This window comes from Arcicella sp. GW821-FHT09D11, from assembly GCF_059416265.1.
In genome coordinates this window covers 57,672-115,342 of sequence record NZ_JBWKOV010000005.1, presented here as the reverse complement: position 1 = coordinate 115,342, position 57,671 = coordinate 57,672, and the positions used below count along the sequence as shown (strand labels likewise).

The following is a 57,671-nucleotide window of genomic DNA, read 5'->3' as shown; positions in this document are numbered from 1 at the left end:
CCAAAAGTAGAGAATCAATTCGAGAAGGGATTCTTTACTGGCAAAAAACAGGCAGGCTTCCTGAGATAACAGAAGGAGCTCAAGAAATTTTTGCTAAGATTCAATACATTTTTGACAAAAACCAAATTTATAGAAACCATCGAGTTTCTGTGATGGATAAGGTTGAAAAAAGGCGAAAAGGAAAAAATAAGTTAGTAGACGAAGAATCAGTTGAAATGTTTATTGAAATCTCGGTTCGCAGACAAGTGATTGATGATTTAGTCAACGACTTCTCGCCTATTACTTATATGATGGCATGTAGAGATTACCAATTCGCTTGTGAGATTTTCAACATGGATATCGTTTCTTCTGCTGCACTACACCTAAATGTTGCTGAAGAAGAAGCATTTGACGCATATCAGCAATGTATGAATAGTGGTGATCATCAAACAGCAGCTAAGTTCTTAGATATGTATATCAAAATACAGTCAACTAAGCCTAAAACACCACCAAAGCTTGAGAAGAGACCAAATAGAATTGTTGCTGAGTTCAATCCAGGATTAATTAAAGGTTGTGAGGTAATAGAATCAATGGAAGAGCTTGATATGTTAGACCAAGAGCTAATAACAATCTACAGTTCAGACAAAAAAACTGCCAGTGGATTATTACAAAAATATGCAACAGATATAGTACCTATTGAAACAATTCAGGATGATGGAGGAAGAGATTAAGGAATACGTTTTAAGGTATCATGCCAATAAGCTACAACTTTTACCACTAATTTATAGGCCTAGAAAATTAGTGGCTCTTTTGGGACGTGGTACTGGAAAAACTGAAGAGATTGTTACTAGCAGGATTTATGAATTTATACACCTGATGCCCGGAGGGATTACGCTAATTGGTTGTGATTCATTTAAACATCTAAATCAAACGATTATTCCTGCCATTCTGACGAGCTTAAAGAAAAAAGGGCTTATTGAGGGACAAAACTTTTGGTCTAACGTGTTTCCACCTCCTGGCGTAGCGAGACCCATACAGGTGATTACTGAGCCTGACGGATTTGTGTTTTTTGATACCGGCCATGCTCTTTGCTTTGTATCTACTAATTTTCAATCTCACGCCAATGGGAAATCAGTAGATGCTGCTGTTTGGGAAGAGGCAAAACTCTTAAGATGGGATAGAGTAAAAGAAGCCAACCTGATGATTAGAGGTAACCAAAGTTATTTTGGCCACCTTTGGTGTCATCATTCAATCACAATTGTAAGTGACATGAGCGATGATCCTGAGCACTGGACATTTGCGTATGAGTCGCAAATGGATAAGCGAGTATTACAACTTATTGCCTCTTATGAATTTCATCAACAAAAATTACAAAAGGAATTAGATGAAACCAACAACCGTAAAAAGGTTGATATCTTACAAAATAAGATTGATAATCTTGAAAATAAACTGAACTTTTGGAGAAGAAAAGCTACCTTATTTTTAGTTGGAACATCCGTTCAAAACCTTCATGTACTCGGCTATGATGTATTGGGAGATTATCTTTCCAATCCAGCCAAGGACGTAATGCTAAATGTACTCTCGATTCGACCAGTTACTTCTAACAAGTATTATTACCAATTTCTAAAAAAGGAAATACACGGAGTAGTTTTCAAAGATTGGGATTATATAAGAACGCTGAAGGATAAATCAATTCTTGACTGCAGGATTGACACTGGGGCTGACGAAAGAAGAGCTTTAGACGTCTGCATGGATTATAACAATAACTTGATTTCATTAGCATACGGCCAAATGTTTAATAAGAAATTCAGGTTATTAGGTGAAATATTTTCGGAAGCAGATAAAACTAAAATTGCTGATTGTGTAAGAAAGTTTTGTTATTATCATCGGTTCCGTAATCTAAAAGAAGTGAATTACTTCTATGATAATAATGCCGATTGGCGTGATGCTGGCCGAGACCAAACATTCAGAGAAATCGTCATGGAAACATTTGAAGAAGAAGGATGGGAAGTATATGATGAAAAGTTTCAGCAAACTACACATGATGAACGATTCTATATCTGGCAAAAAATAACTACTGAAGACCCATCAAGTCCTTTTCAATTTGAGTTCGAGGAAGAGAGCTGTACTTCATTCTTTAAAGCTGCTAAAAATGTGATGAAAGTGACTAGAAAGAAAGAAGCAAAAGACCGAAAAACCCAGAAAAGATATTACAAAGAAGTTATTGAGAAAGTGAAAATCACTGAGCTTGACAAGCTAGGGAAAAAACTACCACTTCAAGAGCAACCCCATATTACTGAAGCAGTGGATGGGCTTGTGGTTGCACATTGGTATAAACGCAAAAAAATTCACTCGTTCAAAATGCCTATTAAACAAATCACAACGTAATGGTTAATCCAACAATATCTCTCCAGCAAGCATGGGAGATGATGAATATGCTGGATGAAAATTATAACCCTATTTCGTTCTCCATAAGATATTGCTATGCTACTACTGATAAAAACAACGAAGACTTTGGACGTGTAGGCGTATTCGATAAGGCAATTTTATTGAGGAATTTAAAATTTTTAGATGCTGAGGTTCCACCAACTTATAAGCCTTCAGAAAGTGAAATCATTTATGCTAGAGACTGGAAATTTTATCTTGTTGAAAGCAAACAAATCAAATCGCTTTCACATTGGCACATTACTCACCTAAATGATATGGAAGTCAATTTCCCTAAAATGTTTTAAAAATGAGTTCATCACCATCACACCTCAGGGTCATCAATAATAATATCATTGTAATGACTCAGTCTGATTTTAAAAATCAGATGCAATCGGTTAAAGCTAGTACAAAATTCAAAGTTAGCTTACCATTTGCTATGTCTGAGCAAAATGGGACTTTGCTGGCCGATTCAGCACTTTTCTTACAGGGTAAGGACAATAAATTCCCTCAAAACTTACGAAAGATTCTCTCAAAAAGCCCCATTTATAAAGTTGGGTTAGGGTACTCCTCTCAACAGCTCGCAGGCTTAGGTCTTCAGACAGGTGAAATTATTATCGAGAATAGAGAAGAAGTATTTGAATTAAAACAATACCCACAATGGGACGATTTTGCCAAACGATCAAACTTTACGCAGAATTTTTATACGAAAGCATGTAGGGCAATCAAAACCTATAATATGTGCTATGTCCATCTTTCATTGAGTCAGAACAATACTATTGCGGCCGCAACAGTGTTACCTAATACCAGGTGCAGACTATGGGGAAACACAAATACTGGAGAGGTATCTCATGTAATTGTTGCGGATTGGGATCGAGTAGGATCAATCATTAACAAGGATAATTCACAGAGCTATCCAGTGATTCAAAATTGGTTTGATACTGCTAATACTTTTAAGGACCAAATCATAAAAGATAGTGCCATCAAAGAATATGTATTTGTATTACGTGTACCGAGTGATGATATTATCTACAATATGCCAGATCACTTTTCATTAGTCGAGTCTGGATTAATTGATTACGCCAATAATATTATCAATTTTAAAAAATGGGTAATGGAAAATATCACAACATTAAATCAAATAATGTTTGTGACCCAGGAGTATATGCAATCGAGATTTCCAGAGTGGGAATCTTGGAATGCTCAAGCAAGAAAAGGCGGTGATAAAGGCAAAGAGGCTTCTGACAAGATTGATGCAGCCTATGATGAATTGGCAAAAATATTTAGCGATACGGCCAGCGGTGTAGAAAAGTCAGGCAAAATGATTCAAGCTCCGATGTTTGATGATGGCAAGGAATCCTTGAAATTCGTAAAAGTTGATCAAAATACGTTTGATTCACAGTACAACGCCGATGCAGGGTGGGTGGAAACCCAAATTCACTGGGCATTACAGATAGATGCAGGATTGTATTCAGCTGTTGATGGTAAAAATAACAATGGTGGTTCTGCAAAGACTCAAACCTTTAACATTGCTCAGTTAAACGAATGGATTTTTGAGCAAGTGTTACTTGAGCTACCTCAATTTATTTCAGATTTTAATGGATTTGGTGTGAGTTCCTTCAGGGTTCGACGTGCGACGATGTATAGTAGTGATGCCATATCGGCCGATAAAAGACAAGTACAAAATCCAACAAAATAACATGGCGTCAATCATCCCCAATAATGCCACAAGAGAGGAAATTCTTGAGCTAGTACAATCCGTAGTACCTGTTACGGCTTCATTTCAAGCCACTGAATTTAGTTCATTTGCAAAATCTGCAGAGGAGAATTTTATATTTCCTTCAATCAATGAACCGATGTATTCATCTATTATCGGTAATCCAAGCCAATACCCTCGAGTGTATGATAACCTAAAGACTGCAGTAATCAACTCCGGAATGGATCTGTTTTCTCCAGTCCTTGAACTTACCATCGGAGCTAATGGATATACGGATGAATCTAGCACAAAATCAAAAACTGTAAGCCTTGAAAAAGCTCGAAATATCAGGAGGCATTTTAAAACCATGGCCAATAATGGCCTTGAAAATGCTTTAAAATTGATGGAGTTGGACAGCACAAATTTGTATCAATCATGGAAAGCATCGCCACAATACACTGTATTTAATTCAAATACCATCAAAACTTCAGATGAGTTTTCGACTTACTCAGGCATTAAGATGAATCGAAGGGTATTTGTATTACTTAAGAAGCAAATGACCTTGCAAGAATACAGCATGCAACAAATAGTAGGTAAACTCTTGTACCAGGCATTACTAACAAAAAGCGATGATAATAATTACCTATTTCTCTATGAGAACTTCATAAAACCTATTATCGCCAAAAACACATTCGTTAAATCATTGCCTAATCTGATCATTGCTTTTGGCGAAGATGATGTCCTTGCTGTCTTGGATAATACGTCCAGCGATATGATTGTAAAATCAAAAACAATAACACCTGATCTGATAACTTTTTTCAAGAAAAGCATAGAGGAAGATGTAAAAGAATTGACATCTGATATGAATGCATTCTTAGGAGACAATGTAGACCTGTTTGAGGAATATGCAAAGCCAAGTACCTATAATCAGCTTCCAAAGCAAATTGGAAAAATCACTAGAATGTAATACTAATTCCTCATGAAAAATATTTATATCTCTCAATTTGTCCTTGCTGTCCCAGAAAGGAAAAATGAACTTTGTGCAAGGCAATTGAGGAAGCTAAAAGAAGCTTTTTTAAAGCCAAGAGTCGATTACATTGAAGTATTGATGATACTAGTCAATAAAAACATCAAATTCAAGGTATGGTACTACTGGAATAATTTCGTTTATGCTAGCTTTTTATCAAGCATCCCTGGGGCAATATATGTTTGGACACTTCATCATTTTTTCAATAAGGATGTATTTGAAAACAGGCTTTTTTCAGCAATGATTGCTGACCAAATGAATGAATTGCTCGGCTTTATGAATGATGAGAAAGAGTTAAATAGAGTCAAGCCAATTAATAAAATCGGCTTATTCCAACATTTAACCAATGAAGCTTTTGATCAGTTAAGCGTACATCAATTTATTGAAGCTTACAGGTGCTTAATAAGTTTTGAGGCTACTCAAAGTGACAAACAAAAAGAGCAATATCTGAATGAATTATTAGCGTACTTATTTGCTCCAAGGATCATTTGGAAAATTGGGCTTGGGTTCAGAAGGTATTTGTTGAGTGAGCCTTTTCTTAATCAACGTAAGAAGAAAGTTGAGAAACTGCCATCTCACATCAAAATTTTGCTTTACCAGTATTATCTAGACAATCTAGGTTTATTGAAGATTCTGTATAAGAATTTTTACGAAAACCCAAAAGGACAAAAAGAAAGCCGAGATGTTTATACTCAATATTTCTCAATGAAAAGTTTAATACAACTAAGAAGTGAGAACGGGACACTTTCTGATAAAATTAAATTTATGTCTGCCAGGGATTTAATAGAGAGTTTTGAAGTTGAAATTATTCAGGCAAAAATCAAAATGGAAAAATGACTATTCAAGAGTACAAAACCCTGTTTAGTAAGATTGCTGAAAAAGTTGTCGGCCATAATCCCACTTTACCCAAGGGACAATTTTACATGGTTGATGATGAAGATTTTAACAAAGCAGCGAAGAATTTTCTGAACCTAAACAGAATGTGTATTGATGTGTCATATCCAGTAGATACATTATCTGAGCAAAATAGCACTCACATGATGCTAACTACATTTGTAATGAATATTAGTAAGTCAGTTCCACTTGAAAATTTTGAGTTACAAGCTGCTGCACTTGAAGAAGCAAAAGGGATAGCTGAAAAAATTGTAAAGTACTTATTTTGGATTCAGAGAAAGAATAACGGATTTGGTCTAAAATCAGGGTCTTTAACTAAGTTTTTACACTCGAAACTTGAACTAAAGCCATTAATCGCCAATGAAATCGATAATACTTGTGGCCGACAAATGACTTTATTATTTGAAACACCTTTCGATTTTTGCGATGCAACAATCGAAGCTGATGTAAAAAGCACCCAATGGAATTAAAACCAGATATTTTACGCAAGATATACCCTCAAGCTAAACAATCAAACTTGATTGCATTCTGCACCACATTTAACAGTTTATCCTGGCTACACAAGATGACTGATATTTTAGAGGTTGCGGCTTATCTTGCTCAGGTAGGAAAAGAGACTTTGGAACTAACCTATAGAGAGGAAATTGCGAGTGGAAAGGACTATGAGGGAAGAAAAGATTTAGGCAATACCACAAAGGGAGATGGCATAAAATTCAAAGGCAGAGCCTATTTACAACTAACTGGACGATTTAATTATACACAGTTTACCAAATGGTATAATGCCATGTTCAAAGAATCGCAGGATTTTGTAAACTATCCAGAAAGGATATCGCAAGATGTTGCACTTTGCCAAATTGCTTCCCTTTGGTTTTGGATAACGAAAGGATTAAAAAAGATTTCACTGTCTGGAGATATCGTGGCCGTCTCAAAAAAAGTGAATGGTGGTAAAAACGGTTTAGCAGAAAGAATCGCCTATTATAATTTAGCCGTTAAAGTACTAAAATCAATACAACAAGTACCCTCTGAAATTATTACACCTGAATCCGATAAAGTAAAAAACATGACACCTAAAACCATTAAACTCCCTAAATACTTATTCGCTTTATTGATTGCATTTCTTTTAAGTTCATGCGTCACTTACAAAAAATGTAAAGACAAGTATTTTGAAAAAGTTACTGTACATGATACCGTTACATTTTCAAAAAAGGTAACTCTTTTGATACCTAAAGATTCTGTATTTTATAGGATAGTTAATGATACCGCTAGATACGAAAAAACGGTAAACAGTGGAAGAGCCAAGTTAATTATAAAGCGTACTGCAGACACAACTTATTTGCAAGCTGAGTGTGATAGCGTAAGCAAAAGTGAGAACGTCGTTTTTAAGTATTTACCATTAACTAATATTGGAGTTTCACCGAATTGGAGAATAGGCGTTTATATCTTAGCTGGGGCATTATTCATTGCCATCTTGCTAATTATCCTACTTTACAAGTCAAACAAATGAACCACGACACTACACCTACTTCTGATAAAGGCAATTTTGTTTATGCATTGATTGGCTTTATGGTTTCAATCATCAAAGCTTTCTTTGAGCACATTGATGGCTGGGCAATACTCCAATCGATTATTTGTGCATTGGCTGCTTATTTATCGGTAAGATTATTTAAAAAATTATTTCCAGAAAAACCTATCAAACAATGAAAAACTTCCTATTTACTGCTCCCCCATGGTTGAGCAATTTACTATCTGTAGTATTAGCGGTACTTGTTGCAGTTAGTACCATCGGCAATGATGTCGTTGCCTTATTTACAGATTTGAACTGCGATCAATGTGTACAAATCGTTCAAAAGGTTTTATCCATTGTTGTGGTAGTATTGGCTTTTATTAAAGCATTCTCCAAATATGCTGTGAAGCCTGAAGAAGAGTAAAAACTCATTATAATACCAAAAGCCTGCTTAATTAAGCAGGCTTTTTTTGTTTATTCTTAACCTTAAATAAGTTATTAATCAAAGAGGTCTCTATCCAATTTAAGGCTCTAATATTCTGAATTTGAAAATAAAGCTGAATAGTAATTCCCAAGAGAAATATTTTTCCAAATCCCCTAAAAAATGGGTTGATAGATGTGTTTGTTAGTATTGATGTTATAAACAGGAGTTTTACTATAAATTTCCCTAATATTTATCTCTTTTTTTCTTTGATTTATTGTAGTAATTCTTTTATTTTAGGTAACATATACCTTTAAATAAACTTTAACTATGGAACCAATTACTACTACTGCTATTATCTCTTCTATTGTAGGCTATCTAGCCAAAAATCTTAAGGACAATAAAACTTTTCAAGACTTTACGAAAGACTTTACCAGTGCTACCATTCACTGGCTACGCTCACTTCTCTTAAAAGATGATGATACCCCTAAAGAAGCTTTAGCAAAATTAGCGACTAACCCAGAAAGTGATAGTAAGCGAAAAACAATTGAAGGTATCTTAGGAAGTGAATTAGAAGATCATCCCGAAGTAAAAGCACACTTAGAGGAAATGTATCAGAAATTGACAGGGCAAAACATACAAAATAGTGGAACTATGAATCAAAATTATTCAGGTTCTAATACTGGTACAGTGATACAGGTTTCAGGTAATAATAATCATTTCAATCAAAAATAATGGATAGTTCTAATTCAAGTCTGAATAATAGTGAGCCGATTATTCAAGTAACCGGAGAAAATAATGTCATTACATTAAATCTGTTAAACATCAAAGATTTCAGAGATAAGATTGAGCAGCGAGAGAGATTTGAAAACATGCTTAAAAAAGTTGACGGTGAAGCTAAACTGGATTTATTTGAAGCAATCAATAAACTAACAGACGAAATCGATTTATTCAAGCAAAATGTGCTTGAAACAGCCAATATTTTATCTAATATTAAGATAGATACTCAAAGACTGAAAAAAGCAAAAGCCGCTTTTGATGAAGGATTTATTGCGAAAGCTAATGAATTATTGAATGAAAAAGTCCTTTTCAATGAACAAACGCAATTGATACAATCAGCAAAAGAAAAAGAAAAAGAACTGTCTGATATAAAAGAAAAATTGATTCATAACTCCAATGAATATCTATTTAAGGCACAATTGACAATGTTGGATTTTTCCATTGAAAATCGTATCGAAAAGGCTAAGGATTTTTTTCTATTATCTATTCAATCCAATAAAAACGCTGAAAACCTGTTTGCTTATGCACATTTTTTACAACAGCATAATTTCTTTGATGATGCTATCAATGCTTACCAAGATGTGCTTAGTATTTATAGAAGTTTAGCCAAAAATAATCCACAAGTATGTTTACCTTCTGTGGCGACTACCCTGAATAATCTGGCACTCTTACATAGTGCTAAAAATGAATTCAGATTGGCAGAAGAAGAGTTTCAAGAAGCCTTGGAGATAAGAAGGACTTTAGTTAAAACCAATCCACTAGTATATTTATCTGATGTGGCGCTGACGCTGAATAATCTGGCTAACTTACATAGGGCTAAAAATGAATTTGGGGTTGCAGAAAATGAATACCAAGAAGCATTAGAGATAAGAAGAAATTTAGCCAAAAATAATCCCTCAATCTATTTACCTGATGTGGCAACGACGCTGAATAATTTGGCTAACTTATATAGTGCAAAAAATGAATTAGGCGTGGCAGAAGAAGCATATCAAGAAGCATTAGAGATAAGAAGAAATTTAGCCAAAAATAATCCACAAGTATATTTATCTGATGTGGCGACGACACTGAACAATCTGGGGAACTTATATAGGGCTAAAAATGAATTTGGCATGGCAGAAGATGAATACCATGAAGCATTAGGAATAAGAAGAAATTTAGCTAAAAACAATCCACAAGTTTATTTATCTGATGTGGCGACGACCCTGAATAATCTCGCTAACTTACATAGGGATAAAAATGAATTCAGGCTGGCAGAAGATGAGCATCAAGAAGCATTAGCGATAAGAAGAAATTTAGCCAAAAACAATCCACAAGTCTATTTACCTGATGTGGCGGGGACGCTGAATAATCTGGCGGTCTTACATAGTGCTAAAAATGAAGCAGAGTTGTCAGAAGAGGAGTATAAAGAAGCCTTAAAGATTTATAGCACTTTATCCGAAAACAATCCTCAAGTTTATTTACCTGATATGGCGATGACGATGAATAATTTGGCGGTCTTACATAGTGCTAAAAATGAATTCGAATTGGCAGAATTATTATATCAAGAAGCCTTAGAGATTTATACAACTTTAGCTAAAACTAATCCACAAGTCTATTTACCTGATGTGGAAGAGACCCTGAATAATCTGGAAGTCTTACATAGTAATCAAATTAAATATGAGCGTATATTTTTAAAATCAAGGAAAAATAGGGAAATTAAAGATGGGGAAGATACAATATATACTTGGGATATTTCACTATGGATTGATACTTCTGATGCTGTAGAAGCCAATATGTTTATGAATTTAGTATCATCCACATTAGGATATATTGAAGGAGTAAACATTAATATTGTTGATACAAAAGTGGGTAGTTTTATACAAAAATGGGTTGTTAAATTCAAAGGTTGGATTGCGAAAGATGATACAAAAAAAATATTAAAAAAAGGAGGAGAATTAGCTCAGAAAGGAGCATTGGCTTTTGAGTCACACATGCTTGATAGGTATATTGAGCCGATTGAAAAAAGTAAGATAGATAGGAAAAAAACACAAGAGGAACTTAACCGACAAGTCACAGAAGAGCAAGCAAGAGAAATTAATGAATTATCAGTGCAGATAAAAAGAGAAGAGTTAAGAGCTAAGAAATTAGAAAATCTTCAACGCGAACTTGAATTCAGAAAATCATTGAGTGAAGCACTAGCAAATGGATTTTTAGAAATAGATTCAGATTTTAAAATGATGATTAATGGGATTTTAATGATTAGTCAAGAAAACAAAAAAATTGAAGTAGGAGATATTGAGAAAATTGATGATTAAAGCTTTTAATTCTTGATAGCCAACTAGCTAACATACAAAAACATATTAATACTACCACAGTGAAACCGCTTGCTAAACATCAATTTAGCAAGCGGCTTATTAAGATTTTCAATCAATCTTTAATAAGCGTTGATTATACAATATGAAGTCGTCTTGATTTTTTAAAATATGTAAAATAACTAGGTTGCAGATATTTGTTTTCAAACTATAACAAAGATAAAGACAACTCAATTATATATAATGTACTCAGCAAAAATGGAATAGAATAGGAAATAACGCCATATTTACCACAGTCAAAACATTCTCTTATATTCGATAACATATAACTTTTAATAAACTATGGAGCCTATTACTACTACTGCTATTATCTCTTCTATTGTAGTCCATTTAGCCAAAAATCTTCAAGAATTTACTAAAAACTTTACCATTGCTACCATTAACTGGATACGCCCTCTTTTCTTACGAGATGATGATAATCCTAAAGAGGCTTTAGAAAAATTAGCAATCAATCCACAAAGTACAAGTAAGCGCAAAATCCTTGAAAGTATCTTAGGAAGCGAATTAGAAGATCATCTCGAAGTAAAAGCCTATTTAGAGGAAATGTATGAGAAACTAACAGGGCAAAGCATACAAAATAGTGGTACAATTAATCAAAATTCTTCAGGTTCTAATAGTGGTGTACTTATACAGATTTCCGGCAATAACAATCAATTCAATCAACAATAATGGATAGTTCTAATTCAAGTCAAAATAATAGCGGGTGGGTTATTCAGGTAGCTGGAGATCAAAATACCATTACTTTAAATCTGTTGAGCATCAAAGATTTTAAAGATAAGGTTGAGCTACGAGAGGAACTTGAAAACAATCTTGAATATACTCTCGAGGAAGGTAAACCGAGATTAGTTGAAAGAATCAATAAACTAACAGAAGAAATTAATTTATTCAAGCAAAATGTGCTTGAAACAGCCAAAACTTTATCAAATATTAAGATAGATACTGAAAGACTGAAAAAAGCAAAAGCTGCTTTTGATGAGGGGTTAATAGCTAAAGCGAATGAATTATTAAATGAAAAAGCCCTTTTAGATGAACAAAAGGAATTGCTACAATCAGCAAAAGAAATAGAAAAACAACGGTCTGATGTAAACGAAAAGTTGATTCATAACTCCAATGAATATCTATTTAAGGCACAATTGACAATTCTTGATTTTTTAATCAAAAATCGTATTGAAAAGGCGAAGGATTTTTTTCTATTATCTATTGAATCCAATAAAAACGCTGAAAACCTGTTTGCTTATGCTTATTTTTTACAACAGCATAATTTTTTTGATGATGCCATCAATGCTTATCAAGATGTGCTTAGTATTTATAAAGGTTTAGCTCAAACCAATCCACAAGTCTATTTACCTTCTGTGGCGAGGACTCTGAATAATCTGGCACTCTTACATAGGACTAAAAATGATTTGGAGTTGGCAGAAAAAGAGTTTCAAGAAACCTTAGAGGCTTATAGAATGTTAGTCAAAACCAATCCCCAAATCTATTTACCTGATTTAGCATTGACTCTGAATAATCTGGCTAGTTTACATAAGGATAACAATGAATTAGAATTAGCAGAAGCAGAGTATCAAGAATCTTTAAAGATAAGAAAAAATTTAGCCAAAACGAATCCACAAATTTATTTACCTTCTGTAGCATTGACGCTGAATAATCTGGCTATCTTACATTGTGCGAATAATGAATTTGTGATGGCAGAACCAGAGTTTCAAGAAGCCTTAACGATAAGAAGAGCTTTAGCCCAAACCAATCCCCAAATCTATTTACCTTATGTGGCAGGCATACTGAATAATCTGGCTAACTTACATAGAGCTAAGAATGAATTTGGGTTGGCAGAAAAAGGGTATCAAGAAGCCTTGGAGATAAGAAGAGCTTTAGCTCAAATCAATCCACAAGTCTATTTACCTGAAGTGGCGGGGACTCTAAATAATCTGGCCAACTTACATAAAGATAAAAATGAATTTAGCTTAGCAGAAGAAGGATATAAAGAATCCTTAGAAATAAGAAGAACTTTAGCCCAAAACAATCCACAAGTATATTTATCTTCTGTCGCGGTGACGTTGAATAATCTGGCTAATTTACATAGTGCTGAAAATAAAGTAGAATTGGCAGAAGCAGGATATCAAGAATCCTTAGAAATCTATAGAACGTTAGTCAAAACCAATCCACAAATATATTTATCTTCTATGGCGATGACGCTGAATAATCTGGCGGCCTTACATAAGGAAAAAAATGAATTTAGGTCGGCAGAACTAGAGTTTCAAGAAGCCTTAGTAGCGTATAGAACTTTAGTCCAAACAAATCCACAAGTATATTTACCTTCTGTGGCAGGGACGCTGAACAATCTAGCGGTCTTATATAGGGCTAAAAATGAAGTAGGCTTGGGAGAAACAGCATATAAAGAAGCATTAGAGATTTTTAGAACTTTAGCTCAAAGCAATCCACAAGTATATTTACCTGATGTGGCGATGACGCTAATTAACATTTCTATTTTTTATATTAACACTAAACCAGATAAAGCACTTTCGCTATCATCTGTGAAAGAAGCACTTATATTATTGGATCCATTTTTAAGCACTGTGCCTTATTTACAAGAATTTGTCAATAGGTCTATGGAGATTGTAGCTTTTTGGGGTTTAAGTATTGATGAATTATTGAAAGATGAATAACGAATCTAAAATAAACTTTTAATAGTGGTACAGTAATACAGGTTTCAGAGAATAACAATCAATTCAATCAACAATAATGAATAGTTCTAATTCAAGTCAAAATAATAGTGGGTTTCTTATTCAGGCAGCTGGACAACAAAATACCATTACATTAAACATGTTAGACATTAAATATGTCAGAGATAAGGTTGAGCATCGAGAGAAACTTGAAAACCTTCTTAAAGGTGCTGACGAAGCAACTAAATTGGGTTTATCTGAATTAATCAATAAGCTAACAGAGGAAATCGATTTATTCAAGCAAAATGTGCTTGAAACAGCCAAGATTCTATCAAATATTAAGATAGAGACTGAAAGACTCAAAAAAGCAAAAGCTGCTTTTGATGAAGGGTTAATTGCGAAAGCGAATGAATTATTGAATGAAAAAGACCTTTTTGTTGAACAAAAGCAATTGCTACAATCATCTATAGAAAAACAAAAAGAACTGTCTGAAATAAACGAAAAGTTGATTCATAACTCAAATGAATATCTATTTAAGGCACAATTGACAATGCTCGATTTTTCAATTGAAAATCGTATCGAAAAGGCGAAGGAGTTTTTTCTATTATCTATTGAATCCAATAAAAATGCTGACAACCTGTTTGCTTATGCTTATTTTTTGCAACAGCATAATTTTTTTGATGAGGCTATAGATTCTTACCAAGAGGTGCTTAATATTTACAGAAATTCAGCATCTATTAATCCCCAAGGCTATTTACCTTTTGTGGCGACGACGATGAATAATCTGGCGGTCTTACATAGGCATAAAAATGAATTAGGGGTGGCTGAAGCAGCGTTTCAAGAAGCATTAGAGATTTTTAGAACTTTAGCCAAAACCAATCCACAAATATATTTACCTGATGTGGCAGGGACGCTGAATAATCTGGCCATCTTAAATAGGGTTAAAAATGAATTAGGGGTAGCAGAAACAGCATATCAAGAAGCATTAAAGATTTATAGGACTTTAGCAAAAAACAATCTACAAGTATATTTACCTTATGTGTCGATTACACTGAATAATCTGGCGAACTTACATAGTGTTAAAAATGAATTGGAGCTAGCAGAAGCAACGTACCAACAAGCGTTAGAGATTTATAGAACTTTAGCAAAAAATAATCCTCAAGTCTATTTACCTGATGTGGCGAGGACAATGTATAATCTGGCGAACTTGCATAGTGTTAAACATGAATTGGGCTTGGCAGAAAAAGGGTATCAAGAAGCTTTAGCGATAAGAAGAGCTTTAGCCCAAACCAATCCACAAGTATATTTACCTGATGTGGCAGGGACGCTGAATAATCTGGCGGTCTTACATAAAGGTAAAAATGAATTTGGCTTGGCAGAATCAGGGTATCAAGAAGCTTTAGAGATAAGAAGAAATTTAGCAAAAAATAATCCACATGTATATTTACCTGATGTGGCGGACACCCTGAATAATCTGGCTATCTTATATTGTGATAAAAAAGAATTAGGCTTGGCAGAAACAGCATATCAAGAAGCAGTAGAGATTTATAGACATTTAGCAAAAAACAATCCTCAAGTTTATTTACCTGATGTCGCGATCACGCTGAATAATCTGGCGATTTTACATAGGACTAAAAATGAAGTAGGAGTGGCAGAAGCGATCCATCAAGAAGCTTTAGAGATAAAAAGACATTTAGCAAAAAACAATCCTCAAGTATATTTACCTTATGTGGCAACGACGCTGAATAATCTGGCGAACTTACATAGTGATAAAAATGAAGGAGGCTTGGCAGAAGAAGCATATCAAGAAGCATTAGCAATTTATAGAATTTTAGTTAAAACTAATCCCCAAGGCTATTTACCTTATGTGGCGGGGACGCTGAATAATCTGGCAGCTTTACATAAGACTAAAAATGAAGTAGGCTTGGCAGAAGCAGGGTATCAAGAAGCTTTAGAGATAAGAAGAACTTTAGCAAAAAACAATCCAAAAGTCTATTTGCCTGATGTGGCAACGACGCTGTATAATCTGGCTAACTTACATAGTGATAAAAATGAATTTTGGTTAGCAGAAGAAGAGTATCAAGAAGCATTAGAGATAAGAAGGGATTTAGCCAAAACTAATCCACAAGTATATTTACCTGATGTAGCGAGGACACTGAATAATCTGGGGGTCTTATATAGTGATAAAAATGAAGTAGACTTGGCAGAAACAGCGTTTCAAGAAGCTTCAAGAATTTATAGAACTGTAGCCCAAACCAATCCAAAAGTCTATTTACCTGATGTGGCGGAGACGCTGAATAATCTGGCATTCTTACATACTGATAAAAATGAATTGGGAATAGCAGAAGAAGAGTATCAAGAAGCATTAGAGATTTATAAAAGTTTAGCTCAAACCAATCCCCAAGTCTATTTACCTGATGTGGCGGAGACGCTGAATAATCTGGCATTCTTACATACTGATAAAAATGAATTGGGAATAGCAGAAGAAGAGTATCAAGAAACATTAGAGATTTATAAAAGTTTAGCTCAAACGAATCCCCAAGTCTATTTACCTGATGTGGCGAAGACACTGAATAATCTGGCTGACTTATATAGTGATAAAAATGAATTAGGGTTAGCAGAAGCAGTGTTTCAAGAAGCATTAGAGATAAGAAGAAATTTAGCTCAAACCAATCCCCATGTGTATTTACATTATGTAGCGGGGACACTAAATAATCTGGCTGTCTTACATAAGGCTAAAAAAGAATTCTGGTTGGCAAAAGCAGGTTATAAAGAAGCATTAGAGATTTATAGAACTTTAGCCCAAACAAATCCTCCAATCTATTTACCTTATGTGGCGAAGACGATAAATAATCTGGCGGTCTTACATAGTGATAAAAATGAAATAGAGTTGGCAGAAGAAGCCTATCAAGAGGCATTAGCGATTTATAAAACTTTAGCTCAAACCAACACCCAAGTTTATTTACCTTCTGTGGCGATGACATTGAATGACTTGGCGATATTACATAGTGATAAAAATGAAATAGAGTTGGCAGAAGAAGCGTTTCAAGAAGCATTAGCGATAAGAAGAAATTTAGCCAAAACAAATCCACAAGTCTATTTACCTTCTGTGGCGATTACACTGAATAATCTGGCGCTCTTACATAGTAATAAAAACAAATTAGGGTTGGCAGAAGAAGAATATAAAGAAGCATTTGAGATTTATAGGACTTTAGCAAAAAACAACCCACAAGTCCATTTAACTGATATGGCGATGACGCTAATTAACATTTCTATTTTTTATATTAACGATAAACCAGATAAAACACTTTCGATATCATCTGTAAAAGAAGCTCTTATATTATTGACTCCATTTTTAAACGCAGTTCCTTATTTACAACAATATGTCGATACAGCCAAGCAGATTGTAGCTCATTGGGGTTTAAGCATGGAAGAATTATTGAAAGATGAATAACAACTTTTATGTAAATTTTAATAGTAATACAGGTTTCGGTTAATAATAATCAATTCAATCAAAAATAATGGATAGCTCTAATTCAAGTCAATATAATAGTGGGTGGGTTATTCAGGTAGCTGGAGAACAAAATACCATTACATTAAATCTGTTAAACATCAAAGATTTCAGAGATAAGGTTGAGGAACGAGAGGAACTTGAAAACATTCTTAATACAGTTGACGGAGAAGCTAAACTGCGTTTATATAAAGTAATCAATAAACTAACAGATGAAATAGATTTATTCAAGCAAAATGTGCTTGAAACAGCCAAGACTTTATCAAATATTAAGATAGATACTGAAAGACTGAAAAAAGCAAAAGCTGCTTTTGATGAGGGATTAATAGCGAAAGCTAATGAATTATTGAATGAAAAAAGCCTTTTAGATGAACAAAAGGAATTGCTTCAACTCTCTAAAGAAAAAGAAAAAGAACTGTCTGATTTAAAAGAAAAGTTGATTCATAACTCCAATGAATATCTATTTAAGGCTCAATTGACAATTCTTGATTTTTCATTTGAAAATCGTATCGAAAAGGCGAAGGAATTTTTTCAATTATCTATTGAATCCAATAAAAATGCTGACAACCTATTTGCTTATGCTTCTTTTTTGCAACAGCATAATTTTTTTGATGAAGCTATAAATGCTTGCCAAGAGGTGCTTAGTATTTTTAGAACTTTAGCTAAAAACAATCCACAAGCATATTTACCTTCCGTGGCGATGACCCTGAATAACCTGGCTAACCTACACAGGGCTAAGAATGAATTAAGGATGGCAGAAGAAGAGTTTCAAGAAGCATTAATGATTGATAGAACTTTATCCATAACTAATCCCCAAGTTCATTTACCTTATATGGCGGGAACGCTAAATAATTTGGCGGTCTTACATAGAATAAAAAATGAATTAGGATTAGCAGAAGCAGAGTTTCAAGAAGCATTAGCGATAAGAAGAACATTAGCCAAAAACAATCCTCAAGTATATTTACCTGATGTGGCAATGACCCTGAATAATCTGGCTAACTTACATAGTGCTAAAAATGAATTAGGAGTGGCTGAAGAAGAATATAAAGAAGCATTAGAGATAAGAAGAAATTTCGCCAAAAACAATCCTCAAGTATATTTATTTGATGTGGCGGAGACGCTGAATAATCTGGCGGTCTTACATAGTACTAAAAATGAAGTAGGATTGGCAGAAGCGGGATTTCAAGAAGTCTTAGTGATATTTAGAACATTAGCCAAAAACAATCCACAAGTGTATTTACCTTCTATAGGGTTGACGCTGAATAATCTGGCTAACTTACATAGTGATAAAAATGAAATAGACTTGGCAGAAAAAGCATATCAAGAAGCCTTAGAGATAAGAAGAAATTTAGCCAAAAACAATCCTCAAGTATATTTACCTTATGTGGCGGAGACCCTGAATAATCTGGCTAACTTACATAGGACTAAAAATGAATTAGGGGTGGCAGAAGCAGGATATCAAGAAGCTTTAGAGATTTATAGAACTTTAGCTCAAACCAATCCCCAAGTCTATTTACCTTCTGTGGCGATGACCCTGAATAATCTGGCTAACTTACATAGTGATAAAAATGAAGTAGACTTGGCAGAAACAGCGTATCAAGAAGCCTTAGAGATAAGAAGAAATTTAGCCAAAAACAATCCACAAGTATATTTACCCTTTGTGGCGGAGACGCTGAATAATTTGGCTAACTTAGATAGGGCTAAAAATGAATTAAGGGTGGCAGAAGATGAGTATAAAGAAGCATTAGAGATAAGAAGAACTTTCGCCAAAAACAATCCACAAGTATATTTACCTTTTGTGGCGAGGACACTGTATAATCTGGCTAAGTTACATAGTGATAAAAATGAAGTAGACTTGGCAGAAATAGCGTATCAAGAAACCTTAGAGATACAAAGAATTTTAGCCAAAACAAATCCTCAAGTATATTTACCTGATGTGGCGAGGAAGCTAATTAATATTTCTATTTTTTATATTAACCATAAACCAGATAAAGTTCTTTCGATATCATCTGTAAAAGAATCACTTATATTATTGGCTCCATTTTTGAAAACTGTTCCTGATATACAAAAATATGCCGATACAGCCAAGCAGATTGTAGATTATTGGGGTTTAAGTATTGAAGACTTATTCAAAGATGAATAACGGCTTTAAGTAAATTTTAATAGTGATAGAGGTTTCAGGTAATAACAATCAATTCAATCAAAAATAATGGATAGTTCTAATTCAAGTCTAAATAATATTGGGTGGGTTATTCAGGTAGCTGGAGAACAAAACACTATTATATTAAATCTGTTAAACATCTAAGATTTCAGAGATAAGGTTGAGGAGCGAGAGGGACTTGAAGATGTTAACGAAAAAACTAAACTACGTTTATTTAAAGTAATCAATAAACTAACAGATGAAATCAAGACTATGCATTAAAATCTAAAACTATAAACAATTACCTATCATGCAAAATGGACAAAAAGTCATAGTACCACTCAAAAATTTCTGCTTCGTAAAAAACAATGTGCAAAAAAAAGATGTGCGTGTAACTTTTTACAAATTGGTTGAAACGGAAGAAATCTTGAAAGGTGCAGGTTTCTCATCAGATGAGGCCAGTAAATTCACAAATTATATCGCGCAAAATAAAAAAAAATATGATAATTTCGGTTTTTCAAATTATTTTAATGTTAATGATGAAAGTGAATATATTAGTGAATTCGATAAAATTGATTTAAAAAATCAGACATCTGAAAGACCAGAGTACATAATTTTAAGGAAAAAAAGTAAATCATTAGTTCTACCAGAAAAAATATACAAATGTATGGAAATTGAACTTTTGGAGCCTAATGGAAAACCTTATTTCGATTTTGAACTAGATTTTGATATTTTTGGATTATTGGAATGGGATTGGTCTATATAAGATAGAACTATAACTCTGTATTTATTTGACATATTTAAAGCATTGTCAACAAGTTAATTTGTTGACAATGCCATTATTAATTCCTTTTTAAATTTTTAAGTCATAAATTTTGTTCACTTCAAATTTCATCTTATTTTTTTCCCGTCTTTATTTACACTTCATTCCTATGTTTCTTTGATTTTAAATGGCCTCTATAAGCTTGAGGTGTATTAAATGTTTTTCCGCAACACTCGATAGGGTTATTTTGTGGATTAACTTTAACTTGATATTTTTCTAAACGCTCTGTATGCACTGGCTTATAAGAAGGTTCTGGATTAAGATGACCAAGTTCTATCTTTATTTCCCGGGCAATTGCTTCTGCTTGAGTGAGCATTAACAATAAGAGTGATTTTCGTCTAGTAGCTTGGCTTGGGAGCTGGCTGAAATACTTCTGAAATATTTCTAGTCTAGTCTGGATATCGGTCATTTGAAATGGTCTAATTTCTTGAGGAGTAAACTGTATCATATCAAAAAAATCTGTTCGTTCTTGCATTTCTAATGTGCTACAAGCTTCTTTGTCTATCGTCAAACATCCTAACTTTATGGCATTGTAGATTAAAGTTGTTTCATTGGGGAATTGAAGCCTTTTCCCCTCCCATTCTTCCTTAGATATTTGGCAAATAAAACAGATTTCTGCTATGATGTTTTCCTCTTCTTTTGTATTAGAGACCGTCACTCCCTTTTCTAAGGTTTTTCCATTGTGCAATTGCAGTCTTGGAATAATTATTTTTTCTACTGGCATCGCTCAAATGTTTCTTTCATGGAATTGTAAACCTCTGGATATTCGTCACGTAATTCTGTATAGCTTAGATTACCACACTGTGTCTTAAGTTCTCTTTCATAGTGAATTTGAAAGTCTGACTTTGAGCGGTCAGGCATGTATTTCAACAACTTTTTTGCTAAATCGTCTTTTACTCGCTTGAGCCCATCAGGTAGATTTTCTACATCCTGTAAGAAGTAGAAAAGTGCAGCAGCTTGATAGATATAAAAATTAAAGTTTGTCTTACAACTGTTTCGGATGCTTTCAAAAGCTGGCGATAGCAAATACCGCTCGTAGATGAAAGAAATGACTACATATTCATAGCGAATCATTTTTGTACCACTCAAAAGCATTCGGCCATTTTCAATAATTTTCTCTTGAGCAATGATCAATTCTTTGAGGTTTCGGTAATCATGTACCGAGAGCGCTATCGGTATTTTTTTCATGGTATATATTTGGTTAGTTTTTCCTGAATTTGTTGTGCTATACTGGTCATAAAGTCAATCCAATATTGTTCTGTATGATTGCAGTAGAATTGAGTCACTACGTTTCCTTTAAGCACTATTTTGGCAAATTCTTGATTAGTGCCTAAATCTTTTCTGCCTTTATTTTGGTTCAAATAAACCAAAATGGTATTCATCCTATTTTCCTTAAATGCTCCTGTTAATCTTGATTCAACAATACGGACGATACGACCTAATTCTATTTTGTGGGCTGTCGATTCTTGATACTCCTTAACCTCTTTTGTATACTTCATGTAGTAAGTACTGAAGTTGACATAACTGTATCCTGATTGCCACGCACGTTCATGATATAGGGTTACGACAAACTTGCTGTTTTCTTTATCCGTGATGGACTTTGGTTTTTCAAAAGTTATCATAGTTGTCTAATTATCAATTGGTTATTTAATTTTGTAATTTTTCGCCCCGCCCCCAGCTTGGTTTTTAGTTAAAATAAGACCTTATCAGTACTTCTTAATTAGTACTTAGCAGTGCTTATACATTCCAATTTTCTGGATTCGACGCCTGTCTTTTTGGCAGTGAGCTCGGAAATCCTTTCATCACTACACTAAAAAACCACTTTCACGTTCTTATAAGTACTTATTTCAAGTTTCCTATTAGGTCTTATAAGATACTTATAAAACAAAATGATAGTATCTAATTTAAAGTCGCTGTCGGCTAATGTAATCTTCAATGGATGAGCCGATTGCGTCTGAAATCGACGTTGCTCTGTGGACAACCTTTTCCTCAGGAGTCGCCAGTTTCCCAAATGGTACTGGGTTTAATGGAGGAATAGTAGATGCCTTAGGCAAATTAAATTTTCTAATATTTATTTCTGTACCTTCTTCGTGTGCTTTTTGGTGCAAAGGGTTTTTGTAGACAATTACCTTAGGCGAAAGCGTAATTTCAATACAATTGATGTCTTTGCCCGGAATCCCGAGGGTACTTCTTTCTTTTGTTTGAATAAACGAATTAGGCATCTCTAGGAAACGCTTAATATGCCTCATCACTGTAATAACGGCGGGTGCTCGGTACTCTTTGCCCACAGCTGCTGCTAAGTAGCTGTAAGTGAATTTAACGGCTCCTTTCGTGGTTTTGCCTTTTGAAAACTTCTGCATAAACATCCAGAGGATATTTTTTGCCGTCGTTTCCATCGATACGGCCAATTTCATAAGCTTACTATCGGGATTGCTTTTTCGATCTTCATCTACCAATTTATTGTAGAACGCTAAAATCTGTCCAAGCTTTTCTTTCATCAATAGCCAATTGAGTTCTGGCTTTTGATTATTAGCGTGAATGCTTGCGTAAACGGATGCGGGTAAAGTAATTAGTTTCATAAGGCAATAAGATTCAGCCTCGCAATTTTCATGCGAGTAATTTTGTGAATGTTGTGTACGTTAGCCATTCGCTAACGATTTAATAGACAAAAACATACCTGTGATACATTTTTGATGTATCTGGTTTGAAAATGCCTGTACAGTCTTGTACAGGGTATTTTGTGTTTACGAATAGGTATATACGTAAACAATTTCTTGCTTTTTGGCCGTATGCCTAGCACACGGCCAATTGTTACTGTTGGGGTGGATTGCTGTCCCAGTACGAATTAACGATTTTGGTTAATTCTTGTAGTCGCTCGAAATCTCTGTAAATATCTGCTCGTTGGATAGCCGTCATGGCATCCATGATATCGGATTGAATAAAACCTCGAAATAAGTCTTTGACATTATCGGGGTTGATGCAATCTTTCTCATCGAGAAAATCTTCAAGAGATTTAATCAACTGTTTTTGTTTGGGAACTTCGCTCTTTGGTGTTTGCATTTCCTTGAGTTTAGTTTTGAAACAATAAAAAAAGGTCCTCGGTGGTGCAAACACCAAAGAGACTAGCGGGAACCGCCAGAGACAGGACATTACACGACTTACACGTGTTCTCCGAAGACCAAGATCTTCGTCCAATGAAAAATAAAATACGGGATTTTACTCCCTTCAATGTTTGCATTTCAAAGGTCGGGAATGTCCATAACATTTCCAAAACTTTACTCAAGAAAATTTACCAAAGAACTACAATCCTTGCAAGCATTACGGGAATCGAACCCGTATCATCTATTTACCGCCATAAATAGAGATTTCGCCCTAACGAAAATGCCTGGTATTTGAGTGATGAGTTTTTATTTTCTTATTCAACATTCAGTACTCAAAATTTATTACTTATTGTTCATCTGCTTTACGGTAAAGTTGTTGGTTTTGAAAATATTCCCCCAGGAATCTGGGGGGTATTTGCCTAACCAGTAAATTTTTATGCGAAAAAATTGAGCAGAGAGAAGGATTCGAACCTCCGTAAATATGGTTTTGCACACCAATCACATAGCCACTCTAGCACCCCTACTTATAATAAAAATTGCGTCGTGGTTAGTTTAAATATGTCCACATCTATTGATGTGGACTATTTGCTCTAACCTTTAACTATGAAAAAAACCTTAATTTTAGTGATTTTGACAATAAACGCAGGGAGCAGTACTCCCTACGTTAGATACTTACACCACTTTTAATTATCTTCTTTGATACTTGTAATAAAGATGTGATACACAATATCCAACTATAAAACAGCCCAATGCCTGGCATAAAATCTCGCTAATTATCATCCTCTAAATCTTGAATTAAGTACTTACCAAAATGCTTTTTACCAAGGCTCACGCCTAAGATGAAACTGATTAGCCCGACGCATACCGGCAAAATGGCGAGTAGAAAATCTACTGAATTTGCTGGTAAATGTAAATTGATGTTCATAGTTTGATTAGCTAAGAGCTGCCAGCAAAGAATGTTGCTGGCAACATATATAAATGTTCTATTGAAATTTCTTGGTTTCAAGTTCATCAATGGGCGGAGTGTTCGTCCAATTGATAAACAAATAGGCAAACAAGCCAATTAAGGCTAAATGTGCTACTAGCAAAATGGCGACTGCGTCTGAGTAATTAGTTTCATTCATGGTATAAGTGTTCTATTTAAGCTTCATAGCATTATGAGTGATTAATAATCATTCCCCGCACCTCCCCCACCAAAATCGCCACCTCCAAAATCACTGCTTGATGAACTTGAGCTGCTAGAGCTTGAATCATCCGAAGACCATGATGTAGAAGGCGAACTATAATCGCTAGTACCATTGTCAGTGCTTGAGGAACTTGTACTATTTGAGCTTGAGTCATCCGAACCCCACGAACTGGAAGGCACATTTTCAACATTACTTCTAATTGGTTCAAAAGGCTGCCATGTATCTGGGTGCGATAAAGAATCACTTTTGCTTGGCTGACTTGTATTATCAAGTTTAGGCTTTTTTTCAGGTGGATTTGTCTTCAGTACTTTTGTTCTTGCCCTAATAGCCTCTTGATAAGTAATGAGTTCTTTCCTTCTTTTAGCTCTAAAGTATTTTTCAGTTGCAATAATTGCCCCTACCAGAGCAATGACTTCCAAAGTAAATGTTATTGAAAACATAGTTTAAATTTGGGGAGTGGCTAGCTCCCCGATTTGATTGCCCCTCTGCTATAGCCAGTAGCCTTTCGCACCTACACCTAAATAAAGAAACAATTTTACGGGTGCTTTTTCCAAAGCTTCGGCCTCCCGTCGGCCACCTACCACATCTAACAAGCTTGAAGGAGCAGCAGGAGTCGAACCTGCCTCAAGTTTGAGGTTTGCCATTAGTATACTCCTTACCAAAAAAAATAATAACCATTTTACAAATCCTCTTGGTACGATTAAAAAAATGGATGAAATGTTCGGATATTATGGGGTTAGCATACCTACATCCAGTTGAACACCTTAACCCCTCTTTCGGGGTTAATACCATCCATTTTTTTGATTTACTATTTGCCCCAAACGCTAATTTGTTCGGGGCTTTATGGTGATACCCAAGGGACAATAGTTTGCCCCTCATCTTCGATTTGTTGTTTGGGGGTGCTTTTCTACTAAAAAGCTATGGCTCCCACCGCCAGACTTCAACTTACTCTTTCATAAAAAGGATAAGCCGTTCAAATGTATCCTCTGTAGTTTGGCTATCGGATGCGTACAAAGCAGTTTCAGTTTCTGGAATGTTGAAATAATCCCACATATCCATAGGATATTGGCCAGTTATTAACCCTTGAGGCAAAGCGGCCATTACTATAAAGGAGTCGCCACCATTGCATAAATCGCCATTTTGATAGCGAAGAGATTTATGAGGGTTATTTGTTCCTGACTTGTTCCATGCAGAAAGTAAGCCTGCGTAAAAAATTGCCTTGAATTTATAGAGTTCCTCAAAGGAGTACTCGCCATCCTTAAGCTTTACCCTTTCTTCCGAATCAAGATGGTTTACTAAATTTTGTACTTCATCAAAATTCATAGTATTGTAGTTTAAAAAACTCAGGAAGATTAAAATATTCAAATATCAAACCTTCCTGATCGTTGCAGGTACCGGACTCGAACCGGTGACCTCAAGGTTATGAGCCTTGCGAGCTACCATCTGCTCTAACCTACTTGGTAATTATGACAAGTACTGAAAAATTAAAGACTTACTAAATCAAAACAGTACTTCCCAATGTTTTATGGGGTTATTCTTGCTATATTTACTATACCTAAAACAAATTTTCACAATCAAACCCCAATATTTTATAGAAAAGAATCAAGCTATTAAACAAGATGATTCTAACTACTATTTGTAATTCTAAACAATCTTTTAGTTAAACATGAAACACATACAACCGGCATTAAAACAAAAATCTTATCACTGCCCAAATTGTGGCATACTTGCTGAACAGACTTGGTCTGAAAGCATTATATGTCAATATGTGGGCCGCCTTCCAAGTGGTAGTCAAGGAAACACAAGTTTTCATTTACAAAACTTCAGTATAGCCAAATGTAGACATTGCGAACAACCCAATATCTGGTATTCTGAGAAAATGATTTACCCATTAACTGGAAATGTTGAAATGGCAAACCCTGACTTACCAGACGATATAAAAAACGATTATGACGAAGCCAAAAATATTGTAAATATCTCACCAAGAGGTGCAGCGGCCTTATTAAGGCTTGCGGTACAGAAACTCTGCATACATTTAGGCGAAAAAGGCAACAATATCAATGACGATATAAAAAGTTTGGTCAAAAAAGGACTACCACCAATGATGCAACAGGCTCTTGACAGTGTTCGTGTTATTGGTAATAATGCTGTTCATCCGGGTAAAATTGATTTGAGTGATAATCTCGAAATTGCATATGCGTTATTTGGGTTTGTAAATATTATTTGTGAAATGCTTATCACCCAACCTAAAAAAATTAATGAATACTACGAAAAGCACATCCCTGAAAATATTAGGCTCGGCATTGAAAAAAGAGATAGTTAGTTAGCCCTCCAATTTTGTAATGCTTCTTCAATTGATAGCTCTTTGTTTGATAGACAAAATTTTGAAAAGGAAATCAAATCTTCTACAGAATAATTGCCTTGACTATCATGGAAAGCCAACAATTCGCCCTCTTTTGTATAGATTTCAAGAATTGGTCTAACTGGACTTGTAACATCTTTTCCAGTACCTTTTCTTGACAAATCTGTTATGACAACTTCTTTTACGTTTATCATTACTTCACTGGTTTTGTTTTAATCTACTTCTGGAGGGTGATTTTAGTCGTAGCTAAATCTCAAACTCAACTTCCTTTATTTTACTTTAATTTTTGGGGATTTATTTGCTATATTTGAGTCACGAAAAACAAATATTAAACATTTAAACCCCCTATTTTTTTATGGAAAATCCATTCAACATTGGTGATGTAATCAAAATCAAAGACAAACCTCAAAGATTTTCAATTGTGGCTTTTTTAAGTAATACGGTTGTTAGTTGTTTATCAACTAAACCCAATGAATACACAAACATTATTATAGATACTTCTTTAATTGAATTACATAAAAACGAACCTCAAAAGGTTTTCTCAATGCCCATAAAATCATATCCAAGGAGTTAATTTTTGGTTTAATTTTCTTGATCCAAAAACTTTTTATTACGCTCAAGTTCAACTTCTATCCAGTCAGATACCTCTTTCATAGAGGTATTGAATCGTCTAGCATGTAACTGTTCAGCAAGCTTTATTAATGTTACTGAACAGTTAAATTTATATTCTTTAGTTTTCAACGCCATCTGTTCATTGTTGGCTTTGATAATGTTTAAGCCTAACACAAGGATAGTTACAAATTGCAGCACTGATAATGCAAATACTAATTTCTCCATATCATCTTTTGATTTTTAATACCCTAAATTATAAACTGCACGAAAAGCTCTTTGGTGTCTGGTTTTCGGGTGCTCATGATGCTAATAGTCATATAATTGCCCTCCCCAAATTTTTCTTTGAACTCAGAATCAGGGAAATTATTTAATTCATACAATTCTTTAGAATACTTATTCAAAAATTCAAAAACGAGATCATCAAGTTTGTTCGAAAGATTCATAATTTCGTTTTTATCATTTTCGCAGTCTACGACTAAATCATTTGTTTTTGACATCTAGAGATAAATTTATTTTAACACTTCACTTCTTAAGTCTTAAAGCCCTAAATAAATATTCAGTTTCACGGTCGGTTAAAATCACTGTACCTTTAATCGTAAACAATACTTTAATTTATTAGGGAATTTATAGTAAATTTGAAGTGCAATTATCAATATTCAACCAATAAACCCCCAATGTTTTTATGGAAACTGTATTTAAAATCGGTGACGTTGTAGAACTTAATTCAGATAGTCCCAAAATGACAATTTCTTCTATTAATGATGAAACAATTAAATGCATATGGTATGATACCATCAAAGGAGAATTCAAAGAAAAAAGCTTTGAAGTCTACTGCTTATCTAAGATTTCATAATCCATTCATATAATGCTTGAGAATCTTCAGTTAAGGATTTTATACTATAACCGCCATTACGGTTGTAGTATACTTTTAAAAGTTTAACTGCTTGAATCTTTATTAAAATTTTAAGTATTCTCTTCATATCACCTCTTAATTTTTAAAGCCCTAAATAAATACTCTGTTTCTCTATCAGTTAAAGCAGCCGCACCACTAATTTTGTGCATAACGTTCCTTTCGCCATAACCAAAAATATCTTGCATATTTTTTTTGATAGTCTTTCTATCTTTTATTGCTTTCGCAAAATATGCTTCCCTTATTTTGATTAATTCATCCGACATATTGACCGTTCAATAAAAAAAGCATAAAATCGAACTTAATTCAGTCACTTCTTATTAATTTCGTATTGTCTTCTTGTTTATTTCTTATTCTGTTCTTGTTTGTGATACAAATATCAGAATATTTTATGAAAAAACAACAAAATCAATAAAATATTATCAAATAATATTTAAAAATAATTAGAATCAAATAATTCTTATTAAGTCCTTAATTTAAATAATATTAAAATGAAGAATTTTTCAGAAAAATTTAAGACAGCTCTGAGGCAAAAAGGTATGACTCAAGGGAATCTTTGTGAAAGAATTGGTATGACTCAAGATGGTATAAAAAAAATGATTGAGAATGAAACAATAAAAGTTAAAACATTGGAACAAATTTGTGAAGTATTAGAAGTTCCAATTACTTACTTCTTAGACGTTGAACCTGAAAAAGTTGAGCCAGTAGGCTTTTGGAAAAAAATGATGAAAGATATGAGTGAAGAAATGGATAAGCTTAGAATACGAGCTTATAGTGCTGAAGAACAGTTAAGTAATCTACGAGCAGGAAATTTTAGTCTGAGAATAGGCTTAGTCAACAACATTAATTGCGGTACTAAGTTTAAATTATATTCACTTAAAATGATAGCATAAATGTTGTGTCTATTCTCCAAAGCAATTCCATAATTGCTAATTGACTATAAATGAAACCATTAGCTGTGTTCCTCGGGATTCCCGTACGGACTACAACATGGATTCCCTCCAAATTAAAAAGACTACTTTAAAAGTAGTCTTTTTTTGTTTTAACACATATTTCTTCTTTCTTCAAATACCTCCTCCTACCCCCCAATTTTATAGTATTTACCCGATAATAGCCCACAGTTGTCGATTTTTAAACCCTAATGGGCGATATTCAACATAAAAACAACTATATCCTTCTACTTTTGTCTTGATGGGGAAAGACCATCCAATGATAAAAATTAAGTAAGCAATATTATACTTTATGGAAAATAAAACAAACTGGTCTAGACTAGAGTTCCTAAAAGCTGTAGCAGGCATCACGGCTACAATGGTTCTAAATCCTCTACCATCTTGGGCTTGGGCAATCGATGAGATTGACCCTCGCGTTGCGGCGCTCGTAGCATCTACCATTGGTATTGATACACACAATCATATCGATGTTCCACTGACTAAAGCCGAAATGCCAGGTCCTAATATCGACCTTGCAGGCGAAATGAAAAAGTCTGGCTTGTCTGCTATCTGCATGACATTTGCACTGGATTATCAAAAATTACAAAATTCGGGTGAAGCATGGGAACGCTTTCTCAATGCCATGAGTGTCATAGACGAGCAACTCAAAAATAATGGCATGAAACGTGCGCTGAACTTGTCAGATTTACAAAAGGCACACAAAACGCACAAGCCTATTGCTATACAATCAGTGGAAGGCGGACACTTTTTGGAAGGCAAGCTAGAAAGAGTAGGCATAGCCTACGAACGAGGACTGCGACACCTGACTTTACTCCATGATAGTGATGCTTCTGTACCATTAGGGGATGTATACACTAATCCTCCACGATTTGGTGGACTAACGCCATTCGGTACTGAGGTAATTAAAGAATGTAACAGATTGGGCATTCTGGTGGATTTGGCACATGCTGATAGAGATACAATAGCGACCTCACTCAAGATAGCACAACATCCAGTCATTATTTCCCATACTGGTCTTGATACACAACTTGGCAAGAATGAGTTTATGGCAAAAATGATGAAGCCAAGACTCATTAGCAAAGAACAGGCTAAAATCGTTGCTGATACTGGTGGTATAATAGGTGTGTGGACACATCTAGCTGACACGCCTTTGGTGTATGCTCAAAACATCAGAGCTTTAGTTGATGTCATTGGCGTTGACCATGTATGTATTGGTACAGATACCAAATTAACTCCAGTGTATAGGAGTGCAGGAGGTTTTGGTGGTGCAAAGTCCGAAGGAAGTCTAAAACCAGAAGGCGGAGGTGCTGAAAAACGTCCAGAAGGTGCTTTAAATAATAAACCACAAAATGGGCAAGGCGGTGGTCAAAACCGTGGTAGAGTTGGAGAACGTACCAATGAAGCTTGGCAAGATCAAAAAACAGGATTCTACTATGCAGTAGTTGACGCACTACTAAAGAGCGGATTTAATGCAGATGAAATAGGAAAAATAGGTGGAGGAAACTTCTGTCGCGTGTTCGGAGAAGCTACTGGTAAAAAATAAAGATATAGGTACTCTTTCGTCATTTCAATGTAAAAGCCATTAATAATCAAATTATTAATGGCTTTTACATTTTTTATTATTCTAAACGTTGAATTAAGACTTCAGCATTAGAAATAAAAAAAGGATTAAATGATATTTTAACAAAAAGTAACAGATTATTGCATTAACAAATACTTTTTTCGTTATAGTTGCAAATTGGTCAACTATTCAACTCTTGTTGCAAGTATTAATAATGCTTTATAAAATGAAAAAAACACTCATCCTATTTACCTTAACATCTTTTATTTCTTGTGGACAGCACACTGAGCATAAAGTGAGTACTGTGAAAAAAATACAGCAACTACCTACCAAAACAATTACAAATACGCCCCAATCAATTAGTAATGTAGCCAAAGAAATTGCCATACAAACCAAAGTAAATGACCTTCCTTTACAATTAATTGGTAAATTCACGATACCTACTTATACAAATGCACAGGGATACATAAGACCCAAGTGGGGGGTTTGGTGGAATTTCTGGGGAAAGCCTTTTACTGATAATCATATTAATCCTTGGGAAGTAGGCTTAATGGGTAATGCTACTATTGTACCAGAATTTTATAGTGGGTATGGCAAAAGAGGTCTTGACTATATCTGGCAAATTGATTTAGAACGGGGAAAGCCATGGAATAATGATATTGACCCTTTTGTAGGAAAACGCTTTCAAGATTTTATCAGTACTATCCCCTATCAGCACAGATTTTTTGAAGGGAGCTTATCTGGTGGAGAAAAACTATCTAGCAAAGGCATGGAAGGTGCTTATGATTTTGGTCGCTCTACTTCCCTAGATGCTACCATGGGATGGGGAGATAATATCAATGGTAAATCGCATAGAGGATTAGTGGCTGTTGATATAGAAGATGGTACTGCCGACTATGGCGATAAGCTTCATAGGGCTGTGCTAATTGGCATGGCTGAAAGTACCACTGGGGATGTTTCATCAGACTATGGCGGGCCTATTAATACGCTTGGTTATATTCACGACCGAGAAAATGGCGAAAAAATGACGCTTTACTATCCCGATGCCGATGGTAATTACACCAATAGTAAAGCAAAATTTTCTGAGGATTGGCTAGCGTCTACCACTCCTATTTCTATTCCATCAAAAGGAGTCATTAACAAACGACCTATCGATTATCCTAATATTATCCCCAGTAATGAAATATCGTTTTATTCCCATGAATTTACGCAACAGGGTAAAACTTATGATTTAGGCAATGGAAATACGGTTGTCATCAATAAATATGGCAATAATAGAAATACGGAACATTTCTTAGCAAGAGCGGGTACTTTATTAGAGTGGCAATCGTGGTATTGCAGATACAAGCTCAATAACAGACGCAACAAGATGCTCACGAAAGTGATTGCGGACAAAGGTCCTATCGGTTTAAACCCTTACGTTAAATTAGCCAATGGAAATGTAGTAGAAGATGCCATCCTAGCACATAGAGGAGCAATGGCAGGACGACGCTATGCTTTTGACATTGTTAGCATCAACTATATGAACAATGTAGATTTGCATGAATGGGATAAAAATTCCTTTGTAGATAACAAAGCCCATGACACCTATATAGGTTTTTTTGCAGCCATCAAAATGTTAATGACTAACGGCGGAGCAGACTCATACCTTGAAATGGTTCCACAATATTGGGAAACAGAACAAAGTTATGACCACAAAAATTGGGTAAAACACAAAGCCGTAGAATGGGCTGATTCTCCCAACGTCTTACCTTGCAGAACCAAAGTAGGTCCGAAAAAGTTAGAGGCTATGTGCTGGCGTTCTGAAGGAATAGAGCCTACTGAAGTATGGTTGAGGGCAAACGTTGATGGCGTTTATCAAGAAATCCATATCACGCCTGATGCATGGGAAACTACTAATCCAATCTATAAAAACAAGCCTTTAGTCACTATTCCAACGGCGGATAAAGAATATTTTTATACGATGTTGAAATTTTAAAAATACTAATTAACAAAAAAGCTTGCAGATAAATCTGCAAGCTTTTTTGTTAATCTATATCCGAGACTATACTAACAATTTGATTGGATCTTCCAATAATTGTTTGAAAGTCTGCAAGAAAGCAGCACCTGTTGCACCATCCACTGTACGGTGGTCACAAGTAAGGGTTACTTTCATGATGTTAGTCGCATAAAATTGTCCGTTTTTAACAGCAACAGTTTCTTTAATACCACCTACTGCCAAAATACATGATTCAGGTTGGTTAATGATTGATGTAAACTCATCAATACCAAACATCCCCAAGTTACTTACTGTGAAAGTATTACCTTCCCAGTCTTTTGGTTGTAATTGTTTGTTTTTAGCTTTACCACCTAAATCTTTCGCCTCCGCAGAAATCTGAGAAAGTGATTTAGTGTTAGCAAAACGAATTACTGGTACTAATAAACCATCTTCAACAGCTACAGCCATCCCGATGTGTACATGGTGATTGATTCTGATTTTATCACCTAACCAATAAGAATTCACTTTTGGATGTTTTGTTAACGCTACAGCAGCAGCTTTCATCACCATATCATTAAATGAAATTTTCACTGGAGAAATTTCATTCATCGATACTCTGGCAGTCATCGCTTTATCCATGTTGATTTCCATGGTTAAATAGAATTCGGGCGCCGAGAACTTAGATTCAGATAAACGACGAGCAATCGTTTTACGCATCTGATTCAATGGGAATTCTTCGTAGCTTTCTTCAGCTGTAATTACTGGTGCTGCTACGGCAGGTTTTCCTGACGCTTTAGCAGGTGCCTCAGCAGGTTTAGGAGCAGCAGCGGCAGGAACAAAATTATCAACGTCTGCTTTTACGACTCTTCCGTTTTCACCAGAACCTTTTACCTGAGCAATGTTAATACCTTTATCTTTCGCTAAAGCTTTTGCCAATGGTGAAGCCTTCACTCTTCCATCCGCATCAGCTACAGGAGCAGACTCTTCTACTTTAGCTTCTGGCGCTGGCGTATTATTAGCAGCTGGAGCAGCAGTAGTAGTTGCAGGAGCAGGAGCCGCTTTTCCACCATTCAATAATGCTTGGTAATCAGCACCTGGTTCCCCAATTATAGCAATAACGTCATCAACATTTACAGTTTTTCCTTCTTCAAGACCGATATACAATAATGTACAAGGATTGTATTTTGTAACATCAATAAAATTATCTAAATCAAATTCCATGGTAGCTTTATCAGTTTCCACTTCCGCCAAAAGAGCATCGCCGGCTTTGATTGTATCTCCTACTTTTTTAAGCCAAGCCACCAAAGTACCTTCCATCATGGTATCCGACATTTTCGGCATGCCAATTACTTCAGCTTTGATATTAGAAGTATCTACAGCTGGTGCATTCTCTTCAGGTTTAGCAGGAGCTGGTTCTTCTGGAGTAGCAGGAGCATCAGATGGGGCATCAGCTTTGGCAGGAGTACCACCAGATAAAAGCTGTTCGTAGGCTTCACCGTTTTCACCAATAATAGCAATGATGCTATCCACGGGTACGGCTTTACCTTTCTCTAAACCGATGTATAAAATTCGGCAATCTTTAAAATTGCTCAAATCCATTCTTTCGTCCAAATCAAGCTCCATTGTAGCTTTATCTGTTTCGATTTCTGCAATCAAGCCGTCACCTGGCTTTAAAGGGTCACCAACTTTTTTGAGCCATTCTGCAACAACACCTTCTGTCATGGTGTCGCTCATTTTGGGCATGGTTATGATTTCTGCCATTTTTATTATTATAGGAAAATTTACTGTTTTTGGTAAATGGTTAAATAGCCATTAGCTAAAATAGTGATTTGCTGTGATAAAATTTGGGTAAATCAACAACTAAAAACTAATAAAAACAACTACACAACCAATTTAGAATTCAAAAATAAGGCTAAACACTTGGTTTCAAAAGCTATCTTGAAAAAATATAATTTTGTCTTCTTTTCATATCATGTATTTTTTAGTTAATTAAAATCCCAATAGCATTTAATTAATGCTTAAAAAAAATAAAATTTTAAATATCAATAAAACAACACTAACTTTAAGCCAAACAAACCAATCCTCTTTATTTTAAAGGGGTTTCTCCAAGGCTACCTAACCACTCTTCATAAAAGCATTTTGATGCATTATATACTGTATTCAACGTTTAGTTTTACATCTTCTCGTACATGTTATACTAGGCTATACCACCACTAGCTATTAAATTCTATTCAATCATCTGGGTTAGTTATGCAACTAGCTCTCTAAATTTCATAGATAATATGATAGATATGACAACCTACGGAACGATTTATTTTAAAATTTTAATTTCATCAGGATTATGTTTTATAGCATTACTTGCTTTTAGATATCAACAAGATTTAGAAAAAATCTTTGATAAATTAAAAAGAGTTAATTCTTTTTTAATACTATCTATCTTATTTAGGATTATCCCCTTTATAATTGTTTATGTTATCTTAGATTTCAAGCCACAGTCGGATGTCATTATTTTTTGGAAATCAGCCCAAGAAGCCCTTGAATTAAAATTAGTATACCGTGACTTCGAGTCATTATATTCGCCATTATTTCCTTATATCACGGCCTTATTGCTTTTCCTTTGGGATTGTCCCGAAGCCGTCACGCTCTTGATGATAATTATTGAACTCCTTGCTCTTTGGATTACCGTGATTACTTTCTCTTCCAAAAACCAATCTACCGATTTATTCAAAACATTAATTTATTTATTACTCCCTGGTCCTTTTATTTTTTGTGTCATTGGCGGACAAGAAGATATTTGGATGTGGGGCTTTGCTTGTTTGATCATTTATTGTTGGAAAAAACAAAAAACAGATTTCATATTAGGTATTGTCACGGGGCTTGGCTTATTATGCACTAAAGCTTTTTTTGTGTTATTTATTCCGCTGATATTTTTTAAAGTAAGAGACAAAGTCAAATTCTTTCTTGGTAATTTAGTAATAGGCTTACCTGTGCTTATTTTCTTATTGTATTATGGTGGTAATTCATTCTTGATGCCTATCCGTTTGGCTCAAGAGCCTATGGCTCCCAATGCTTGGTCTATTGCAAATCCTTTCATTTGGCATCTTAACCTAAGTGATAATATCAAGATAATCAACTGGATTGGTCTTTTTGTCATCCTAGTATTTGCCCTGTGGCAGACTTATCTAAGCAGGAAATTAACCATTCAGGAATATATTCCTAAAATTTGGATAATTCTTTTTGGATTAATGATGGTCATACAAATCGGCTCGTATGCCAATTATGTTTTCATCTATTCTATGCCCTTGATTTTTGGCTTTAACTTTTTTAATCGTAAAAGATTTATCGTCATTACTTTCCTGATACAATTCATTGCTTCTTTCCAGCCTTCGTTATGGTTTAGAATTGGTAAACCATTTCTTCAATTCAAGGATTTCTCTGAGATACGCTTTACAATGGAATACTTTTTCGAAATTATTATATTTATCGGTGTATTGTATTGGCTGAATCTGGCCATGAAAAAACAGGAAATTTAAAGGTTGACAAGTATAAAAAATGACTTTTATGCTTTGAATATGTAAACACAATTTTAATGGTAAAAATCTCAAACAAAATACTAATGAAAAAAAACTTTTTATTGCTTTGTACACTTTTATTTGGCTATAATTTCGCAATGGCTCAACAAAAAAAAGATCAAATCAAACTTGTTGTTAAAGAAAATGAAAACAAAGTAGATGTATTAGTGGACGATAAACCTTTTACAGCTTACTTCTATCCAAGCGATGCCATTCTAAAAAAACCCGTATTGTTCCCAATCCTTACTTCAAAAGGAACTACTATTACGCGTGGATATCCTTTTGCTACCCGTCCCGGAGAAAGAGTTGACCATCCACACCATGTAGGGATGTGGCTTAATTATGAATCTGTCAATGGATTTGATTTCTGGAACAATTCTACCGCTATTAAAGACCGTTCGAAATATGGGACTATTAAGCATACTGGTATTGTATCAAGCAAAGGCGGAGCGGGCAAAGCAAATTTATCTGTAACAGCCGACTGGATTGATACAGATGGAAAGGGTGCTACGCTTTTGAAAGAAAAAACAACCTATGTTTTTCATGCAAAAGGTAACCAACGCATTATTGACAGAATTACAACATTGACTGCTCAAGACCAAGAAGTTGTTTTTAAAGATGTAAAAGATGGCTTTTTTGCCATCAGAGTTGCGCGTGAATTAGAACACCCTTCTGACAAACCTGATGTTTTTGTAGATGCAAGTGGTATTGAAACGAAAGTGGATAAATTGGATAACACAGGCATTACGGGTAATTATAGAAGCAGTGAAGGAATTGAAGGCGAGAACGTTTGGAGTACTAGAGGTAAGTGGACAAATTTAGCTGGTAAAATCAAAGATGAAGATATTTCTATTGCCATCATCGACCACCCTAAAAATGTAAACTATCCTACATTTTGGCATGCACGTGGCTATGGTCTTTTTGCGGCAAATCCATTAGGAGAGAAAGTTTTCAGTAAAGAAAAGAAAGAGTTGAACTATACGTTGGCACCGAAACAATCTGTTACTTTTCGCTATCGTACCGTAATCACTTCTGGAAAAGTTACTGACGCAACATTAAATAAATTAGCTACAGATTTTGCTAAATAAACTATAGTAGATACTTCATACGTTTTATAAATAAAAAAACGTATGAAGTATCTATTTTTAATATTATTCTGTGTTGTAAGCACTTCTTTTCAAACAGAATCTTCTCTTTATGAAGTCAATCCAAATGATTTCTTAAGCTCAGCAACAGTCAATCAACCCATTGATGCTAGAAATCCCAATGAAGAATTACTTGATGCTACGCTATTTCATATAAGTAATTTACAGCGAAAGAAATATCATCTCCCACTCTTTTCTCATTCTTCTGTACTACATCAAGTAGCATCTGAACATTCAGAAGCAATGATTAATAAGAATTTTTATAGCCACGAAGACCCTTCTAGCAGAAGCAACAGAACTTTTGCCAAAAGAATCATGAATAAAACTAGTGAGTTTTCACAAATGGCTGAAAATATTGCCGAGTTTGATATTATTCAATCGAAAGACGATATGTTTTGTCTTATTGAACCTAAAAGAAAGGGAGGTGATTTTCAATACATTGATTGTAAAACAGAAAAAACATTAACCATGCAAACTTATAAAGAGTTGGCGACTAATATTGTAAATGAATGGATGGATTCGCCTGGGCACCGTGCTAATTTGCTCAATAAGAATTATAAAGTGATGGGCTGTGCAATCAGATTAAGTAAAAATCCTTATAAATCACAGAATAGTCCTTTCAGCAGAATCACGCAAAATTTTGGGGGATAAAGTCCAGACAGACAAATACTTTCTGGATATTTTCTATTTTTCAGGAAATTCACCTATTTGAATTGAAGCTCTTTTTGGTATCTTTGTGAATTACACTAATTACCAACTAGGATTTAAAACATAAAATACATAGAATGAAATTAACTTTTTGGGGAGCTACGAGGCAGGTGACGGGTAGTATGTATTTACTTGAACTAGATGATGAATTTAAGATTCTGATTGATTGTGGAAGAAATATGGGTCGCGAAGTTGATTATTCACAACCAGTAAGTAATAAAGCATTTTTTCCATTCGAGGCCTCGCAAATAAATTTAGTTCTTCTTACACACGCACATATAGACCATTCTGGAAATATCCCCATGTTGTATCGTGAAGGTTATGAAGGGCAAGTACTTTGTACTTCTTCAACCGCCGATTTGACAAGCCTTTTGTTGTATGATGCAGCCAATCTGAACTTAAAAAAAGTAAAACAAGCAGAAGGAGATAGCAAAAAGAAGAAAAAGAAGATGGATAGGTTGCTCATCAAGGGCGATTTATATTTACAGAAAGACGTTGAAGATGCCATGAGTAACTTTGTTACACTTCAATTTCACAGACGATTCAGAATCGCCGATAATGCTTGGGTAACGTTTATTCCTGCTGGGCATTTATTGGGTGCGGCTCATATTATTATTGAAGTACAAGAAAATGGTGAGACGAAAAGTATCTGTTTTTCTGGTGATATCGGCAGAAAAGACTATCCTCTGCATATAGACCCTTCTACTGAAATTCCAGAGGTTGATTACTTATTATGCGAAACTACTTATGGGGGGAGATTACATGAAGACAAAAAAACACCCGAAGAAGCCTTAGCTGAAATTATCCAGCGTACTTGTATTGATATTCCGGGCAGATTAATCATTCCTGCTTTTTCTATCGGTAGAACGCAAGCATTGCTTTATACGTTGAATAGACTATATTCTGAGAAAGGATTTACGCCTATTAAAGTATTCAGTGATAGCCCTTTAGCGTATGCCTCTACCAAGGTTTATCAAAAAAATATCAAACAGCTGAATAAACAAGCCAGAGATTTTTATGAGGAAAATGATTCTTTATTTGATTTTGAAAATTTACAATATATTCAAAGCGAAAAATCAAGTAAGGCTATTTCTAATTATGCTGAGCCTTGTATTATTATTTCAGCTTCGGGAATGATTTCTGGAGGGCGAGTAGAACAACACATTGCTGCCAATATCAACAATGTATATTGTACTATTCTGTTGGTAGGCTATTCATCTGAAGGAACATTGGGATGGCGCTTGATGAACGGACAGAAGTCGCTGAAAATCAAAGATGTAGAATATCAAGTTTTAGCAAATGTTGAAAAAATTGATATTTTCTCGGGTCATGGAGACCAACAGGATTTAGTAAATTTTGTCAAGAAACAATCTCCTAAAAAGCTTAAAAAAGTATTTTTAATTCATGGAGAAGAAGATAGTATGAATACTTTCAAGACTTTGCTTGAAGACGAAGGATATTCAAATATTGAAATTCCAGAAATGGGACAAGAATATATTTTATAATAGATTAAAAGGCTGGTCAAATCTCAAAAATTTGGTCAGTCTTTTCTTTTAGGTTGATATTTGTCTAATTTTGCGTGAATATTTTTAAAACTTCAGTTTTATTCGCTGAATTTTACCTTTCTAAAATAGTCAACGGATAATTTAATAACCGTAAAAAACTAAATATGCGTACTTTACTAGATTTTGAAAAACCTATTGCCGAGCTTGAAGCTAAGTTAGCTGAAATGAAAAAATTGGCAATTGATAATAATGTAGATGTGTCTTTAGCGGCCTCACAGTTGGAAGCCAACATCGAAGAGCTAAAAAGAGAAACATTTACTAATCTAACTCGCTGGCAAAGAGTTCAACTTTCTCGTCATCCTGAACGCCCTTATACGTTAGACTATATCGAAAATATCTGTGATGAGTTTATCGAGATTTTCGGAGATAGAAATGTAGGTGATGATAAAGCGATGGTGGGTGGTTTTGGTAAAATTGGAGACCAAACAATTATGTTCATTGGTCAGCAAAAAGGGAAAAATACTAAGCAACGCCAATTACGTAATTTTGGAATGCCAAACCCAGAGGGCTATCGTAAAGCGTTACGCTTAATGAAAATGGCAGAGAAATTCGGCAAACCAATCGTTACTTTGATTGATACACCTGGTGCATTTCCCGGCTTAGAGGCAGAAGAACGCGGACAAGGAGAAGCCATTGCTAGAAACATTCGTGATATGTTTATGCTAAAGGTACCTGTCATCTGTATCATCATTGGCGAAGGTGCTTCTGGTGGGGCTTTAGGGATTGCGATTGGTGATAGAGTGTTGATGCTCGAAAACTCATGGTATTCTGTAATTTCTCCAGAAAACTGTTCAACTATTTTATGGAGAACATGGAATTTTAAAGAGCAAGCAGCCGAAGCATTGAAACCAACGGCTACGGATATGTTGAATAATGGTTTAGTAGATGGCATTATTCCAGAACCATTAGGCGGTGCACATCTTGACTATCCGACAATCAGTCAAACTGTAAAAGACGTGATACTTAAAACGATTTCTGAACTTCAAAACATTAGCCCTGCCGAAAGAATCAATCAAAGAATTGAGAAATTTGGCAACATGGGTGTATATAATCAGTGAAAAATATCATCTTCGACTTAGGAAACGTAATCATAGATATTGACTTTGAAAGAACATTTAAGGCTTTTACAGAGATTTCAGAAAATGTAAACTGGAAAGAAAGTGAAAGAATTTTGAAAGAAAAGCAAATTTGGTCTAGATACGAAAAAGGACATCTAAGCGATGCTGAATTCAGGGCAGAAATTAGAGAAGAGTTAAAAATCACGGCCAGTGACGAAGATATTGATAAGGCATTTTGTGCATTATTGATGGATATTGACCCTGCAAGGATTGAACTCCTCAAAAAATTAGCGACAAAATATCAAATTTATATTCTTTCTAATACCAGCAATATTCATTTTTTGGAAGTAGAAAGAATTTTAGAGCGCGCTACAGGCATCAAGCGTTTTAGTGATATTTTTCACCATGTTTTTCTTTCGTATGAAATGGAAAAGCTAAAACCTGAAGTGGACATCTACGAAGCGGTGTTAAGTCATGCTAATCTGATAGCTTCTGAAACCTTATTCTTGGATGACCTGTTAGTAAACTTAGAAGGAGCGGCTGCGATAGGGATTCAAACAAAGCAAATTGTTCCTCAAGAATTTACGATTTTAGATTTATTTTCAAATGAAGTATAAAACAGAGATTATCCAAGCGGTTCTTTTCATCGTTACTTTAATAACAACAACCTTGGCAGGTGCAGAAGCAATGACTGCCAAGGCTTTTTTCTTTTTTCCCGAACCTTATCTTCTACATTTTCCTGAAGACTTTTGGCAAGGCTTTCAATTCTCTATTCCATTTTTAGCATTCCTCACTTGCCACGAATTTGGACATTATTTTACGGCAAGGTATTATAATATCAAAACTTCCCTCCCCTATTATATTCCAATGTGGTTGAGTGTTCTAACGGACATAGGTATTGGAACATTGGGAGCTGTCATTCGCATCACTGGGAAAACACGTTCAAGAAAACAATATTTCGATATTGGCATTGCTGGCCCTTTAGCGGGTTTTGTTGTTGCCTTAGGCGTGTTATATTATGGGTTTACTCATTTGCCTCCCTTTGAACATATTTTCACTGTACATCCTGATTATCAACAGTTTGGGAGAAATTATCCTACAGAGGTAATGAAAATCCCTAAATTTATGAATAACCAATTAGTATTGGGGGATAATCTATTATTCAAATTCTTTAAAAACTACGTAGCAGACCCTGCTCTTTTACCTCCCAATTTTGAAATCATGCACTATCCGTTGATTTGGGCAGGATATTTAGCATTGTTTTTTACAGCCCTCAATTTATTCCCAATTGGTCAATTAGACGGCGGGCATATTCTTTACGGGTTAATAGGCAAAAAGAAATTTAATATTATCTCTCCGATTATTTTTATTGGGTTTGCTTTTTTTGCTGGATATGGAATGTTTACCATTGCCGACATTAAAAATATAGGGACAACAGGATACTATAAATCTGAATCTGATTTCTTTACATGGCTGTTGGGATATGTATTATTTTTGAGAATTTGTTTTTCAAGAATCTCAGAAAACCAACTTACCTCATGGGTATTAAGCTTAAGCGTTATCGTTGCACAATTTATATTGAGTTATATTCCGTCTTTGGCAAGCATTCAAGGATTTTCAGGTTTCTTTCCTTTTTTGTTTTTACTAGGCAGATTTTTGGGGATATATCATCCAGAAGTAGAAATAGATGAACCTTTAGATTTCAAACGACATTTATTAGGGTGGCTATCATTACTTATCTTTATCCTTTGTTTCACGCCATACCCATTTATGCAAATTGATTTTTCTGCTAAATAATTGACTATCGATATTGAATCAGTTAATTTCAGTAAGAAAAACGAAAGTCTGTTACACAAAACTTAATTTTCAATTCTCATTAAAATGTTTAATTTTTTATTCAAATTCCTTTTCAAGTTAGCAGGTTGGAAACTTGTTGGCGAATTTCCAAAATATATCAAAAAAAGTATTTTGATTGTAGCTCCACACGCAAAATCAGTCGATTTCCCTGTGGGAATTGGTGCTAGAGCTGCTATTGGTGTAAAAATGGGTTTTCTTGGGAAAAAAGAATTATTTGAAGGGCCATTTGGCTGGATGTTTTATTGGCTGGGTGGCTATCCCGTAGATCGTTCAAGCAATAATCAGGTCGTGAAAGCTGTTACTACTTTATATAATTCAAAAGAAGAATTACACCTTGTGATTGCGCCTGAGGGAACGAGAAAAGATGTTGATAAATTAAAAATGGGCTTTTACTTTATCGCTAAAAACGCTGACATACCCATTGTAATGATTGGTTTTGATTATTCCATCAAAGCAATTGTTATCAGCGAGCCTTTTTATACAACGGCTGACTCCCATGCCGATTTAAAGCAAATTGCTTTGTTTTTTGATAAGATTGGTGGGTATAAAAAAAGCTGGATAGGTAATTACTTAAAATATTAACAAAAAAGGCTTCACCAAGTGAAGCCTTTTTATTATAACTCTTGCGGTTGTTTTAAATAATTTACCATCAAAGCACCTGCTTTTTCAGAAGCTCCTTTGGTGCCGAGTAAATTTCTAATTTCTTCATAACCTTTTAATTGTTCTTCTCGGCTTTCTTTATTAACCGTTATTTTTGTCAATTCAGCCTGTAGGTTTTCTTTGGTCAAATCATATTGAAGTAATTCCGTCACTACTTTTCGTCCTGCAATTAAATTTACTAACGAAACAAATGGTACCCTAATCACTCGTTTATATACCTGATAGGCTGCCCAACCGCCACGATAACAAACTACTTGGGGAATATTAAACAAAGCGGTTTCAAGCGTTGCAGTGCCAGAAGTAACCAAAGCGGCATCAGCTACTGATAACAGATTATAGGCATCATCAACGACAATTTTTACAGGAAAAATAGATTGCCAACGAGCATACAACTCTTTAGGTAAATTAGACACCGCACCAATAACAAATTGATAATCAGGGAATAAATATACTTGTGTAAGCATTACCGATAACATTCCTTCAATCTCTTGCTTTCTACTGCCTGGCAACAAAGCGATGATAGGTTTCTGTCCTAGTCGTGCTTCTTTTCTAAAATCTTTCGCAGGCTGAAAGTCGGCAATGGCATCAAACAACGGGTTTCCTACATAATCCACATCATAATCATACTTTTTGAAAAAGTCTTTTTCAAAAGGGAAAATGACGAATAATTTATCTACATACTTTTTCAGGTTCAAGGCGCGCGACTGATTCCAAGCCCATACCTTTGGCGAAATATAATAGAATGTCTTGATGCCTTTTAATTTAGCAAATTTGGCAACACGCATATTAAAACCTGCGTAATCAATCAAGATAACCACATCGGGCTGAAAAGCTATAATATCTTTTTTACAAAAATTAAAGAAGCCAATAATCGTAGGAAGATTTTTTACGACCTCGAAAAATCCCATAAAGGCAAGGTCTTTGTAATGTTTTACAATTTCTGCCCCAGCGGCCTGCATCATATCACCTCCCCAAGCTCGGATTTCAGCATCATTGTCATGTTTACGAATACCTTTAATCAAATTCGAGCCGTGTAAATCTCCCGAACGTTCACCAGCGATGATATAATATTTCATTTGATTTTGGATTGCAGATTTCGGATTCCTGAATATTTTTGGTATGCTATTAATACCTACATCTTTAAATCCGACATTCAAAATAAGCGTTATTCTTCACCAAAATATTCTACAAAATTCTTTTGAGTTTCGTACAATTTTAAGCTATACAATTTAGCAGTAGACGAAGCTTCTAAAATTTTAGGGGCTAATATTTTCCAAATCTCCATGACAAAAATTTCACAACTTGCCATTTTGCCTTGCATAAAATCTACATCAAGATTAAGATTTTTATGATCAACTTTCTCTATGACTTCTTGTTTGATGATATCTCCTAACACCTTTAAATCAATTACAAAACCAGTATCAAGGTCGGGTTTGCCTTTTACGGTAACAATCAATTCAAAATTATGACCGTGCCAGTTTACATTAGCACAAGGACCAAAAACTTCACGATTCTTTTCCTCAGACCAGCTCAGGTTGTACAACCTGTGTGCTGCATTAAAATACTCTTTACGACTTACATAAACCATTGTTTTCAGTGTTTACAAGTGAAGGTATCCTTGGGAAAACAATAGCAATAGATACCTATAAATATGAATAGTCCGCAAAATTACGATGAATTTATTCTCAAAAAAATTAATTGTGCGAATATCCCGCTTTCCTGAATAAATTCAATTTCTAATATTAAGCATTTTTACTTATCGTTTTTGAACAAATTCAGTAAAGAACTTAATTATAAAAGTAAAAAACTCACACAAATCTTGGAAAGATTATATTTTTTCCAAAATCTGTGTATAGTTTAAATGGAAACTTAATTTTAATTTTGATAGTTTTTTAAATTTACCTAACACGTATAAATACAATTATTATAATTGCTACTCTATGATTATTGTTACGGGTGCCGCAGGATTTATTGGAAGTTGCCTGATTCAGCGTTTGAATCAAGATAATTTCAATTATATCATCGCCGTTGATGATTTTTCTGATGAACAGAAAAATAAAAATCTTGATGGTAAAAAAATTCAAGAAAGAGTGGACAGAGAACACTTTTTTGAATGGCTAGACGCAAATTATCAGGAAGTTGAGTTTTGTTTTCACATCGGTGCGAGAACAGATACTACTGAATTCAATGTTGATATTTTCAACAAATTGAATTTAAACTACTCAAAGAAAATCTGGAAGAAATGTCATGACTATCAAATCCCTTTAGTATATGCCTCATCAGCAGCTACTTATGGATTAGGTGAATTAGGTTATGATGACAATGAGTCTTTAATTCCTCAATTAAAGCCTTTGAATCCTTATGGAGAATCTAAGAATGATTTTGACATTTGGGCTTTAAAACAGGAAGAACAACCATTCTTTTGGGCTGGGTTGAAGTTCTTCAATGTGTATGGACCAAATGAATTTCATAAAGGTCGCATGGCTTCTGTTATTTGGCATACCTTCAACCAGATTAAAAATACTGGTATGATGAAATTATTCAAATCGCATAATGAAAACTATAAGGATGGAGAGCAAATGCGCGATTTTGTATATGTAAAAGACGTTGTAGAAGTATGTATTTATTTGATGCACCATCGTCGTAATTCTGGCGTTTATAACCTTGGCTCTGGCAATGCACGTACTTTCTTAGATTTGGTTAAAAATACATTCAAAGCCTTGGATGTTCCTGAAAATATTTCATTTATAGATACTCCTGAAGATATTAGAGATAAATATCAATATTTTACAGAAGCAAATATGTCGAAACTTCAATCAATAGGATATGATAAAAACTTTACAACATTAGAAGAGGGCGTGAATGATTATGTTCAAAATTATTTAGCTATCGAGCAATATTATTAGTAGCTGTTAGCTATCAGTTTTGAGCTATGAGCAATGAGTTAACAATAAATAAAAATTCCAAGTTGAAAATTCAACTTGGAATTTTTATTTGATAGTCTATGTAAAATATAAAACATCATTCACAAATCTTTCTTATGAGGGATACTCTATTTGTTCGCCTGTTTGTTTAAAGCCTTTATCTTCAAAGAGTTTTTTCCAACCTTCGCTCATAAAACCTACTCCATAGCCTATTAGCTGTACAAATACGGCAATAATACTAAGTAAGCCTACTTCAATACTTTTATTCTTAATCGTTGAATCAAGAAAGTTAAGCAATATATAAATGCCTAAAATTATGACTCCTAAGTAAAAGAAAGGCGTAAAAATAAAATACCACAATGGTATCGAGAAGCAACCCAGTGTAAAAGCCATCGGGAAAGTATGTACTAGTTTTAATTCTTTAGGGAAATATCGGCTGATATTGATGCGGGCTTTACCGAAAAATCTAAGCTGACGGTAGAATTGAACAAAACTGGTTCTTCGTTTATGATATATAAAAGCCTCTGAAATCAGACCAGACTTAAAGCCTAGCGAAATAGCCCTGATACTAAACTCGATATCTTCACCCATTCGGGTGATGATAAAGCCTTTTGTTTTTTCATAGACCTCTCTCGAAAGTCCCATGTTAAAACTTCGTGGATGAAAAGTACCTCCTAAATTCTTTTTACTTCCACGGATTCCTCCGGTAGTAAAAATAGAAGTCATAGAATAACTAATGGCTTTTTGAATGGGCGTAAAATTCGGATGGTCACGGTCGGGTCCACCATAGAGATCTAAATATTCAGTATTTAATTGGTTTTCAACGATTGATAAGTAATCATTTTCAATCAATGCATCTGAATCCAGAATGATAAAATATTCGCCTGTGGCTTTACTAAAACCAGTATTCCGAGCAAAGCCTTGTCCAGTATTTTGTTGGTAATAATAATGAATATCTAGCTTTTCTTTAAACGTTTTTACAACCTCCTCACATTTAGTAACCGAACCATCTTCAACAATCACTACTTCAAAATGAGTATATGTTTGCTTAACCAAACACTGGAGTAACTCCTCTACTTCATAAGGACGATTATAAACAGGAATAATAATAGAATATTTGCGCATCAGGGATTTTTAAATTTGAAGGCAAATTTCGTTGTTTTTACATACAATGTAACAAAATGTAATGAGTTTTATGGAGGAAAATATAAAACCTAAGGTTTTACTTCCCTAACTTCTTTCTCCTTCACAGTCATTTCCCAATCACCAAAGCTACCATATAAAACAAATGAGCCAAATCTAAATTTATCCACTAGTTCTGTACCTTCAGAAACAGAATCAAAAAACTCTTTATCTACGGGCAATTCAAACTCTACTGCATTGACAGCATCTTTGATGTGCTTCTTGATACTTAGCGAAAAATGGGATTGCTTCAACCGAATCTTTAAGATATACTTGGGAGCATTGGCAAAACCGTTCGCTTTCATCGCTTTTAACTGTTCAGATAGCACAGCATTTTCTTGTTTGAGGGCTTGTACTTCAGCATTATTGCCACATGATGTAAATAGTATTGTACCAATCAAAAATAGATAAATTGAGTTTTTCATGTTTGTTTAAAATAATTGAGTGAGTTAGCGAATGAGTGATTTAGTGATTAATCACTTTAACTCATTACTTGATATAACTTATTGATAACTATTAAACACTAAAATTGAATGCCAGTGTTTCTTGCATATTACTTAATGTCAGGAAACTATATAAACTTTTTTAGATAATGTAAGCTCATAAGTACTTGCGTTGTAATTTGCAGAAAAATCCTTACAAATGAAATATAAAATGCTGGTGTTAGATATGGACGACACCCTACTTTCTGATGAACATCTGATTTCTGATAAGAATAAAGAGATGATTCTAAAAGCCCAAGAAAAGGGTGTTTATGTGGTTTTAGCTTCTGGCAGACCCACTCCTGCGATGACAACTTATGCCAAAGATTTATCTTTAGATACCTATGGTTCTTATATATTGTCTTATAATGGTGGGGTGATTACAGATATGACGAATAATGAAGTATTATTCGAGCAAAGCATTAGTACCGAGCATATTCATGAGCTATATGACTTTAGTGTGGAAAATAATGTACACATTTTAGCATATCACGATGGGGCAATTATTACGGAATCAGAATCGGAATATATCGACTTAGAAGCTCGCCTTACTGGAATGCCCCTGCGTAAAGTAGCCAATTTTAAGGAGGCTATCACCGCTCCTTCTGTAAAATGCCTTATGCTTGAAGAACCTGAATACTTGGCGAGTGTAGGTACAAAATTAAAAGCCCAAATTAATCATAAAAGTATCACGACTTCTAAGCCTTTTTTCTTAGAAATCATGCAGAAAGGTATCGACAAGGCCGCTAGTTTAGCAAGATTGGCTGAAAGACTGAATATTCATGCTGATGAAATCATAGCGGTGGGTAATGCTAACAATGATTTATCAATGATTGAATACGCTGGACTAGGTGTGTGGGTTGATAATGTAACGCCTGAGATTCGCCATAAAGCTGATGTGATTGTAGCATCGAACAATGATAATGGAGTGGCTGAGGTCATTGAACGTTATATATTGAATTAAGTAAAAACTGAGAGTGATGAGTTAATAGCTTTTCATCGCTGCGGTTCAAAATATGGATATACGTTAACATCGTTCATTTTACATTTACGACTTAACAGCTTGATGAATTTGTGTCATACGATTCATCAAGCTGTTTTTTTTCTCCCCTCTCCTATTTTCCTAATTATTTCTTCTCAACAGTTCTACATACCCGTATCAAATTTTGCAAGGGAGGATACAGAACTACCGCTTAATAAAAATTAGGAGCAAAAATCTCTATTTTATTTGACCTGATTACGATAAATATATAGTTTTACTCAAAATTAAATCATTGATAATCAATGACAAACATCTTATAATACCTTCCTAAATCAATAATTATTTAAAAACCCTTTTCTCAAAACTGGCACGATTATGAAAATTCTAAGTCATTTACTTTATACTGATGATGGTAAGCAGGTAAGCTATCGTCCTACTCCTAACAAAGCAGGAAAATACACTCCTTCTTATTTGGTGATGCATTATACCGCAGCTACTAAAGCTTCGGGCTCTATTGCTTGGTTTCTGAATCCTACAGCCAAGGCTTCTGCTCATTTGGTGATTGATAGAGACGGTACGATTACGCAGTTTGCCCCTTTTAATATCATCACTTGGCATGCTGGTGTAAGTCAATGGAATGGCTTGAACGGACTAAATAGTTATTCAATAGGCATCGAGTTGGTAAACGGTGGTAAGTTAGCCAAACAAGGAGGTAAATGGGTTTGTCCCGTAGATAAAACCACTGTAGCTGACGATGATGTAATTATTGCCAAGCATAAAAATGAAACGTCTGAAAATGGATGGCAAGAATATTCAGAAAAACAATTGTCAGTAGCAATAGATGTTGCGACTTTGCTAGTAAAAACTTATCAGTTAAAAGATGTAATAGGTCATGAAGACATTGCTCCTTTTAGAAAAAGCGACCCAGGTCCCGCTTTTCCAATGGCAAGCTTTAAATCCAAAGCAATGGGCCGTAAAGATGCTACTTTGGATTTGTATAAGACGAGTACTAATGTAAATATACGGAAAGGAGCAGGAACACAGTTTGAAACCATTACAGATATGCTACCTACCAATACAAAAGTAACTGTATTGAAACGTGAAGGAACGTGGAGTTTTGTAGAAGTATTAGACACCGTTCATGGGCTAAATGATATAGAAGGCTGGGTAAGTTCGAAATATTTGGTTAAGTAAATAAGTAGTCATGGGTCAGAAACTGTGTTGTCGAAGATTTTGATTACAAATAAATCAAAAAAATTCATTAAAAACCTTCAAGAATCTTGAAGGTTTTTTTGTATCCCTACATTAATCTATGCTATCAACCACTCATACTATTTTCTTGATATTTAATACGATAACAACCATTTGTAAATAAAAATTATACTATTATTGTGATATCATTTTAATATCAAAATAATTACTTCTATGAACACTGAAAAAAATATTAATCCATTTAATGGATACGTTGCCCTTTTTGTTTTATTATTAAGTTTTGGGTTCTTGATTTTCGGAATTGTTTACAAACATCCATTCGATGCTACTCTGGCTTGTATTTTACTTTTATTGATAGCAAAAGGTTTTATTATTATTAGTCCGAACACTGCTAAGGTACTTTTGCTGTTTGGTAATTATAAAGGAACAATTAAGCAAAATGGTTTATTTTGGATTAACCCCTTTTATGCTCGTACAAGTTTGTCCATGAAAGCTCGAAACTTTGAAAGCGACAAGGTAAAAGTGAATGATAAAATGGGTAATCCCATTCTAATAAGTGTTATTTTAGTGTGGAAGGTAGAAGACACCTTTAAAGCTATTTTTGATGTCGATAACTATACTAGCTTTATTAAAATTCAAACAGATTCGGCTGTTAGAAAATTAGCAGGCTCTTTCCCTTACGATCATTTTGAGGACGAAATGGCAACAATAACGTTGAGTACCAACTTTGATGACATCAATAATGCCCTTGAAAACGAAGTAACGGAGAGATTAGAAATTGCAGGTATCAAAGTAATAGAGGCTAGAATTGCCTATTTAGCTTATGCTCCTGAAATTGCACATTCAATGTTAAGACGTCAACAAGCTTCTGCTGTCGTGGCGGCACGTCATAAAATTGTAGAAGGGGCTGTTGGTATGGTAGAAAGTGCGTTAACCTTATTAAGTGCTAAAAATATCATTACTTTTGATGAAGATAAGAAAGCTACGATGGTAAGTAATTTGATGGTGGTGTTATGTGGCGACAGCGAAACCAAGCCTGTAATTAATACAGGCACTTTAAATCAATAAGTTATGGCTGAAAAAAAATCTTTTGCCTTGCGAATAGATGCTGAAATGATGAAAGCCATTGAAAAATGGGCGGCAGATGAATTCAGAAGCGTGAATGGGCAAATTGAATGGATGTTGAACAAAAGCCTGAAAGATGCCAAAAGGATAAAAAACAAGGATAATTCGACAAATTAAACATTAAACTATAAGGGATAAAATCATGATGATTTTATCCCTTATAATTTTTATAAATAACGAAGCCACTTCTTGTCTGAATTATCCATTTTGTAATTGCCGTACCATTCACAAAGAGGATACATTACAATAACTACACTTATCCATACCAAATAAATGCCTGATAAATCAAGTCCCGATTTTCCTGTTGGTCTTCCAAAAGTGAAGGTTGCAAAATTCAACTCTTCCCACGTAAAACCTTGTATAAATAACAAAGCTATCATCAACCCATGGATTAGATACCAGTGAATGAGGTAGTAAAACAAAGGTACTTTACCATAAACTGAAATAATTTTCACAAACTTACCCTTTAGTCCCCCAACATAAGAAAGCACCACTATCATTACCCCCAACGTAAGAAAGGTGTATAAAAATGAAGGAGGGTATTTGCTTACATTGATAAACGATAGGAAAGTATAGGTAGGATTTTTCTGTACTGACCATTTGCTCAAATCTCCATATAAATTGCTGTATCTCACTACCGCAAAAATTACAAGCATTGATGCGCCTATTACCAATAAAGTTCTTTTCCTTTTTTGGAGAGGAAAATCAAAAATAAGTCCTGCTGCATAGCCCACTAGCATAATTCCAAACCAAGGAATAATTGGATATGAAACCACAAAGGTAAAATCTGGCATCAATGGAAATGCATTTAACGCAAAAAGATAAGTGGCAACAAACTTTAAATCAGGATTTTGGATAGCGGAAGGCAGTGGCGTTATTAAATCATGCGTTAGTATAATCAATAAGCCTAATATCCCAAGTACCTTGGCTGGTAGCCTCACTAAAATAGCTAACAATACAAACCCAAAACCAATGGCTGCAATTACTTGTGATAATATAATTCCAAAATTGACATCAAACCAAATTCCAAAGTTTACGATAGTGTATTCCAATAATATTAACCATAGCCCTCGGCTAAGTAAAAACCATTGGGTTTGTCCAATATTTTCTTTGTTCTTAAGAGAAATATACACCGAAGTGCCAGATAAAAAAACAAAGGTGGGAGCACAAAAATGAGTGATAAATCGAGTAAAAAACAGCAACGGAGTAGTTGTCACCAAATCTGTTGGGTTCTGAGTAATAGCATCTACGTGCATTAAATCCCTAACGTGATCTAACGCCATAATTACCATTACTAAACCTCTCATAAAGTCAATTGAATGTATACGCTTATTCATAAATTAAAATGTTTATTTTTAAATTTATGATAATTATTCTTTTAATCAAAAATGGAATAAATAAAAAATTTATCTGGTGTGTTAAGTTTACAATTAGATAACGATACTTTTATGATAATAAGTTTTAATCTCCTCGCTATTCTCTCAATCATTCTTTCAATTCTTCCTCACTGTTGGTCAAACAAATATTCATTTAGCTGTATACAATTTGTTAAATGTACCTTATTAAAAATCTAATACTGCTTTGTGGGATTTCTCCATTTTAGTGTAGATTTTTTTCCACAGTTGAGCATTAATCTAAATGGAACACTTTTTTCAAGGGTTTTAGTATATTAAAATCAAACAATTTATATTTATGAAAAAGGTACTAATTATTCTATCTGCTTTATTTATGATGGTTTCGTGTAATTCAACCTCTAAAACAGAAATAGAGCAAGCCAAACAAATGGCTATCGATTCGATACAAAATGTGGAGGCGCTTAAACTAGCTAAGCAAATGGCTATTGATTCTATGAAAATTCAGGCCGCTAAACAAGCAAGCATTGATTCTATAAAATATGTGACTGAATTAAAAAGCACAAAAAGCGTATCAAGCAAGGTTTCAGCAGGAGGACAAAAAACTACCACTGAGAGCGTGAGTACTACTAGTTCTTCAACAGTTGTGAAAAAGAAAAAAATGAGTGGTGCTGTTAAAGGAGCATTGATTGGTGCGGGTGTGGGTGCTGTGTCAGGTGCTGTTATTTCTAGAAATAATAAGCCTTTGAAAGGTGCATTAATCGGTGGAGTTATTGGTGCTGGCGTGGGTGCTGGTACAGGTGCTATTATAGATGCTAAAAACAAACCTAAAAATTAGCGGATAAATTTGTTATCAATAAAAAACGTCAAAGGTTTTCTAGGAAAGAAAAATCTTTGACGTTTTTTATTGTATTCGCTTTACCTTTGCAAAAAAACCATCCGCATGAATCAATCACTTATCAAAACAGCCATTAATAAAATACTTAAAGAAGGAGGCGATAGCAATTACTTTGTAATCAACATTACTAAAGATTATTATATTCAAGCTGCTAGTTCAAAAGGTGCAGAAGATGTGTTTTGTGAGGCTGTGTCCAATCAATATTTACCTCAAGCAAGTAAGCTGTCGAACGACCAATTAAATAAACTAAATGAAATCGGCTGGAAAAAGCCTACTGAAAGCAATGTTAATTTTTTTCTGGAACTTCCTGCCGACAATGATGTCGCTATTAATTTTTTAACAAACTTTTTAGCTTCGACTATTACAGCAGTTTATTCATCTGAAAATATCACTAAAGAATCTTTCGAATTTCATTTAGAATAATATTATTGATTTCTTAGAAAAGTTAAATTATTGTTTTAAAGAATAAGGCATTTTATATCTTCTCCTGTCAGCATTTTTCTACCCTCACCCAACTAAGTATTTATTCTTATTAATTTCTTAACCTGATATACAATTTATCGGGTTATTTTTGTCCTTTAATCTTTCTACTAAAAACTTCTACGTAAAATCGTGTTCAATTAACACTAATATATTAATATATATTCAAGATATATTAATATATCATAAATCTAATTATTGAAAAAAGATACCAGCTAATAAATTTTTGGTCATTTTAAGGCTTAAAAGCCAAAATTTAAGCATTTCGATATTGTAATTTTAAAAAAAATATTGAAATTAGCAGAAGTACAATTATGAAAAGGTAATAATTAACTTAAGATAAGTTGAGTATAAACCTTTGATTTTTAGACAAATTTGCGTCTAGTTTGTAATTTTTAATATCCTTAAAAACTACTATAAAGATATCATAAGTTAATTTATTATATTTTATTTTTGTATAACTAACCATTTATATTTAAACTTTTTTACTTGGGATTTGAACGTTGAATTCATTTTCCAAACCATTAACACACACGATAAATTATGACAAGCTTATTGAACAATCCGCTTGTATTGTCAGTATTGGCAATACTGGCTTTACAGGCTTTCTTTCTTTTGTTCTATTTTTTAAGAAAGACATCTGTTAACAAATGTCCTAGCTGTGGGAACTTGCACTGCGATAGAGTAAAGAGACCTTTTTATATTAAGATATTCCTATCTTACTTCTCAGACATAAAATACTATAATTGCCCTAGCTGTGGCTCTAAATTTTTCATTGTACAGTCCAAAGATAAAACCATTGATGAAAATCAAAAATTTCTAAAGGTTTAATCGCTAGTTTTAAATAAAAGTTATTAAATAGTAAATCTCTTCATATATCAGGTGCTTGTTAGCAGTATTGATGTATGAAGAGATTTTCTTTTGGTCACAAAAAAAAAGTTTCAACCCTAATTTTTTATAAATCAATTTCTTAACTTTAAGAAATTATTTTCTTTTTAAAAGAATTTGTTGTATTAAATAAATTGTGTTACATTTACACAATCTATTTCAATACAACAAGAATGCTTCAAAAATACACACATGATACTAGGATTCTCTTAGCCATCGACTGCATAATTTTCGGCTTTGATGGTGAAGAATTAAAATTACTCTTGATTAAACGAAACTTTGACCCTGAAAAAGGAAAATGGTCGTTGATGGGAGGATTTTTGAATGAAACCGAAGATTTGGAAGAAGGAGCAAAAAGAGTATTGAATGAATTAACTGGGCTTGAAAATGTATACATGGAACAACTTCAAGCTTTCGGCGAAATCACGCGTGATCCAGTAGAACGCACTGTTTCTGTCAGTTTTTTTGCCTTGATTAATATTCATGCCCACGACTCTGAACTATCACGTTCGATGAATGGATATTGGTTCAATTTTAAAGACAAACCTGATTTAATTTTTGATCATAACAAAATGGTTAATATGGCGCTTTCTCAGTTACGCTACAAAGCTGCCTTACATCCACTTGGTTTTGAGTTATTACCTGAAAAATTCACGATTCCTCAATTACAAAAACTGTATGAGGCTATTTATGATATGAATCTTGACCGTAGAAATTTTAGCAGAAAAATCATTTCTACAGGTTTATTAATTGATACAGGTGAAAAAAACGAAAATTCTGCGACCAAAAAAGCAATGCTTTACCAACTTGACGCCGAAAAATATAAAAACAATTTCAACGATTTCCACAACTTTATTTCTGACTTTAAATGGTAAAATGATTTGAAAAATTGATGATATTATTCAATCATCTTGTCAGTCCATTACATAAATATTTTTTAATAACTTTTATTACAATTGTGTCATGATGACACGAAAATTATTTAACCAATGAAAAACCAATACGTCATCGGTGTTGATTATGGAACAGACTCTGTTCGTTCAGTATTAATTGATACTTCAAACGGTAAAGAAATTAGCCAATCTGTTTTTTATTATCCAAGATGGAAAGCTGGGAAATATTGTATTCCTGCTAAAAACCAGTTCCGCCAACATCCTTTAGATTATCTTGAAGGCTTAGAAAGCACCATTAAAGATTGTTTAGCAAAAGCACCACAGGTAAATCCTGCATCAGTAAAGGGTATTTCAGTGGATACTACTGGCTCTACGCCTGTTGCGGTTGACAAAACTGGTACTCCTTTAGCATTAACAGCGGGGTTTGAAGAAAACCCAAATGCAATGTTTGTACTTTGGAAAGACCATACTTCGGTGAACGAAGCGGCTGAAATCAATCAGGTTTCTCGTACTTGGGGTGGGGTTGATTACACGCAATTTGAAGGTGGAATCTATTCATCTGAATGGTTTTGGGCAAAAATTTTACACATTACTCGTGAAGATGATAGCATTGCAACATCTGCCTATTCGTGGATGGAACATTGCGACTGGATTCCTGCTGTATTAATTGGTAGTGATGATGTTGATGCTGTAAAGAGAAGTCGTTGTGCGGCTGGGCATAAGGCGATGTGGCATGAGTCGTGGGGAGGCTTACCTTCAGAAGAATATTTGGGAAAATTTGATAGTCGTTTGGCAGCATTGCGTTCACGACTATTTGAAGATACTTATACAGCCGATGTTTCAATGGGCAATTTATGCCAAGCTTGGGCTGATAAATTAGGCTTAACGACCGATACCATCATTTCTGTAGGAACTTTTGATGCACACGCTGGTGCGGTAGGTGTTGAAATTGAATCTGCTACGTTGGTAAAAGTAATGGGTACTTCCACTTGCGATATGATGGTTGCTCCTTTTGACGAAATTGGTGACAAACTAGTTCGTGGTATTTGTGGTCAGGTAGATGGTTCTATTATTCCAGGGATGTTGGGCTTAGAAGCAGGACAATCTGCTTTTGGTGACTTATTGGCTTGGTTTAAAAACCTAACGATGTGGTCGGTACAAAACGCTGATATTGCACCAGAAATTAAGCAACAAATTGAAGATTCTATCATTGTAAGTCTTTCAAAAGCAGCGGCGGCGATACCAATTTCTGAAAAGAACGTTGTTGCCTTAGACTGGGTAAATGGTAGAAGAACACCTGATGCTAACCAAGCGTTGAAAGGTGCCATTATGGGCTTGGGCATGGGTTCTGATGCTCCTGCTATTTTCCGTGCGATGGTCGAGGCTATTTGCTTTGGTTCTAAAGCGATTGTTGATCGTTTTAAAAATGAAGGTGTTGACATCAAACAAATTGTAGGTATGGGTGGTGTGGCTAAAAAATCTGATTTTGTGATGCAAACGCTTGCTGATGTATTAGATATGCCTGTTAAAATCGCTACTTCTGAACAAGCGCCTGCTTTGGGTGCTGCTATGTATGCCGCCGTTGCGGCGGGCATTCATCCAGATGTAAACACTGCTGTTTCGGCGATGGGTAACGGTTTTGATAAAACTTATTTCCCTATTACTGAAAACGTTGCGCTGTATGCAAAGCTTTATCAAAAATACGAAGCTTTAGGAGCTTTTGTTGAATCGCAGACAGTTTAATTTTGGGACTTTAGGACTGGAGGACTTTAAGACGTTAGACTGATAGACTTTAGGACTGGAGGACTTTAAGACGT

60 protein-coding genes and 2 tRNA genes (2 of these 62 cut by a window edge) are annotated in these 57,671 nt (G+C 34.6%); 41 read left to right on the top strand and 21 right to left on the bottom strand.

Annotated elements, in window-relative coordinates:
• A protein-coding gene (locus AC07N0_RS15720; protein WP_494589930.1) for a hypothetical protein crosses the window boundary here: on the top strand, nt 1-10 show its 3' portion. It extends 695 nt beyond the left edge of the window; only the last 10 of its 705 coding nucleotides appear in the window; its start codon lies beyond the left edge, outside the window; the stop codon is at nt 8-10.
• Nucleotides 1-710, top strand: the 3' portion of a protein-coding gene (locus AC07N0_RS15715) for a hypothetical protein (protein ID WP_494589929.1). It extends 13 nt beyond the left edge of the window; only the last 710 of its 723 coding nucleotides appear in the window; its start codon lies beyond the left edge, outside the window; the stop codon is at nt 708-710. The genes AC07N0_RS15720 and AC07N0_RS15715 overlap by 23 nt, the downstream gene beginning before the upstream one ends.
• Complete coding sequence (locus AC07N0_RS15710; protein ID WP_494589928.1) at nt 691-2,367, top strand: hypothetical protein; 1,677 nt, start codon at nt 691-693, stop codon at nt 2,365-2,367. Before AC07N0_RS15715 ends, AC07N0_RS15710 begins: the two co-directional genes overlap by 20 nt.
• The gene (locus AC07N0_RS15705) at nt 2,367-2,711 is read left to right on the top strand and encodes a hypothetical protein (protein WP_494589927.1); all 345 of its coding nucleotides are present in this window, start codon (nt 2,367-2,369) and stop codon (nt 2,709-2,711) included. Before AC07N0_RS15710 ends, AC07N0_RS15705 begins: the two co-directional genes overlap by 1 nt.
• 2 nt (nt 2,712-2,713) lie before the next feature.
• The gene (locus AC07N0_RS15700; RefSeq protein ID WP_494589926.1) at nt 2,714-4,102 is read left to right on the top strand and encodes a hypothetical protein; all 1,389 of its coding nucleotides are present in this window, start codon (nt 2,714-2,716) and stop codon (nt 4,100-4,102) included.
• Between the two features lies 1 nt (nt 4,103).
• Nucleotides 4,104-5,066, top strand: a complete 963-nt coding sequence (locus tag AC07N0_RS15695; protein ID WP_494589924.1) for a DUF6712 family protein — start codon at nt 4,104-4,106, stop codon at nt 5,064-5,066.
• Nucleotides 5,067-5,078: 12 nt separating this feature from the next.
• Nucleotides 5,079-5,963 (top strand): hypothetical protein, encoded by an 885-nt coding sequence (locus AC07N0_RS15690; RefSeq protein WP_494589923.1) that lies wholly within the window; start codon nt 5,079-5,081, stop codon nt 5,961-5,963.
• Entirely contained in the window at nt 5,960-6,490 is a 531-nt protein-coding gene (locus AC07N0_RS15685) for a hypothetical protein (RefSeq protein WP_494589922.1), read from the top strand. Before AC07N0_RS15690 ends, AC07N0_RS15685 begins: the two co-directional genes overlap by 4 nt.
• Before the next feature lie 95 nt (nt 6,491-6,585).
• Nucleotides 6,586-7,524: a glycoside hydrolase family 19 protein gene (locus AC07N0_RS15680; protein ID WP_494589921.1), complete on the top strand. Its 939-nt coding sequence runs from the start codon at nt 6,586-6,588 to the stop codon at nt 7,522-7,524.
• Nucleotides 7,521-7,721, top strand: a complete 201-nt coding sequence (locus tag AC07N0_RS15675; RefSeq protein ID WP_494589920.1) for a hypothetical protein — start codon at nt 7,521-7,523, stop codon at nt 7,719-7,721. The genes AC07N0_RS15680 and AC07N0_RS15675 overlap by 4 nt, the downstream gene beginning before the upstream one ends.
• Nucleotides 7,718-7,948 carry a hypothetical protein gene (locus AC07N0_RS15670; RefSeq protein ID WP_494589919.1) on the top strand — a complete coding sequence of 77 codons (231 nt, stop codon included), beginning with the start codon at nt 7,718-7,720 and terminating at the stop codon, nt 7,946-7,948. Before AC07N0_RS15675 ends, AC07N0_RS15670 begins: the two co-directional genes overlap by 4 nt.
• Before the next feature lie 327 nt (nt 7,949-8,275).
• Nucleotides 8,276-8,680, top strand: a complete 405-nt coding sequence (locus AC07N0_RS15665) for a Het-E N-terminal domain-containing protein (RefSeq protein WP_494589918.1) — start codon at nt 8,276-8,278, stop codon at nt 8,678-8,680.
• Nucleotides 8,680-11,019 (top strand): tetratricopeptide repeat protein, encoded by a 2,340-nt coding sequence (locus AC07N0_RS15660; RefSeq protein WP_494589917.1) that lies wholly within the window; start codon nt 8,680-8,682, stop codon nt 11,017-11,019. Before AC07N0_RS15665 ends, AC07N0_RS15660 begins: the two co-directional genes overlap by 1 nt.
• Before the next feature lie 339 nt (nt 11,020-11,358).
• Nucleotides 11,359-11,745 carry a hypothetical protein gene (locus AC07N0_RS15655; protein ID WP_494589916.1) on the top strand — a complete coding sequence of 129 codons (387 nt, stop codon included), beginning with the start codon at nt 11,359-11,361 and terminating at the stop codon, nt 11,743-11,745.
• Nucleotides 11,745-13,739 carry a tetratricopeptide repeat protein gene (locus AC07N0_RS15650; RefSeq protein WP_494589915.1) on the top strand — a complete coding sequence of 665 codons (1,995 nt, stop codon included), beginning with the start codon at nt 11,745-11,747 and terminating at the stop codon, nt 13,737-13,739. Before AC07N0_RS15655 ends, AC07N0_RS15650 begins: the two co-directional genes overlap by 1 nt.
• A 157-nt stretch (nt 13,740-13,896) precedes the next feature.
• On the top strand, nt 13,897-17,190 hold the full coding sequence (locus AC07N0_RS15645; RefSeq protein ID WP_494589914.1) for a tetratricopeptide repeat protein: 3,294 nt from the start codon (nt 13,897-13,899) through the stop codon (nt 17,188-17,190).
• A 67-nt stretch (nt 17,191-17,257) separates the two neighbouring features.
• Nucleotides 17,258-19,390 (top strand): tetratricopeptide repeat protein, encoded by a 2,133-nt coding sequence (locus AC07N0_RS15640; RefSeq protein ID WP_494589913.1) that lies wholly within the window; start codon nt 17,258-17,260, stop codon nt 19,388-19,390.
• A 307-nt stretch (nt 19,391-19,697) separates the two neighbouring features.
• The gene (locus AC07N0_RS15635; RefSeq protein WP_494589912.1) at nt 19,698-20,153 is read left to right on the top strand and encodes a hypothetical protein; all 456 of its coding nucleotides are present in this window, start codon (nt 19,698-19,700) and stop codon (nt 20,151-20,153) included.
• A gap of 151 nt (nt 20,154-20,304) precedes the next feature.
• Here the strand turns inward: AC07N0_RS15635 and AC07N0_RS15630 are convergent, their stop codons facing one another.
• The 11 genes from AC07N0_RS15630 to AC07N0_RS15580 all read right to left on the bottom strand — a co-directional run bounded on the left by AC07N0_RS15630 (nt 20,305) and on the right by AC07N0_RS15580 (nt 25,956).
• Nucleotides 20,305-20,934: a C2H2-type zinc finger protein gene (locus AC07N0_RS15630; protein ID WP_494589911.1), complete on the bottom strand. Its 630-nt coding sequence runs from the start codon at nt 20,932-20,934 to the stop codon at nt 20,305-20,307.
• Nucleotides 20,925-21,398 (bottom strand): hypothetical protein, encoded by a 474-nt coding sequence (locus tag AC07N0_RS15625; protein WP_494589910.1) that lies wholly within the window; start codon nt 21,396-21,398, stop codon nt 20,925-20,927. The genes AC07N0_RS15630 and AC07N0_RS15625 overlap by 10 nt, the downstream gene beginning before the upstream one ends.
• The gene (locus AC07N0_RS15620; protein WP_494589909.1) at nt 21,395-21,709 is read right to left on the bottom strand and encodes a hypothetical protein; all 315 of its coding nucleotides are present in this window, start codon (nt 21,707-21,709) and stop codon (nt 21,395-21,397) included. Before AC07N0_RS15620 ends, AC07N0_RS15625 begins: the two co-directional genes overlap by 4 nt.
• 405 nt (nt 21,710-22,114) lie before the next feature.
• On the bottom strand, nt 22,115-22,789 hold the full coding sequence (locus AC07N0_RS15615) for a hypothetical protein (RefSeq protein ID WP_494589908.1): 675 nt from the start codon (nt 22,787-22,789) through the stop codon (nt 22,115-22,117).
• Between the two features lie 232 nt (nt 22,790-23,021).
• On the bottom strand, nt 23,022-23,270 hold the full coding sequence (locus tag AC07N0_RS15610; protein ID WP_494589907.1) for a hypothetical protein: 249 nt from the start codon (nt 23,268-23,270) through the stop codon (nt 23,022-23,024).
• A 491-nt stretch (nt 23,271-23,761) separates the two neighbouring features.
• A tRNA-Cys gene (locus AC07N0_RS15605) sits at nt 23,762-23,835 on the bottom strand.
• A gap of 459 nt (nt 23,836-24,294) precedes the next feature.
• Nucleotides 24,295-24,435 (bottom strand): hypothetical protein, encoded by a 141-nt coding sequence (locus tag AC07N0_RS15600; RefSeq protein WP_494589906.1) that lies wholly within the window; start codon nt 24,433-24,435, stop codon nt 24,295-24,297.
• A 41-nt stretch (nt 24,436-24,476) separates the two neighbouring features.
• Nucleotides 24,477-24,938: a hypothetical protein gene (locus AC07N0_RS15595; protein WP_494589905.1), complete on the bottom strand. Its 462-nt coding sequence runs from the start codon at nt 24,936-24,938 to the stop codon at nt 24,477-24,479.
• Between the two features lie 48 nt (nt 24,939-24,986).
• Nucleotides 24,987-25,142: a hypothetical protein gene (locus AC07N0_RS15590; RefSeq protein ID WP_494589904.1), complete on the bottom strand. Its 156-nt coding sequence runs from the start codon at nt 25,140-25,142 to the stop codon at nt 24,987-24,989.
• 301 nt (nt 25,143-25,443) lie between these two features.
• On the bottom strand, nt 25,444-25,821 hold the full coding sequence (locus tag AC07N0_RS15585) for a WDGH domain-containing protein (RefSeq protein WP_494589902.1): 378 nt from the start codon (nt 25,819-25,821) through the stop codon (nt 25,444-25,446).
• Nucleotides 25,822-25,883: 62 nt separating this feature from the next.
• Nucleotides 25,884-25,956: transfer RNA gene (locus AC07N0_RS15580), tRNA-Met, on the bottom strand.
• 208 nt (nt 25,957-26,164) lie between these two features.
• On the opposite strand from AC07N0_RS15580, the gene AC07N0_RS15575 reads away from it, so the two are divergent.
• Entirely contained in the window at nt 26,165-26,821 is a 657-nt protein-coding gene (locus AC07N0_RS15575) for a DUF4145 domain-containing protein (protein ID WP_494589901.1), read from the top strand.
• Here the strand turns inward: AC07N0_RS15575 and AC07N0_RS15570 are convergent.
• On the bottom strand, nt 26,818-27,054 hold the full coding sequence (locus AC07N0_RS15570; protein WP_494589900.1) for a hypothetical protein: 237 nt from the start codon (nt 27,052-27,054) through the stop codon (nt 26,818-26,820). The two genes, AC07N0_RS15575 and AC07N0_RS15570, sit on opposite strands and share 4 nt — an antisense overlap.
• A 161-nt stretch (nt 27,055-27,215) precedes the next feature.
• On the opposite strand from AC07N0_RS15570, the gene AC07N0_RS15565 reads away from it, so the two are divergent.
• On the top strand, nt 27,216-27,434 hold the full coding sequence (locus AC07N0_RS15565) for a hypothetical protein (protein ID WP_494589899.1): 219 nt from the start codon (nt 27,216-27,218) through the stop codon (nt 27,432-27,434).
• Between the two features lie 8 nt (nt 27,435-27,442).
• On the opposite strand, the gene AC07N0_RS15560 is transcribed toward AC07N0_RS15565, so the two are convergent.
• Together AC07N0_RS15560 and AC07N0_RS15555 are read right to left on the bottom strand one after the other, a co-directional pair.
• Complete coding sequence (locus AC07N0_RS15560; protein ID WP_494589898.1) at nt 27,443-27,697, bottom strand: hypothetical protein; 255 nt, start codon at nt 27,695-27,697, stop codon at nt 27,443-27,445.
• A gap of 23 nt (nt 27,698-27,720) precedes the next feature.
• Nucleotides 27,721-27,969, bottom strand: a complete 249-nt coding sequence (locus tag AC07N0_RS15555; RefSeq protein WP_494589897.1) for a hypothetical protein — start codon at nt 27,967-27,969, stop codon at nt 27,721-27,723.
• A 185-nt stretch (nt 27,970-28,154) separates the two neighbouring features.
• On the opposite strand from AC07N0_RS15555, the gene AC07N0_RS15550 reads away from it, so the two are divergent.
• On the top strand, nt 28,155-28,325 hold the full coding sequence (locus tag AC07N0_RS15550) for a YodC family protein (RefSeq protein ID WP_494589896.1): 171 nt from the start codon (nt 28,155-28,157) through the stop codon (nt 28,323-28,325).
• Nucleotides 28,326-28,453: 128 nt separating this feature from the next.
• Here the strand turns inward: AC07N0_RS15550 and AC07N0_RS15545 are convergent, their stop codons facing one another.
• Nucleotides 28,454-28,648 (bottom strand): hypothetical protein, encoded by a 195-nt coding sequence (locus AC07N0_RS15545; protein WP_494589895.1) that lies wholly within the window; start codon nt 28,646-28,648, stop codon nt 28,454-28,456.
• Nucleotides 28,649-28,873: 225 nt separating this feature from the next.
• Here AC07N0_RS15545 and AC07N0_RS15540 point away from each other — a divergent pair, with 225 nt between their 5' ends.
• The 3 genes from AC07N0_RS15540 to AC07N0_RS15530 all read left to right on the top strand — a co-directional run bounded on the left by AC07N0_RS15540 (nt 28,874) and on the right by AC07N0_RS15530 (nt 32,871).
• Nucleotides 28,874-29,275 (top strand): helix-turn-helix domain-containing protein, encoded by a 402-nt coding sequence (locus AC07N0_RS15540; protein WP_494589894.1) that lies wholly within the window; start codon nt 28,874-28,876, stop codon nt 29,273-29,275.
• 349 nt (nt 29,276-29,624) lie between these two features.
• Entirely contained in the window at nt 29,625-30,875 is a 1,251-nt protein-coding gene (locus AC07N0_RS15535) for a dipeptidase (protein ID WP_494589893.1), read from the top strand.
• A gap of 244 nt (nt 30,876-31,119) precedes the next feature.
• Nucleotides 31,120-32,871: a hypothetical protein gene (locus tag AC07N0_RS15530; RefSeq protein WP_494589892.1), complete on the top strand. Its 1,752-nt coding sequence runs from the start codon at nt 31,120-31,122 to the stop codon at nt 32,869-32,871.
• 66 nt (nt 32,872-32,937) lie between these two features.
• On the opposite strand, the gene AC07N0_RS15525 is transcribed toward AC07N0_RS15530, so the two are convergent.
• The gene (locus AC07N0_RS15525) at nt 32,938-34,632 is read right to left on the bottom strand and encodes a dihydrolipoamide acetyltransferase family protein (protein WP_494589891.1); all 1,695 of its coding nucleotides are present in this window, start codon (nt 34,630-34,632) and stop codon (nt 32,938-32,940) included.
• A gap of 521 nt (nt 34,633-35,153) precedes the next feature.
• On the opposite strand from AC07N0_RS15525, the gene AC07N0_RS15520 reads away from it, so the two are divergent.
• The 8 genes from AC07N0_RS15520 (at nt 35,154) to AC07N0_RS15485 (ending at nt 43,358) form a co-directional block, all read left to right on the top strand.
• Nucleotides 35,154-36,404: a hypothetical protein gene (locus AC07N0_RS15520; protein WP_494589890.1), complete on the top strand. Its 1,251-nt coding sequence runs from the start codon at nt 35,154-35,156 to the stop codon at nt 36,402-36,404.
• Between the two features lie 83 nt (nt 36,405-36,487).
• Nucleotides 36,488-37,531, top strand: coding sequence for a DUF6807 domain-containing protein (locus AC07N0_RS15515; protein WP_494589889.1), 1,044 nt, complete (start codon nt 36,488-36,490; stop codon nt 37,529-37,531).
• Nucleotides 37,532-37,573: 42 nt separating this feature from the next.
• Nucleotides 37,574-38,239: a CAP domain-containing protein gene (locus AC07N0_RS15510; protein WP_494589888.1), complete on the top strand. Its 666-nt coding sequence runs from the start codon at nt 37,574-37,576 to the stop codon at nt 38,237-38,239.
• 134 nt (nt 38,240-38,373) lie between these two features.
• Complete coding sequence (locus tag AC07N0_RS15505; RefSeq protein ID WP_492799441.1) at nt 38,374-39,801, top strand: MBL fold metallo-hydrolase RNA specificity domain-containing protein; 1,428 nt, start codon at nt 38,374-38,376, stop codon at nt 39,799-39,801.
• Nucleotides 39,802-39,965: 164 nt separating this feature from the next.
• Complete coding sequence (locus tag AC07N0_RS15500; protein WP_492799442.1) at nt 39,966-40,919, top strand: acetyl-CoA carboxylase carboxyltransferase subunit alpha; 954 nt, start codon at nt 39,966-39,968, stop codon at nt 40,917-40,919.
• Complete coding sequence (locus AC07N0_RS15495) at nt 40,916-41,536, top strand: HAD family hydrolase (RefSeq protein WP_494589886.1); 621 nt, start codon at nt 40,916-40,918, stop codon at nt 41,534-41,536. The genes AC07N0_RS15500 and AC07N0_RS15495 overlap by 4 nt, the downstream gene beginning before the upstream one ends.
• Nucleotides 41,526-42,716: a site-2 protease family protein gene (locus AC07N0_RS15490; RefSeq protein ID WP_494589885.1), complete on the top strand. Its 1,191-nt coding sequence runs from the start codon at nt 41,526-41,528 to the stop codon at nt 42,714-42,716. The genes AC07N0_RS15495 and AC07N0_RS15490 overlap by 11 nt, the downstream gene beginning before the upstream one ends.
• 84 nt (nt 42,717-42,800) lie before the next feature.
• The gene (locus AC07N0_RS15485; RefSeq protein ID WP_494589884.1) at nt 42,801-43,358 is read left to right on the top strand and encodes a 1-acyl-sn-glycerol-3-phosphate acyltransferase; all 558 of its coding nucleotides are present in this window, start codon (nt 42,801-42,803) and stop codon (nt 43,356-43,358) included.
• Between the two features lie 32 nt (nt 43,359-43,390).
• Here the strand turns inward: AC07N0_RS15485 and lpxB are convergent, their stop codons facing one another.
• Complete coding sequence (gene lpxB / locus AC07N0_RS15480) at nt 43,391-44,512, bottom strand: lipid-A-disaccharide synthase (RefSeq protein WP_494589883.1); 1,122 nt, start codon at nt 44,510-44,512, stop codon at nt 43,391-43,393.
• Between the two features lie 89 nt (nt 44,513-44,601).
• Nucleotides 44,602-45,024 carry a 6-pyruvoyl trahydropterin synthase family protein gene (locus AC07N0_RS15475; RefSeq protein ID WP_492799447.1) on the bottom strand — a complete coding sequence of 141 codons (423 nt, stop codon included), beginning with the start codon at nt 45,022-45,024 and terminating at the stop codon, nt 44,602-44,604.
• A gap of 352 nt (nt 45,025-45,376) precedes the next feature.
• On the opposite strand from AC07N0_RS15475, the gene rfaD reads away from it, so the two are divergent.
• Nucleotides 45,377-46,342, top strand: a complete 966-nt coding sequence (gene rfaD / locus AC07N0_RS15470) for an ADP-glyceromanno-heptose 6-epimerase (RefSeq protein ID WP_492799448.1) — start codon at nt 45,377-45,379, stop codon at nt 46,340-46,342.
• A gap of 132 nt (nt 46,343-46,474) precedes the next feature.
• Here rfaD and AC07N0_RS15465 read toward each other — a convergent pair whose 3' ends face one another.
• Both AC07N0_RS15465 and AC07N0_RS15460 read right to left on the bottom strand, forming a co-directional pair.
• On the bottom strand, nt 46,475-47,485 hold the full coding sequence (locus tag AC07N0_RS15465) for a glycosyltransferase family 2 protein (protein WP_494589881.1): 1,011 nt from the start codon (nt 47,483-47,485) through the stop codon (nt 46,475-46,477).
• A gap of 89 nt (nt 47,486-47,574) precedes the next feature.
• On the bottom strand, nt 47,575-47,967 hold the full coding sequence (locus tag AC07N0_RS15460; RefSeq protein ID WP_494589880.1) for a hypothetical protein: 393 nt from the start codon (nt 47,965-47,967) through the stop codon (nt 47,575-47,577).
• Between the two features lie 217 nt (nt 47,968-48,184).
• On the opposite strand from AC07N0_RS15460, the gene AC07N0_RS15455 reads away from it, so the two are divergent.
• From AC07N0_RS15455 to AC07N0_RS15440, 4 genes are all read left to right on the top strand, one after another.
• A complete protein-coding gene (locus AC07N0_RS15455) occupies nt 48,185-48,988 on the top strand; it encodes a Cof-type HAD-IIB family hydrolase (RefSeq protein WP_494589879.1) in 804 nt (267 codons plus the stop codon).
• Between the two features lie 393 nt (nt 48,989-49,381).
• Complete coding sequence (locus AC07N0_RS15450; protein ID WP_494589877.1) at nt 49,382-50,200, top strand: N-acetylmuramoyl-L-alanine amidase; 819 nt, start codon at nt 49,382-49,384, stop codon at nt 50,198-50,200.
• Nucleotides 50,201-50,431: 231 nt separating this feature from the next.
• Entirely contained in the window at nt 50,432-51,286 is an 855-nt protein-coding gene (locus AC07N0_RS15445) for an SPFH domain-containing protein (RefSeq protein ID WP_494589876.1), read from the top strand.
• A gap of 3 nt (nt 51,287-51,289) precedes the next feature.
• On the top strand, nt 51,290-51,460 hold the full coding sequence (locus tag AC07N0_RS15440; protein WP_323252891.1) for a type II toxin-antitoxin system antitoxin: 171 nt from the start codon (nt 51,290-51,292) through the stop codon (nt 51,458-51,460).
• A 50-nt stretch (nt 51,461-51,510) separates the two neighbouring features.
• On the opposite strand, the gene AC07N0_RS15435 is transcribed toward AC07N0_RS15440, so the two are convergent.
• The gene (locus AC07N0_RS15435) at nt 51,511-52,680 is read right to left on the bottom strand and encodes an acetyltransferase domain-containing protein (RefSeq protein ID WP_494589875.1); all 1,170 of its coding nucleotides are present in this window, start codon (nt 52,678-52,680) and stop codon (nt 51,511-51,513) included.
• Nucleotides 52,681-53,035: 355 nt separating this feature from the next.
• On the opposite strand from AC07N0_RS15435, the gene AC07N0_RS15430 reads away from it, so the two are divergent.
• The 4 genes from AC07N0_RS15430 (at nt 53,036) to AC07N0_RS15415 (ending at nt 57,597) form a co-directional block, all read left to right on the top strand.
• Nucleotides 53,036-53,533, top strand: coding sequence for a YMGG-like glycine zipper-containing protein (locus AC07N0_RS15430; RefSeq protein ID WP_492799455.1), 498 nt, complete (start codon nt 53,036-53,038; stop codon nt 53,531-53,533).
• 105 nt (nt 53,534-53,638) lie between these two features.
• The gene (locus AC07N0_RS15425; RefSeq protein ID WP_494589874.1) at nt 53,639-54,016 is read left to right on the top strand and encodes a TY-Chap domain-containing protein; all 378 of its coding nucleotides are present in this window, start codon (nt 53,639-53,641) and stop codon (nt 54,014-54,016) included.
• A 1,118-nt stretch (nt 54,017-55,134) separates the two neighbouring features.
• Nucleotides 55,135-55,836 carry an NUDIX hydrolase gene (locus tag AC07N0_RS15420; RefSeq protein ID WP_492799457.1) on the top strand — a complete coding sequence of 234 codons (702 nt, stop codon included), beginning with the start codon at nt 55,135-55,137 and terminating at the stop codon, nt 55,834-55,836.
• Nucleotides 55,837-55,950: 114 nt separating this feature from the next.
• Complete coding sequence (locus tag AC07N0_RS15415; protein WP_494589873.1) at nt 55,951-57,597, top strand: ribulokinase; 1,647 nt, start codon at nt 55,951-55,953, stop codon at nt 57,595-57,597.
• Nucleotides 57,598-57,671: the final 74 nt, after the last annotated feature.

Excerpts from the sequence above, each read along its gene's own strand:
- AC07N0_RS15710 (WP_494589928.1), top strand. The coding sequence starts at position 691 with ATGATGGAGGAAGAGATTAAGGAATACGTTTTAAGGTATCATGCCAAT.
- AC07N0_RS15705 (WP_494589927.1), top strand. The coding sequence starts at position 2,367 with ATGGTTAATCCAACAATATCTCTCCAGCAAGCATGGGAGATGATGAAT.
- AC07N0_RS15700 (WP_494589926.1), top strand. The coding sequence starts at position 2,714 with ATGAGTTCATCACCATCACACCTCAGGGTCATCAATAATAATATCATT.
- AC07N0_RS15695 (WP_494589924.1), top strand. The coding sequence starts at position 4,104 with ATGGCGTCAATCATCCCCAATAATGCCACAAGAGAGGAAATTCTTGAG.
- AC07N0_RS15690 (WP_494589923.1), top strand. The coding sequence starts at position 5,079 with ATGAAAAATATTTATATCTCTCAATTTGTCCTTGCTGTCCCAGAAAGG.
- AC07N0_RS15685 (WP_494589922.1), top strand. The coding sequence starts at position 5,960 with ATGACTATTCAAGAGTACAAAACCCTGTTTAGTAAGATTGCTGAAAAA.
- AC07N0_RS15680 (WP_494589921.1), top strand. The coding sequence starts at position 6,586 with ATGACTGATATTTTAGAGGTTGCGGCTTATCTTGCTCAGGTAGGAAAA.
- AC07N0_RS15675 (WP_494589920.1), top strand. The coding sequence starts at position 7,521 with ATGAACCACGACACTACACCTACTTCTGATAAAGGCAATTTTGTTTAT.
- AC07N0_RS15670 (WP_494589919.1), top strand. The coding sequence starts at position 7,718 with ATGAAAAACTTCCTATTTACTGCTCCCCCATGGTTGAGCAATTTACTA.
- AC07N0_RS15665 (WP_494589918.1), top strand. The coding sequence starts at position 8,276 with ATGGAACCAATTACTACTACTGCTATTATCTCTTCTATTGTAGGCTAT.
- AC07N0_RS15660 (WP_494589917.1), top strand. The coding sequence starts at position 8,680 with ATGGATAGTTCTAATTCAAGTCTGAATAATAGTGAGCCGATTATTCAA.
- AC07N0_RS15655 (WP_494589916.1), top strand. The coding sequence starts at position 11,359 with ATGGAGCCTATTACTACTACTGCTATTATCTCTTCTATTGTAGTCCAT.
- AC07N0_RS15650 (WP_494589915.1), top strand. The coding sequence starts at position 11,745 with ATGGATAGTTCTAATTCAAGTCAAAATAATAGCGGGTGGGTTATTCAG.
- AC07N0_RS15645 (WP_494589914.1), top strand. The coding sequence starts at position 13,897 with ATGTTAGACATTAAATATGTCAGAGATAAGGTTGAGCATCGAGAGAAA.
- AC07N0_RS15640 (WP_494589913.1), top strand. The coding sequence starts at position 17,258 with ATGGATAGCTCTAATTCAAGTCAATATAATAGTGGGTGGGTTATTCAG.
- AC07N0_RS15635 (WP_494589912.1), top strand. The coding sequence starts at position 19,698 with ATGCAAAATGGACAAAAAGTCATAGTACCACTCAAAAATTTCTGCTTC.
- AC07N0_RS15630 (WP_494589911.1), bottom strand. The coding sequence starts at position 20,934 with ATGCCAGTAGAAAAAATAATTATTCCAAGACTGCAATTGCACAATGGA.
- AC07N0_RS15625 (WP_494589910.1), bottom strand. The coding sequence starts at position 21,398 with ATGAAAAAAATACCGATAGCGCTCTCGGTACATGATTACCGAAACCTC.
- AC07N0_RS15620 (WP_494589909.1), bottom strand. The coding sequence starts at position 21,709 with ATGAAGTATACAAAAGAGGTTAAGGAGTATCAAGAATCGACAGCCCAC.
- AC07N0_RS15615 (WP_494589908.1), bottom strand. The coding sequence starts at position 22,789 with ATGAAACTAATTACTTTACCCGCATCCGTTTACGCAAGCATTCACGCT.
- AC07N0_RS15610 (WP_494589907.1), bottom strand. The coding sequence starts at position 23,270 with ATGCAAACACCAAAGAGCGAAGTTCCCAAACAAAAACAGTTGATTAAA.
- AC07N0_RS15600 (WP_494589906.1), bottom strand. The coding sequence starts at position 24,435 with ATGAATGAAACTAATTACTCAGACGCAGTCGCCATTTTGCTAGTAGCA.
- AC07N0_RS15595 (WP_494589905.1), bottom strand. The coding sequence starts at position 24,938 with ATGTTTTCAATAACATTTACTTTGGAAGTCATTGCTCTGGTAGGGGCA.
- AC07N0_RS15590 (WP_494589904.1), bottom strand. The coding sequence starts at position 25,142 with ATGGCAAACCTCAAACTTGAGGCAGGTTCGACTCCTGCTGCTCCTTCA.
- AC07N0_RS15585 (WP_494589902.1), bottom strand. The coding sequence starts at position 25,821 with ATGAATTTTGATGAAGTACAAAATTTAGTAAACCATCTTGATTCGGAA.
- AC07N0_RS15575 (WP_494589901.1), top strand. The coding sequence starts at position 26,165 with ATGAAACACATACAACCGGCATTAAAACAAAAATCTTATCACTGCCCA.
- AC07N0_RS15570 (WP_494589900.1), bottom strand. The coding sequence starts at position 27,054 with ATGATAAACGTAAAAGAAGTTGTCATAACAGATTTGTCAAGAAAAGGT.
- AC07N0_RS15565 (WP_494589899.1), top strand. The coding sequence starts at position 27,216 with ATGGAAAATCCATTCAACATTGGTGATGTAATCAAAATCAAAGACAAA.
- AC07N0_RS15560 (WP_494589898.1), bottom strand. The coding sequence starts at position 27,697 with ATGGAGAAATTAGTATTTGCATTATCAGTGCTGCAATTTGTAACTATC.
- AC07N0_RS15555 (WP_494589897.1), bottom strand. The coding sequence starts at position 27,969 with ATGTCAAAAACAAATGATTTAGTCGTAGACTGCGAAAATGATAAAAAC.
- AC07N0_RS15550 (WP_494589896.1), top strand. The coding sequence starts at position 28,155 with ATGGAAACTGTATTTAAAATCGGTGACGTTGTAGAACTTAATTCAGAT.
- AC07N0_RS15545 (WP_494589895.1), bottom strand. The coding sequence starts at position 28,648 with ATGTCGGATGAATTAATCAAAATAAGGGAAGCATATTTTGCGAAAGCA.
- AC07N0_RS15540 (WP_494589894.1), top strand. The coding sequence starts at position 28,874 with ATGAAGAATTTTTCAGAAAAATTTAAGACAGCTCTGAGGCAAAAAGGT.
- AC07N0_RS15535 (WP_494589893.1), top strand. The coding sequence starts at position 29,625 with ATGGAAAATAAAACAAACTGGTCTAGACTAGAGTTCCTAAAAGCTGTA.
- AC07N0_RS15530 (WP_494589892.1), top strand. The coding sequence starts at position 31,120 with ATGAAAAAAACACTCATCCTATTTACCTTAACATCTTTTATTTCTTGT.
- AC07N0_RS15525 (WP_494589891.1), bottom strand. The coding sequence starts at position 34,632 with ATGGCAGAAATCATAACCATGCCCAAAATGAGCGACACCATGACAGAA.
- AC07N0_RS15520 (WP_494589890.1), top strand. The coding sequence starts at position 35,154 with ATGATAGATATGACAACCTACGGAACGATTTATTTTAAAATTTTAATT.
- AC07N0_RS15515 (WP_494589889.1), top strand. The coding sequence starts at position 36,488 with ATGAAAAAAAACTTTTTATTGCTTTGTACACTTTTATTTGGCTATAAT.
- AC07N0_RS15510 (WP_494589888.1), top strand. The coding sequence starts at position 37,574 with ATGAAGTATCTATTTTTAATATTATTCTGTGTTGTAAGCACTTCTTTT.
- AC07N0_RS15505 (WP_492799441.1), top strand. The coding sequence starts at position 38,374 with ATGAAATTAACTTTTTGGGGAGCTACGAGGCAGGTGACGGGTAGTATG.
- AC07N0_RS15500 (WP_492799442.1), top strand. The coding sequence starts at position 39,966 with ATGCGTACTTTACTAGATTTTGAAAAACCTATTGCCGAGCTTGAAGCT.
- AC07N0_RS15490 (WP_494589885.1), top strand. The coding sequence starts at position 41,526 with ATGAAGTATAAAACAGAGATTATCCAAGCGGTTCTTTTCATCGTTACT.
- AC07N0_RS15485 (WP_494589884.1), top strand. The coding sequence starts at position 42,801 with ATGTTTAATTTTTTATTCAAATTCCTTTTCAAGTTAGCAGGTTGGAAA.
- lpxB (WP_494589883.1), bottom strand. The coding sequence starts at position 44,512 with ATGAAATATTATATCATCGCTGGTGAACGTTCGGGAGATTTACACGGC.
- AC07N0_RS15475 (WP_492799447.1), bottom strand. The coding sequence starts at position 45,024 with ATGGTTTATGTAAGTCGTAAAGAGTATTTTAATGCAGCACACAGGTTG.
- rfaD (WP_492799448.1), top strand. The coding sequence starts at position 45,377 with ATGATTATTGTTACGGGTGCCGCAGGATTTATTGGAAGTTGCCTGATT.
- AC07N0_RS15465 (WP_494589881.1), bottom strand. The coding sequence starts at position 47,485 with ATGCGCAAATATTCTATTATTATTCCTGTTTATAATCGTCCTTATGAA.
- AC07N0_RS15460 (WP_494589880.1), bottom strand. The coding sequence starts at position 47,967 with ATGAAAAACTCAATTTATCTATTTTTGATTGGTACAATACTATTTACA.
- AC07N0_RS15455 (WP_494589879.1), top strand. The coding sequence starts at position 48,185 with ATGAAATATAAAATGCTGGTGTTAGATATGGACGACACCCTACTTTCT.
- AC07N0_RS15450 (WP_494589877.1), top strand. The coding sequence starts at position 49,382 with ATGAAAATTCTAAGTCATTTACTTTATACTGATGATGGTAAGCAGGTA.
- AC07N0_RS15445 (WP_494589876.1), top strand. The coding sequence starts at position 50,432 with ATGAACACTGAAAAAAATATTAATCCATTTAATGGATACGTTGCCCTT.
- AC07N0_RS15440 (WP_323252891.1), top strand. The coding sequence starts at position 51,290 with ATGGCTGAAAAAAAATCTTTTGCCTTGCGAATAGATGCTGAAATGATG.
- AC07N0_RS15435 (WP_494589875.1), bottom strand. The coding sequence starts at position 52,680 with ATGAATAAGCGTATACATTCAATTGACTTTATGAGAGGTTTAGTAATG.
- AC07N0_RS15430 (WP_492799455.1), top strand. The coding sequence starts at position 53,036 with ATGAAAAAGGTACTAATTATTCTATCTGCTTTATTTATGATGGTTTCG.
- AC07N0_RS15425 (WP_494589874.1), top strand. The coding sequence starts at position 53,639 with ATGAATCAATCACTTATCAAAACAGCCATTAATAAAATACTTAAAGAA.
- AC07N0_RS15420 (WP_492799457.1), top strand. The coding sequence starts at position 55,135 with ATGCTTCAAAAATACACACATGATACTAGGATTCTCTTAGCCATCGAC.
- AC07N0_RS15415 (WP_494589873.1), top strand. The coding sequence starts at position 55,951 with ATGAAAAACCAATACGTCATCGGTGTTGATTATGGAACAGACTCTGTT.